At 69.9% G+C, this 57,671-nt stretch carries 50 protein-coding genes and 4 pseudogenes (1 of these 54 running past the window's edge); 29 read left to right on the top strand and 25 right to left on the bottom strand.

What is annotated here, in order from left to right; genetic code table 11:
- The 6 genes from BN971_RS00265 to BN971_RS00240 all read left to right on the top strand — a co-directional run.
- Positions 1-276, top strand: partial view of a 5-oxoprolinase subunit B family protein gene (locus tag BN971_RS00265; protein ID WP_085182184.1) — the final stretch only. Its footprint begins 387 nt before the window's first position; only the last 276 of its 663 coding nucleotides appear in the window; the start codon falls outside the window, past its left edge; its stop codon occupies positions 274-276.
- 29 nt (positions 277-305) lie between these two features.
- Complete coding sequence (locus BN971_RS00260; protein ID WP_090349958.1) at positions 306-1,229, top strand: 5-oxoprolinase/urea amidolyase family protein; 924 nt, start codon at positions 306-308, stop codon at positions 1,227-1,229.
- Positions 1,230-1,555: 326 nt separating this feature from the next.
- Entirely contained in the window at positions 1,556-2,962 is a 1,407-nt protein-coding gene (locus tag BN971_RS00255; protein ID WP_085182185.1) for an MFS transporter, read from the top strand.
- Positions 2,963-3,039: 77 nt separating this feature from the next.
- Positions 3,040-4,188 (top strand): uroporphyrinogen-III synthase, encoded by a 1,149-nt coding sequence (locus tag BN971_RS00250; RefSeq protein WP_085182186.1) that lies wholly within the window; start codon positions 3,040-3,042, stop codon positions 4,186-4,188.
- Positions 4,185-4,895 (top strand): sirohydrochlorin chelatase, encoded by a 711-nt coding sequence (locus BN971_RS00245; protein WP_085182187.1) that lies wholly within the window; start codon positions 4,185-4,187, stop codon positions 4,893-4,895. Before BN971_RS00250 ends, BN971_RS00245 begins: the two co-directional genes overlap by 4 nt.
- Positions 4,896-4,955: 60 nt before the next feature.
- Complete coding sequence (locus BN971_RS00240; protein ID WP_085182188.1) at positions 4,956-5,405, top strand: TetR/AcrR family transcriptional regulator; 450 nt, start codon at positions 4,956-4,958, stop codon at positions 5,403-5,405.
- On the opposite strand, the gene nirD is transcribed toward BN971_RS00240, so the two are convergent.
- A complete protein-coding gene (nirD, locus tag BN971_RS00235; protein ID WP_085182189.1) occupies positions 5,402-5,767 on the bottom strand; it encodes a nitrite reductase small subunit NirD in 366 nt (121 codons plus the stop codon). The two genes, BN971_RS00240 and nirD, sit on opposite strands and share 4 nt — an antisense overlap.
- Positions 5,768-5,780: 13 nt before the next feature.
- Positions 5,781-8,327 carry a nitrite reductase large subunit NirB gene (gene nirB / locus BN971_RS00230; protein WP_085182190.1) on the bottom strand — a complete coding sequence of 849 codons (2,547 nt, stop codon included), beginning with the start codon at positions 8,325-8,327 and terminating at the stop codon, positions 5,781-5,783.
- A gap of 216 nt (positions 8,328-8,543) precedes the next feature.
- Here nirB and BN971_RS00225 point away from each other — a divergent pair, with 216 nt between their 5' ends.
- The 5 genes from BN971_RS00225 (at position 8,544) to BN971_RS00205 (ending at position 13,221) form a co-directional block, all read left to right on the top strand.
- On the top strand, positions 8,544-8,984 hold the full coding sequence (locus BN971_RS00225; RefSeq protein ID WP_085182191.1) for an Hsp20/alpha crystallin family protein: 441 nt from the start codon (positions 8,544-8,546) through the stop codon (positions 8,982-8,984).
- A gap of 322 nt (positions 8,985-9,306) precedes the next feature.
- A complete protein-coding gene (locus BN971_RS00220) occupies positions 9,307-9,612 on the top strand; it encodes a hypothetical protein (RefSeq protein ID WP_085182192.1) in 306 nt (101 codons plus the stop codon).
- A 79-nt stretch (positions 9,613-9,691) separates the two neighbouring features.
- Positions 9,692-10,519, top strand: a complete 828-nt coding sequence (locus BN971_RS00215; RefSeq protein ID WP_085182193.1) for a hypothetical protein — start codon at positions 9,692-9,694, stop codon at positions 10,517-10,519.
- A gap of 39 nt (positions 10,520-10,558) precedes the next feature.
- Positions 10,559-12,475, top strand: a complete 1,917-nt coding sequence (locus BN971_RS00210; RefSeq protein WP_085182194.1) for a fumarate reductase/succinate dehydrogenase flavoprotein subunit — start codon at positions 10,559-10,561, stop codon at positions 12,473-12,475.
- Positions 12,475-13,221: a succinate dehydrogenase/fumarate reductase iron-sulfur subunit gene (locus BN971_RS00205; RefSeq protein ID WP_085182195.1), complete on the top strand. Its 747-nt coding sequence runs from the start codon at positions 12,475-12,477 to the stop codon at positions 13,219-13,221. The genes BN971_RS00210 and BN971_RS00205 overlap by 1 nt, the downstream gene beginning before the upstream one ends.
- A gap of 134 nt (positions 13,222-13,355) precedes the next feature.
- On the opposite strand, the gene BN971_RS00200 is transcribed toward BN971_RS00205, so the two are convergent.
- Both BN971_RS00200 and BN971_RS00195 read right to left on the bottom strand, forming a co-directional pair.
- Positions 13,356-13,844: a flavin reductase family protein gene (locus BN971_RS00200; protein WP_085182234.1), complete on the bottom strand. Its 489-nt coding sequence runs from the start codon at positions 13,842-13,844 to the stop codon at positions 13,356-13,358.
- A 60-nt stretch (positions 13,845-13,904) separates the two neighbouring features.
- Complete coding sequence (locus tag BN971_RS00195) at positions 13,905-14,909, bottom strand: isopenicillin N synthase family dioxygenase (protein WP_085182196.1); 1,005 nt, start codon at positions 14,907-14,909, stop codon at positions 13,905-13,907.
- 189 nt (positions 14,910-15,098) lie between these two features.
- Between BN971_RS00195 and BN971_RS00190 the strand changes: the two genes are divergently transcribed.
- On the top strand, positions 15,099-16,934 hold the full coding sequence (locus BN971_RS00190; RefSeq protein ID WP_085182197.1) for an acyl-CoA dehydrogenase: 1,836 nt from the start codon (positions 15,099-15,101) through the stop codon (positions 16,932-16,934).
- 357 nt (positions 16,935-17,291) lie between these two features.
- On the opposite strand, the gene BN971_RS00185 is transcribed toward BN971_RS00190, so the two are convergent.
- Positions 17,292-18,629, bottom strand: coding sequence for an acetyl-CoA C-acetyltransferase (locus BN971_RS00185; protein ID WP_085182198.1), 1,338 nt, complete (start codon positions 18,627-18,629; stop codon positions 17,292-17,294).
- 160 nt (positions 18,630-18,789) lie between these two features.
- Here BN971_RS00185 and BN971_RS00180 point away from each other — a divergent pair, with 160 nt between their 5' ends.
- Positions 18,790-20,166 carry a 3-oxoacyl-ACP reductase gene (locus BN971_RS00180; protein WP_085182199.1) on the top strand — a complete coding sequence of 459 codons (1,377 nt, stop codon included), beginning with the start codon at positions 18,790-18,792 and terminating at the stop codon, positions 20,164-20,166.
- Positions 20,167-20,182: 16 nt separating this feature from the next.
- Entirely contained in the window at positions 20,183-21,037 is an 855-nt protein-coding gene (locus tag BN971_RS00175; protein WP_085182200.1) for a MaoC/PaaZ C-terminal domain-containing protein, read from the top strand.
- Here BN971_RS00175 and BN971_RS00170 read toward each other — a convergent pair.
- Complete coding sequence (locus BN971_RS00170) at positions 21,034-22,179, bottom strand: chloride channel protein (protein ID WP_170322091.1); 1,146 nt, start codon at positions 22,177-22,179, stop codon at positions 21,034-21,036. The two genes, BN971_RS00175 and BN971_RS00170, sit on opposite strands and share 4 nt — an antisense overlap.
- 16 nt (positions 22,180-22,195) lie before the next feature.
- On the bottom strand, positions 22,196-22,816 hold the full coding sequence (locus BN971_RS00165; RefSeq protein ID WP_085182201.1) for a TetR/AcrR family transcriptional regulator: 621 nt from the start codon (positions 22,814-22,816) through the stop codon (positions 22,196-22,198).
- A 113-nt stretch (positions 22,817-22,929) separates the two neighbouring features.
- Between BN971_RS00165 and BN971_RS00160 the strand changes: the two are divergent.
- From BN971_RS00160 to BN971_RS00150, 3 genes and pseudogenes are all read left to right on the top strand, one after another.
- Positions 22,930-24,222, top strand: a pseudogene (locus BN971_RS00160) (hypothetical protein); the annotation flags it as partial.
- 71 nt (positions 24,223-24,293) lie between these two features.
- Positions 24,294-25,742, top strand: coding sequence for a lipase maturation factor family protein (locus BN971_RS00155; protein ID WP_085182205.1), 1,449 nt, complete (start codon positions 24,294-24,296; stop codon positions 25,740-25,742).
- Positions 25,743-25,892: 150 nt separating this feature from the next.
- A complete protein-coding gene (locus BN971_RS00150; RefSeq protein ID WP_245836959.1) occupies positions 25,893-26,387 on the top strand; it encodes a DUF4189 domain-containing protein in 495 nt (164 codons plus the stop codon).
- 7 nt (positions 26,388-26,394) lie between these two features.
- Here BN971_RS00150 and BN971_RS00145 read toward each other — a convergent pair whose 3' ends face one another.
- Positions 26,395-27,654 carry a PE-PPE domain-containing protein gene (locus BN971_RS00145; RefSeq protein WP_085182206.1) on the bottom strand — a complete coding sequence of 420 codons (1,260 nt, stop codon included), beginning with the start codon at positions 27,652-27,654 and terminating at the stop codon, positions 26,395-26,397.
- A 312-nt stretch (positions 27,655-27,966) separates the two neighbouring features.
- On the bottom strand, positions 27,967-29,613 hold the full coding sequence (locus tag BN971_RS00140; protein ID WP_085182207.1) for an acetolactate synthase large subunit: 1,647 nt from the start codon (positions 29,611-29,613) through the stop codon (positions 27,967-27,969).
- 80 nt (positions 29,614-29,693) lie between these two features.
- Between BN971_RS00140 and BN971_RS00135 the strand changes: the two genes are divergently transcribed.
- Positions 29,694-31,070 (top strand): NADP-dependent succinic semialdehyde dehydrogenase, encoded by a 1,377-nt coding sequence (locus tag BN971_RS00135; RefSeq protein WP_085182208.1) that lies wholly within the window; start codon positions 29,694-29,696, stop codon positions 31,068-31,070.
- Here the strand turns inward: BN971_RS00135 and BN971_RS00130 are convergent.
- From BN971_RS00130 to BN971_RS26190, 4 genes and pseudogenes are all read right to left on the bottom strand, one after another.
- Positions 31,067-32,008: a R2-like ligand-binding oxidase gene (locus tag BN971_RS00130; RefSeq protein WP_085182209.1), complete on the bottom strand. Its 942-nt coding sequence runs from the start codon at positions 32,006-32,008 to the stop codon at positions 31,067-31,069. The two genes, BN971_RS00135 and BN971_RS00130, sit on opposite strands and share 4 nt — an antisense overlap.
- Positions 32,005-32,688, bottom strand: coding sequence for a TetR/AcrR family transcriptional regulator (locus BN971_RS00125; RefSeq protein ID WP_085182210.1), 684 nt, complete (start codon positions 32,686-32,688; stop codon positions 32,005-32,007). The genes BN971_RS00130 and BN971_RS00125 overlap by 4 nt, the downstream gene beginning before the upstream one ends.
- Positions 32,689-32,745: 57 nt before the next feature.
- Entirely contained in the window at positions 32,746-33,198 is a 453-nt protein-coding gene (locus BN971_RS00120) for a helix-turn-helix domain-containing protein (RefSeq protein WP_346425723.1), read from the bottom strand.
- Positions 33,193-33,393 (bottom strand): annotated as a pseudogene (locus tag BN971_RS26190) (DJ-1/PfpI family protein); the annotation flags it as partial. The gene BN971_RS00120 and the pseudogene BN971_RS26190, both read right to left, overlap by 6 nt.
- 182 nt (positions 33,394-33,575) lie before the next feature.
- On the opposite strand from BN971_RS26190, the gene BN971_RS00110 reads away from it, so the two are divergent.
- Together BN971_RS00110 and BN971_RS00105 are read left to right on the top strand one after the other, a co-directional pair.
- On the top strand, positions 33,576-34,181 hold the full coding sequence (locus BN971_RS00110; RefSeq protein ID WP_139027016.1) for a tautomerase family protein: 606 nt from the start codon (positions 33,576-33,578) through the stop codon (positions 34,179-34,181).
- A 62-nt stretch (positions 34,182-34,243) separates the two neighbouring features.
- The gene (locus tag BN971_RS00105) at positions 34,244-35,320 is read left to right on the top strand and encodes a DSD1 family PLP-dependent enzyme (RefSeq protein ID WP_211279831.1); all 1,077 of its coding nucleotides are present in this window, start codon (positions 34,244-34,246) and stop codon (positions 35,318-35,320) included.
- Positions 35,321-35,442: 122 nt separating this feature from the next.
- Here BN971_RS00105 and BN971_RS00100 read toward each other — a convergent pair whose 3' ends face one another.
- Entirely contained in the window at positions 35,443-36,411 is a 969-nt protein-coding gene (locus BN971_RS00100; protein WP_085182213.1) for a PE family protein, read from the bottom strand.
- Between the two features lie 230 nt (positions 36,412-36,641).
- Complete coding sequence (locus tag BN971_RS00095) at positions 36,642-38,339, bottom strand: acyl-CoA dehydrogenase family protein (protein ID WP_085182238.1); 1,698 nt, start codon at positions 38,337-38,339, stop codon at positions 36,642-36,644.
- Between the two features lie 87 nt (positions 38,340-38,426).
- Between BN971_RS00095 and BN971_RS00090 the strand changes: the two genes are divergently transcribed.
- Both BN971_RS00090 and BN971_RS00085 read left to right on the top strand, forming a co-directional pair.
- Positions 38,427-39,404, top strand: coding sequence for a phosphotriesterase family protein (locus BN971_RS00090; protein WP_085182214.1), 978 nt, complete (start codon positions 38,427-38,429; stop codon positions 39,402-39,404).
- On the top strand, positions 39,405-40,886 hold the full coding sequence (locus BN971_RS00085) for an AMP-binding protein (protein ID WP_085182215.1): 1,482 nt from the start codon (positions 39,405-39,407) through the stop codon (positions 40,884-40,886).
- Here the strand turns inward: BN971_RS00085 and BN971_RS00080 are convergent.
- Complete coding sequence (locus tag BN971_RS00080; RefSeq protein ID WP_276011201.1) at positions 40,852-41,955, bottom strand: acyltransferase family protein; 1,104 nt, start codon at positions 41,953-41,955, stop codon at positions 40,852-40,854. The genes BN971_RS00085 and BN971_RS00080 overlap by 35 nt on opposite strands.
- A 222-nt stretch (positions 41,956-42,177) precedes the next feature.
- On the opposite strand from BN971_RS00080, the gene pgfA reads away from it, so the two are divergent.
- Together pgfA and BN971_RS00070 are read left to right on the top strand one after the other, a co-directional pair.
- Entirely contained in the window at positions 42,178-43,488 is a 1,311-nt protein-coding gene (gene pgfA, locus BN971_RS00075) for a cell envelope lipid trafficking protein PgfA (RefSeq protein ID WP_169718634.1), read from the top strand.
- Positions 43,489-43,498: 10 nt separating this feature from the next.
- A pseudogene (locus BN971_RS00070) lies at positions 43,499-44,736 on the top strand (MmpA family trehalose lipid delivery protein).
- Here the strand turns inward: BN971_RS00070 and BN971_RS00065 are convergent.
- On the bottom strand, positions 44,720-45,874 hold the full coding sequence (locus tag BN971_RS00065) for a glycosyltransferase family 4 protein (RefSeq protein ID WP_085182219.1): 1,155 nt from the start codon (positions 45,872-45,874) through the stop codon (positions 44,720-44,722). The pseudogene BN971_RS00070 and the gene BN971_RS00065 sit on opposite strands and share 17 nt — an antisense overlap.
- Before the next feature lie 141 nt (positions 45,875-46,015).
- Here BN971_RS00065 and BN971_RS00060 point away from each other — a divergent pair, with 141 nt between their 5' ends.
- The 4 genes from BN971_RS00060 (at position 46,016) to BN971_RS00050 (ending at position 49,395) form a co-directional block, all read left to right on the top strand.
- Positions 46,016-46,789 carry a class I SAM-dependent methyltransferase gene (locus BN971_RS00060; RefSeq protein WP_085182239.1) on the top strand — a complete coding sequence of 258 codons (774 nt, stop codon included), beginning with the start codon at positions 46,016-46,018 and terminating at the stop codon, positions 46,787-46,789.
- Between the two features lie 94 nt (positions 46,790-46,883).
- On the top strand, positions 46,884-48,356 hold the full coding sequence (locus tag BN971_RS00055; RefSeq protein ID WP_085182220.1) for an aldehyde dehydrogenase: 1,473 nt from the start codon (positions 46,884-46,886) through the stop codon (positions 48,354-48,356).
- Positions 48,357-48,634: 278 nt separating this feature from the next.
- Positions 48,635-48,766 (top strand): hypothetical protein, encoded by a 132-nt coding sequence (locus BN971_RS26185; protein WP_264028526.1) that lies wholly within the window; start codon positions 48,635-48,637, stop codon positions 48,764-48,766.
- Positions 48,763-49,395 carry a TetR/AcrR family transcriptional regulator gene (locus BN971_RS00050; RefSeq protein WP_169718635.1) on the top strand — a complete coding sequence of 211 codons (633 nt, stop codon included), beginning with the start codon at positions 48,763-48,765 and terminating at the stop codon, positions 49,393-49,395. Before BN971_RS26185 ends, BN971_RS00050 begins: the two co-directional genes overlap by 4 nt.
- An 11-nt stretch (positions 49,396-49,406) precedes the next feature.
- On the opposite strand, the gene BN971_RS00045 is transcribed toward BN971_RS00050, so the two are convergent.
- From BN971_RS00045 to BN971_RS00010, 8 genes and pseudogenes are all read right to left on the bottom strand, one after another.
- On the bottom strand, positions 49,407-49,703 hold the full coding sequence (locus tag BN971_RS00045; RefSeq protein WP_085182221.1) for a hypothetical protein: 297 nt from the start codon (positions 49,701-49,703) through the stop codon (positions 49,407-49,409).
- 18 nt (positions 49,704-49,721) lie between these two features.
- The gene (locus BN971_RS00040; RefSeq protein WP_085182222.1) at positions 49,722-51,248 is read right to left on the bottom strand and encodes a class I adenylate-forming enzyme family protein; all 1,527 of its coding nucleotides are present in this window, start codon (positions 51,246-51,248) and stop codon (positions 49,722-49,724) included.
- Between the two features lie 60 nt (positions 51,249-51,308).
- Positions 51,309-52,097: a crotonase/enoyl-CoA hydratase family protein gene (locus BN971_RS00035; protein WP_085182223.1), complete on the bottom strand. Its 789-nt coding sequence runs from the start codon at positions 52,095-52,097 to the stop codon at positions 51,309-51,311.
- Between the two features lie 106 nt (positions 52,098-52,203).
- Complete coding sequence (locus tag BN971_RS00030; protein ID WP_085182224.1) at positions 52,204-53,613, bottom strand: WS/DGAT/MGAT family O-acyltransferase; 1,410 nt, start codon at positions 53,611-53,613, stop codon at positions 52,204-52,206.
- Positions 53,614-53,657: 44 nt separating this feature from the next.
- The gene (locus BN971_RS00025) at positions 53,658-54,866 is read right to left on the bottom strand and encodes an alpha/beta hydrolase (protein WP_085182225.1); all 1,209 of its coding nucleotides are present in this window, start codon (positions 54,864-54,866) and stop codon (positions 53,658-53,660) included.
- A gap of 67 nt (positions 54,867-54,933) precedes the next feature.
- Entirely contained in the window at positions 54,934-55,440 is a 507-nt protein-coding gene (locus BN971_RS00020) for a hypothetical protein (RefSeq protein ID WP_085182241.1), read from the bottom strand.
- Positions 55,441-55,451: 11 nt separating this feature from the next.
- Positions 55,452-56,338: pseudogene (locus tag BN971_RS00015) on the bottom strand (molybdopterin-dependent oxidoreductase).
- A gap of 3 nt (positions 56,339-56,341) precedes the next feature.
- Positions 56,342-56,995: a class I SAM-dependent methyltransferase gene (locus BN971_RS00010; protein WP_085182227.1), complete on the bottom strand. Its 654-nt coding sequence runs from the start codon at positions 56,993-56,995 to the stop codon at positions 56,342-56,344.
- A gap of 284 nt (positions 56,996-57,279) precedes the next feature.
- Here BN971_RS00010 and BN971_RS00005 point away from each other — a divergent pair.
- Positions 57,280-57,671 (top strand): alpha/beta hydrolase (locus BN971_RS00005; protein ID WP_428978050.1); only part of this gene is annotated, 392 nt, incomplete at its 3' end.

Below are 57,671 nucleotides of genomic sequence, written 5' to 3'. Positions count from 1 at the left end.
ACCCCGTGGCGGGTCGGATTCAGCGGCTTCGCACCGGGTTTCGCGTACCTGGTCGATGGCGACCCACGACTGCGCGTGCCGCGCCGCGCCGAGCCGCGAACCGCCGTGCCCGCCGGATCAGTCGGGCTCGCAGGCGAATTCAGCGCGGTATACCCGCGGCAGTCGCCGGGGGGCTGGCAACTGATCGGCCGCACCGACGCGGTGATGTGGGACCTGCAGCGGCCCGACCCCGCCCTGCTGACGCAGGGCATGTGGGTCCGGTTCCGGGCCGCGTGAGACGGGAGACTGCCGTGGCCAACAAGAAGATCACCCTGGAGATCCTGCGCACCGGGCCGCTCGCCGTCATCCAGGACCTCGGCCGGCCGGGGCTGGCGCACCTCGGCGTCAGCCGGTCCGGGGCCGCCGGCCGGGCCCACCGGCTGGCCAACCGGCTCGTCGCCAACCCCGACGACCGGGCCACCGTCGAGGTGACGCTCGGTGGTTTCGCGGCCCGGGTCCGCGGCGGCGACGTCGACATCGCGGTTACCGGGGCCGACACTAACCCGGCCGTCAACGGAATCACGTTCGGCACCAACAGCATTCACCACGTGCGCGACGGTGAGGTGATCGCCCTGGGAGCACCGCGCGCCGGGCTGCGCAGCTACCTGGCGGTGCGCGGGGGCATCTGCGTGCAGCCGGTGCTGGGCTCGCGCAGCTATGACGTGATGTCGGCTATCGGCCCGGCACCATTGCGGGCCGGGGACCGGCTGCCGGTCGGCGACCACACCGATGACTATCCCGAGCTCGACCAGGCGCCGGTGGCCGCTATTTCCGAGCACCTGGTGGAGCTGCTCGTCGTGCCCGGCCCCCGCGACGACTGGCTCGTCGACCCCGACGCCCTGGTGCACACCATTTGGATGGCCACCGACCGCAGCGATCGGGTGGGGATGCGGTTGGAGGGCCGCCCGCTGCAGTACCGCTATCCGGACCGCCAGCTACCCAGCGAGGGTACCACCCGCGGTGCAATCCAGGTGCCGCCCAACGGTTTACCAGTAATCCTGGGACCCGATCACCCCGTCACGGGCGGCTATCCCGTTGTCGGCGTGCTGATCGACGAGGACGTCGACAAGATCTCTCAGGTTCGGCCGGGCCAGTATGTTCGGCTGCACTGGGCGCGTCCCCGCTCACCGGTGGCCGCCCCGGTCGAATCGATCGCCGGCGCCGGCCCGGAAGGCCCGACGTACTCCTGACTTTCGCGCACCATGTATTGCGCGTCACACCGACGTCCAAGCGCGGCCGAAATCACTTGCTGTCGAATTACTTTGTCGTTCTCCAGGGATCTACCAGATAACTCCGATTCAATTTACAGGCGATATCGGCCGATTGGAGTTGACGGATCTCCGGCGCAAATGTGAGCATCGAAATACACGGCGCGGCACGCCCCTTCACCGAAGGATCGGCACTCGCTCCTGCGCGGCGTAATCGGCGTAATCCACTGCCTCAACCACTTTCGCCGGCGGGCGGCCGATGCGAACGCCCGATGTGAGAAACCATCGAGGAAAGGTGACCATCACACATGGGCCGCAACCATCGCATCACGGATTGGGATCCGGAAGACGGCGCGGCCTGGGATGCGGGCAACGGGCTGATCGCGCGGCGCAACCTGCTGTGGATGGTCGCCTGCGACCACATCGCCTTCGGGGTCTGGACCCTCTTTCCGGTGCTGGCGCTGTTCATGCCCCAGGGCGTGTACGGCTTCTCGGCGGCCGACAAGTTCCTGCTCGGCGCCACCGCGACGTTGGTCGCGGCATGCCTGCGCATCCCATATTCGTTGGGCATCGCCACCTTCGGCGGCCGTAATTGGACGGTGTTCTCGATCGTCGCGTTGCTGGTGCCGACCGCCGGCGCGATCTGGCTGCTGGCCCACCCGGGGCTGCCGCTGTGGCCATACCTGGTGTGCGCGGCGCTGTCCGGAATGGGCGGCGCCAACTACGCCGCGTCGATGACCAATACCAACTTCTTCTACCCGCACCGGCGCAAGGGCTTTGCGCTCGGGCTCAACGCCGGGGTCGGCAACCTCGGGGTGCCGATGATCCAGTTGGTCGGCCTGCTCGTCATCGCCGTCGCGGGCCATCGACAGCCCTACTGGGTGTGCGGGCTCTACCTGGCTCTGCTGACGGTGGTCGCCATCGGGGCGTCCCGGTACATGGACAACCTGGAGCACGCCACCTACGACGTCACCCACCTGCGCTCGATCCTGTCCGAACACGACACCTGGGTGCTCGCCCTGTTGTACCTGGGCACCTTCGGTTCCTGGATCGGGTTCTCGTTCGCCTTCGGCCAGGTACTGCAGATCGGTTTCGTCGGCACCGGGCAGACCCACGCGCAGGCCGCGCTGCATGCCGCCGAGTTGGCCTTCATCGGCCCCGCGCTCGGTTCGGTGGCCAGGATCTACGGCGGCCGGCTGGCCGACCGCGTCGGCGGCAGCCGCGTCACCCTGGCGGTGTTGGCCGCCATGGGCGTCACCACCGCGCTCCTGATCGCCATCAGCACGCACGAGGACCACTCGCCGGGCCTCACCGGTGCGGGCACCATGGTCGGCTACGTCTGCGGATTCCTGGTGCTGTTCATGCTCGCCGGGCTGGGCAACGGGTCGGTATACAAGATGATCCCCTCGGTGTTCGAGGCGCGCAGCCACCGGCTCGAGCTGTCCGAAGCCGAGCGCCGACGCTGGTCACAGGCCACCTCGGGGGCGGTGATCGGATTTGTCGCCGCATTCGGCGCGCTCGGCGGCGTCGGCATCAACCTCGCCCTGCGCCAGTCCTACCTCAGCACCGGCACCGACACCCTGGCCTTCTGGGCCTTCCTGGCGTTCTACATCACCGCCGCGGTGCTCACGTGGGCCCGTTATGTGCGCCGGCCCAGGCCGGCGAGCGCGGGGTCGCCCGACGCCAACGCACAATCCGAGCCCGCCCGGGTGTGAGCGTGTCGGCAACCGGGGCAATGGAGCGGCAATTGCCGGGTAACGCCGCCGAAACGTCCGAGGCTTACACAGGTCGTATGGGGGTCCGGGCGAGACCAACGCCGCTGGCCGGTTATCGCATCGCCGTGACCTCGTCGCGGCGCGCCGAGGAGCTGTGCGCACTCCTGAGCCGGCATGGCGCCGAGGTGTGCAGCGCCCCCGCGATCACCATGATCGCGCTGCCCGATGACGACGAATTGCACAGCCACACCGAGGCGCTGATCGCCGAGCCGCCCGACATCCTGGTCGCCCACACCGGCATCGGCTTTCGCGGCTGGCTGGCCGCCGCGGAGGGGTGGGGGCTGGCCAACCCGCTGATCGCGGCGCTGTCGTCCAGCCGGATCGTGTCGCGCGGACCGAAGGCCACCGGCGCGCTGCGCGCCGCGGGTCTGCACGAGGAATGGTCGCCGGACTCCGAATCCTCGCACGAGGTGCTGGAATACCTGCTCGAATCGGGCGTGTCGGGCCGCCGCGTCGCCATCCAGCTGCACGGCGCGGCCGACGCGTGGGATCCCTTCCCCGAGTTCGTCGGTGGCCTGCGCGCCGCCGGGGCCCAGGTGGTGCCGATCCGCGTATATCGTTGGAAGCCAACACCTTTGGGTGGCGACTTCGACCAGCTGGTCACGGGAATCGCGCGTCGGCAGTTCGACGCGGTGACCTTCACCTCGGCGCCCGCCGCGGCCGCGGTCCTGGAACGCGGCCGCCAGCTGGACATCGAGGACCAGCTGCTGGAGGCGTTGCGCACCGACGTGCACGCGATGTGCGTCGGCCCGGTCACCTCGCGGCCGCTGATCCGCAGGGGCGTGCCGACATCGGCGCCCGAACGGATGCGGTTGGGAGCCTTGGCCCGCCACATTGCCGAGGAGCTACCGCTGCTGGGGTCGTGCACGGTCAAGGCCGCCGGTCACGTCGTCGACATCCGCGGAACCTGCGTGCTGGTGGACGGTTCGATCAAGCCCTTGTCGCCGTCCGGGATGGGGATCCTCCGCGCGCTCGCGCAACGACCCGGCGACGTGGTCGCGCGCAACGACCTCTTGCGGGCCCTGCCCGGCAGCTCCAGCGATCCCCACGCGGTCGACACCGCGGTGCTGCGGCTGCGAACGGCCTTGGGCGACAAGAACATCGTCGCGACGGTGGTCAAGCGGGGCTACCGGCTGGCGATCGACGAGGCGGCCGGTCTCCCATGACGCTGATCCTGGCCGCGCACGGCACCCGCAATCCGGCCGGTGTCGCGATGATCGAGGACCTCGCGGACCGCGTCGGATGGCTGCTGGGCCGTCGGGTGCAGGTCGCGTTCGTCGACGTGCTCGGGCCCACCTGCCAAGAGGTGTTGGCGCGGGCGTCGGCAGCATCACCCGGTCGGCCCGCCGTCGTGGTCCCGGCCTTCCTGTCCCGCGGATATCACGTGCGCACCGACGTACCGGCCCAGGTTGCGGCCAGCGGGCATGCGAGGGCGGTCGTGACGCCGGCGCTTGGGCCCAGCGGCCAGATCAGCCGGATCGTCGGGGACCAGCTGGCGCAATCCGGTTGGCGGCCAGGCGATTCGGTGGTCCTCGGGGCGGCCGGCACCTCGGACCCCGTCGCGCGCGCCGACCTGTACGTCACGGCGACTGCGCTGTCCGCGCTGCTCGGGTCGCGGGTGCGGCTTGGATTCGCGTCCACCGGTAGCGTCGGCGAGGCCGTCGCCGCCGCTCGCCGCGACGGCGCGCGGCGCGTCGCGGTCGCCTCCTACCTGCTGGCCGACGGCCTGTTCCAACAACGACTGCACGAGTGCGGCGCCGACTCGGTCAGCCAGCCGCTGGTGACCCATCCCGGGTTGGCACGCCTGATCGCCAACCGGTTCCGCAGCGCCATGCCGGGATTGCCGGGCCGGACGGCGCGGCGCGCCGCCTGATGAGGCGCGCCGACACCGCCGGCGCTTGATCTTTGGCACTATCAGGGCGATCCTGGCACCATGCCGCGTCGCGAAGAGGAATCGCACGGGCTCCTCGATCCGGTCGCGAAGATGCTGCGGTTGCCGTTCGGCACACCGGAGTTCATCGACCGGATCGTCACCGGCGGGGTCAACCAGGCCGGCCGCCAGTCCTTGCGCCTGTTGATCACCACCTGGGACGCCGCCGGCGGTGGCCCGTTCGCCGCCAGCGCCGTCGCGTCGACGGGCATGGCGAAGACCGCGGAGACCGTGCAGAGCATGTTCATCGGACCGGTCTTCGGCCCGCTGCTCAAGGTGCTGGGAGCCGACAAGGTGGCCGTGCGGGCATCGTTATGCGCTTCCCAGCTCGTCGGTTTGGGCATCATGCGCTACGGCGTGCGCTCGGAACCCATTCACTCGATGTCGGTGGACGCCCTCGTCGACGCGATCGGCCCGACCATGCAGCGCTACCTCGTCGGCGATATCGGCTAGCCGGCGAGTCGCGCGATCTGGACGTGGCGGTCGGGCGTGAGCCGCACCTGGTAGACCGGCACGCTGACCCGCGGATCGTCCAGGCAGGAACCGTCTTCGAGTGAGAAGGCCTGCTTGAGGATCGGCGATTGCACCGTGGCGCGCCCGCCGCGGTCGCCGACGATGCCCCGCGACAGCACCGCCGCCCCCGAGAACGGGTCGACGTTGCCGATGGCGCGCAGGGATCCGTCGTCGAGGCGGAACAGCGCCGCCTGCGTGCCGTCGTCGAGCAGGACACCCACGCCGCGGCCGGGGATCAGGTGGTCGTACGCGCACGCGGTGGTCCACAGCCCGGTGTCGCGAACGTCATTGAGCAGTGTCATTGTTTCTCCCCGGTTATGAACGGACCTGCGGCATGCCAATGGGCACAGGGACTTTGCGCCCGGCACGTTCGGTGAAGGCGATCGTCGAATCGACGGCGTCCGGGGCGTTGACGAAGGACACGAACCGCGACAGCTTGTCCGGGTCGTCCAGCACCCCTTTCCATTCGCACTTGTAGTTCTGCACGTGCCGCTCCATGGCGGCTTCGAATTCCGCGGCCAGGCCCAGCGAGTCCTCGCACACCACCTCCCGCACGTGGTCGAGGCCGCCCTCGAGCGAGTCGACCCACGGCGCGGTGCGCTGCAGCCGGTCGGCGGTGCGGATGTAGTACATGAGGAACCGGTCGACGTAGCGGACGAGCGTCTCGGTGTCGAGGTCACTTGCGAGCAGCTGAGCGTGCTTGGGGGTCATGCCGCCGTTGCCGCCGACGTAGAGGTTCCACCCCTTCTCGGTGGCGATGACGCCGACGTCCTTGCTGCGCGCCTCGGCGCATTCGCGCGCGCACCCCGACACACCCAGCTTGATCTTGTGCGGCGCCCGCAGTCCCCGGTAGCGCAGCTCCAGGTCGATGGCCAGCTGCACCGAGTCCTGCTGGCCGTAGCGGCACCAGTCGCTGCCGACGCAGCTCTTGACCGTGCGCAGCGCCTTGCCGTAGGCGTGCCCGGACTCCATGCCGCCCTCGACGAGCCGCTTCCAGATCTGCGGCAGCTGGTCCACCCGGGCGCCGAACATGTCGATCCGCTGGCCGCCGGTGATCTTGGTGTACAGGCCGAAGTCCTGGGCGATCTGGCCGATCAGGATCAGGTGCTCGGGCTTGATGTCACCGCCGGGCACCCGCGGCACCACCGAGTAGCTGCCGTTGCGCTGGATGTTCGCCAGGAAGTGGTCGTTGGAATCCTGCAGCGAGGCCTGCTCGCCGTCGAGGATGTGATCCGATCCGGTGGAGGCCAGGATCGAGGCGACAACGGGTTTGCAGATGTCGCAACCCTTTCCGCGGCCGAAGCGCTCCAGCAGGCCGGAGAAGGTCCGGATCTCGGTGGCGGAGATGATCTCGAAAAGCTCCGCCCGCGACTGGCTGAAGTGCTCGCACAGCGCCTTCGACTGCTCGACGCCCTCGGCCTCCAGCAGCTGCTTGAGCAGCGGAACGCACGAGCCGCAGGAGGTGCCCGCGGCCGTGCACGACTTGAGCGCGGGAACGTCGGCGCAGCCGCCCGCGATCGCGCCCTTGAGGTCGCCCTTGGTCACGTTGTTGCAGGAGCAGATCTGCGCCGAGTCCGGAAGCGCGCCCACGCCCAGCGCCGGCGCCTCTCCGGATGCCGGCGCGATGAGCGCCAGCGGATCGCCGGGCAACTCGCTGCCGACCATGGGCCGCAACACCCCGTACGCCGACGCATCGCCCACCAGCACGCCGCCGAGCAGGGTCTTGGCGTCATCGGACAGCACGAGCTTGGCGTACGTGCGATTGACCGCGTCGTTGACGATGACCTCGAGGCAGTTCTCGCTGGCTCCCATCGCGTCACCGAAGCTGGCGACGTCGACGCCCAGCAGCTTGAGCTTGGTCGACAGGTCCGCCTCGCCGAATTCCGCCGCCCCATCCAGCAGCCGGTCGGCCACCACCTCGGCCGAGGTGTATCCCGGACCGACCAGGCCGTAGCACCGTCCGCCGATCGCGGCCACCTCGCCGACCGCATAGATGTCAGGATCGCTTGTCCGGCAGGACAAATCGGTGAGCACGCCACCCCTGTCGGCGAGCTCCAGCCCGGCGGCCCTGGCCAGCTCGTCACGGGGCCGGATGCCCGCGGCGAAGATGACCAGCGCGGCGTCGATCACCTGGCCGTCGGTCAGCCGGACGCGCACCGCGTCGTCGACGGGTTCGATCGATTCCGTGCCCGTGCCGACGTGCACGGCGATCCCCAGCTCGGTGATCATCCGGGCCAGCAGCGCGCCGCCGCCCTCGTCGACCTGCTGGGCCATCAGCCGCGGCATCATCTCGACCACGTGGGTCTGCAATCCGAACTGCCGCAGCGCATTGGCGGCTTCCAGGCCCAGCAGACCGCCCCCGATGACCACACCGGCGGGCGCGCGGCCGGCCTCGACCGCGCGCCGGGCGTCGGCGCGGATGGCGTCGAGGTCGTCGAGCGTGCGATACACGTGGCACGCCGGCAGGTCGTGGCCGGGCACCGGCGGGACGAAGGCATACGAGCCGGTGGCCAGCACGAGGCTGTCGTAGCCGTGCCGTTGCCCGTCGGCGGTGACCACCGTTTTGGCCTCGCGGTCCACCTGGACCACGCGCGAGTTCAATACCAGCCGAACGCGTTCGTCACCCTCGTAGTCGTTGCCGGGCAGCGCCAACAGCGTGCGGTCCCAGCTCTCGGTGTAGGAGGTCAGCCCGACGCGGTCGTATGCCGCGTCGGCCTCCTCGCCGAAAACCGTGATGCGCCAAGATCCCCCGGTGTCACGAGCACGCAGCGCCTCCACCAGGCGGTGGCCCACCATGCCGTGTCCGACTACGATAATGTGACGGCCCGCACAGTGATCGTGCGAAATCCCGTCTGCAGTCATGGAATTCAGCGTAGGCGCCAAAAATTAAGGCGGATCCGCCCAATGTGACGGGGGGATGACACCCGTCTCACACCTCACACCCCGGGCCTGTGATCTTGTTCGCTGACGGCGAACGGCCGAGTGGAACTTTAGCGTGGTCGGCTCATGTTTCTAGAAACAGCCGACCGGTAAGGCGCCGGTCACAGCTCACTCACAACGAAGCATAAGGAGATCCCCATGAGCAACCTCGCACTGTGGTCGCGGCCGGCGTTCGACACCGACCGGTGGTTGCGCGACTTCTTCGGTCCCGCCACGCCGGCGGACTGGTCCAAGCCGGTCGCCGGGGGCTTCACCCCCGCCGCCGAGGTCGTCAAGGACGGCGACGACGCGCTGGTACGCGTGGAACTGCCGGGCGTGGACGTCGAGAAGGACGTCAACGTCGAGGTCGAGGGCGGGCGCCTGGTCATCCACGGCGAACACCGCGACGAGCACGCCGAGGAGCGGGACGGGCGCACGCTGCGCGAGATCCGGTACGGATCGTTCCGCCGGTCGTTCCAGCTGCCGGCACACGTCACGGGCGAGGCCATCACGGCCTCCTACGACGCCGGTGTGCTGACCGTCCGGGTTGCCGGCGCGTACGCCGGAAGCCAGGCGAAGCGCATCGAGATCACCAAGTAATCCCCGCGCAGCGATACGATCCGGCGAGGCGCACGCCTCGCCGGATCGTCGCGCGTGAGCCCGAAACCCTTGGGGTGCTTGGGCTTTACGCCCAGCTGGCCGGTAATTCCCCAGTCCGGGCGGCCCGCGGGAAGGGCCCGTCGGCAAGACCGCCAGGTCCCCCGGCCGGCGCGGCCGCAGCAAACGGCCGGCGCGCTCGGCCGGCGTGGCGTGATCGGGCCCGCCCCGGTGCTCCCTCGATCGTCTGACATCGGGCGCATCCCGCGGATACTATCGATGCAATCCTGTGATCCCCACCACCTTGTTTGGCTAAGGAGATGCGTTGACGAGTACCACTGGCAACGCCGAACTCGCCGAGCTGCACGACCTCATCGGCAGCCTGCGGCGGTGCGTCAGCTCCATGCGGGACCGCTACGGCGACAGCCCGGCCATGCGCCGGATCGTCATCGACGCCAACCGGATCCTGTCCGACGTGGAGCTACTCGACAGCGACGCCTCGGAGTTGGACCTCGCGCGCGCCACCGTGCAGCACTCCGGTGAAAAGGTCGTCATTCCCGACACCGAGTACGACAGCGAATTCTGGCGCGATGTCGACGACGAGGGTGTCGGGGGTCACAGCAGGTCCTGACAACCAAACCCCCCGGACAAAGGGGGGTGCTTCCTGTGTACTCTTCGAGCAGACAGCCCGTTCGAAGAGGAACACTACATTGAGCGCACCAACGGCGAACCGTCCTGCGTCGGGTGTCTTTTCACCCACCCGCGCCCAGATTCAGCAAAGATCCCTGCGCACTGACCGGTGGTGGATGTCGCCGCTGCGAATCGACCTGGGCTTCGCCGCATTCCTCATCTATGCGACGGTGCGCGCGTTCCAACAGGACTACTTCTTCGTCCCGAAGTACCACTACCTGACGCCGTTCTACTCGCCCTGCGTGAGCACGGCCTGCGGCGAGGCCCACGACTTCTGGCCGCAGATCCTGCCCAACGTGTGGTGGTTGCCGTACGCGGCGCTGACGCTGCCGTTCCTGCTGCTGTTCCGGCTCACCTGCTACTACTACCGCGGCGCCTACTACCGCACGGTGTGGCAGTCACCGAGCGCCTGCGCGGTGGCCGAGCCCCGCGTGCACTACACCGGGGAGACCCGGTTGCCGCTGATCATCCAGAACAGCCACCGCTACTTCTTCTACATCGCCGGCATCATCTCGGTGATCAACACCTACGACGCCATCATCGGGTTCCACTCCGACTCCGGCCCGCACGGCTTCGGCTTCGGCCTGGGCAACCTGATCATGGTGGGCAACGTCATCATGCTGTGGATCTACACGCTGTCCTGCCACTCGTGCCGGCACGTGACCGGCGGGCGGCTCAAGCACTTCTCCAAGCACCCGGTGCGGTACTGGATCTGGACCCAGGTCAGCCACATCAACACCCGGCACAAGATGTTCGCGTGGATCACGCTGGGCACCCTGATGGTCACCGATTTCTACATCGCGCTGGTGGCCGGCGGCGCCATCAGCGACCTGAGATTTGTTGGCTGACAGCCATTTCCAAAAGAATCAGAATCTAGCGAGGGTTTCATGGTTGAGGTCGAACGGCACGCCTACGACGTAGTCGTCATCGGCGCCGGCGGCGCGGGGCTGCGCGCGGTCATCGAGGCGCGCGAACGCGGTCTGCGGGTCGCGGTGGTGTGCAAGTCGCTGTTCGGCAAGGCCCACACGGTGATGGCCGAGGGCGGCTGCGCGGCGTCGATGGGCAACACCAACCCGAAGGACAACTGGCAGACCCACTTCGGCGACACGATGCGGGGCGGGAAGTTCCTCAACAACTGGCGCATGGCCGAGCTGCACGCGAAGGAGGCGCCGGACCGGGTCTGGGAGCTGGAGACCTACGGCGCCCTGTTCGACCGCCTCGCCGACGGCAAGATCAGCCAGCGCAACTTCGGCGGGCACACCTACCCGCGGCTGGCACACGTCGGTGACCGCACCGGCCTGGAACTGATCCGCACGATGCAGCAGAAGATCGTCTCACTGCAGCAGGAGGACTACGCCGAGCTCGGCGACTACGAGGCTCGGATCAAGGTCTTCGCCGAGTGCACGATCACCGAACTGCTCAAGGACGGTGACGCGATCGCCGGGGCGTTCGGCTACTGGCGCGTCAGCGGCAAGTTCGTCGTGTTCGAGGCGCCCGCGATCGTGCTGGCGACCGGTGGGATCGGCAAGTCGTTCAAGGTGACGTCGAACTCGTGGGAGTACACCGGCGACGGGCACGCCCTGGCGCTGCGCGCCGGCGCGACGCTGATCAACATGGAGTTCGTCCAGTTCCACCCCACCGGCATGGTGTGGCCGCCCAGCGTCAAGGGGATCCTGGTCACCGAGGGCGTGCGCGGTGACGGCGGGGTGCTGAAGAACTCCGACAACAAGCGGTTCATGTTCGACTACATCCCGCCGGTGTTCAAGGGCCAGTACGCCGAGACCGAGCAAGAGGCCGACCAGTGGCTGAAGGACAACGACTCGGCCCGGCGCACCCCCGACCTGCTGCCCCGTGACGAGGTGGCCCGCGCGATCAACTCGGAGGTCAAGGCCGGCCGCGGCAGCCCGCACGGCGGGGTCTACCTCGACATCGCGTCCCGGCTGACGCCCGCGGAGATCAACCGGCGCCTGCCGTCGATGTACCACCAGTTCAAGGAGCTGGCCGGCGTCGACATCACCAAGGAGCCCATGGAGGTCGGCCCGACCTGTCACTACGTGATGGGCGGCATCGAGGTCGACGCCGACACCGGTGCGGCCAAGGTTCCGGGGCTGTTCGCCGCCGGCGAGTGCTCCGGCGGCATGCATGGCTCCAACCGGCTGGGCGGCAACTCCCTGTCGGACCTGTTGGTGTTCGGCCGGCGCGCCGGCCTGGGCGCCGCCGACTACGTGCGCGCGCTGAGCAGCCGGCCCGGTGTCTCCCAGGACGCCATCGACACGGCGGCCAAGCAGGCGCTGGCTCCCTTCGAGTCACCGACGAACGGGTCTGCCGCCGAGAACCCGTACTCCCTGCAGCTGGAGTTGCAGCAGTCGATGAACGACCTGGTCGGCATCATCCGCAAGTCGGACGAGATCACCGAGGCCCTGGGCCGGCTCGCCAAGCTGCGCGAGCGGTTCAAGCACCTGCACGTCGAGGGGCATCGCGAGTACAACCCCGCGTGGAACCTGGCGGTCGACCTGCGCAACATGCTGCTGGTCAGCGAGTGCGTCGCGAAGGCGGCGCTGGAGCGCACCGAGAGCCGCGGCGGTCACACCCGCGACGATCACCCGTCGATGGATTCGTCGTGGCGCAAGGTGCTGCTGGTCTGCCGCGCGGCCGGCGGCGACGAGGTGATCCCCGAGGTCTCCATCACCCGCGAAGAGCAGCAGCCGATGCGGCCGGATCTACTCGAGCTCTTCGAGATCTCCGAGCTGGAGAAGTACTACACCGAGGACGAGCTGGCCGACCACCCAGGACGGAGAGGCTGATGACCTACAACGCGACCATGCGCGTGTGGCGGGGCGACGACGCCGGCGGCGCGCTGCAGGACTTCACGGTCGAGGTCAACGAGGGCGAGGTGGTGCTCGACATCATCCATCGCCTGCAGCAGACGCAGACGCCCGACCTGGCCGTGCGGTGGAACTGCAAGGCCGGCAAGTGCGGATCCTGCTCGGCGGAGATCAACGGCTACCCCCGGCTGATGTGCATGACCCGGATGTCGACCTTCGCCGAGGATGAGGTCGTGACGGTCACGCCGCTGCGGGCCTTCCCGGTGATCCGCGACCTGGTCACCGACGTCTCCTTCAACTACGAGAAGGCCCGGGAGATCCCGTCGTTCGCGCCGCCCAAGGAACTGCAGCCCGGCGAGTACCGGATGGCGCAGATCGACGTCCAGCGCTCGCAGGAGTTCCGCAAGTGCATCGAGTGCTTCATGTGCCAGAACGTCTGCCACGTGATCCGCGACCACGAGGAGAACAAGCAGGCGTTCGCCGGCCCGCGGTTCCTGATGCGCATCGCCGAACTCGAGATGCACCCGCTGGACACCATGGACCGCCGCAACCAGGCGCAAGAGCTGCACGGCCTGGGCTACTGCAACATCACCAAATGCTGCACCGAGGTGTGCCCGGAGAACATCAAGATCACCGACAACGCCCTGATCCCGATGAAAGAGCGGGTCGCCGACCGCAAGTACGACCCGGTGGTCTGGTTGGGGAACAAGCTGTTCCGTCGCTGATTGACCTCGCGCGTCGCGAACCTGCGCTCACGGCGTCGAGCCTGCGGTGGCGGCGCCTCGATGGCGCGATTGCCCGCCCTGAGCGCAGGCTCGGCGGGTGCCGGGCGGGCTCAGGCGGTCGAAGGGTGGGACGTTTAGCCGCCGAGGCGGCGAAATGCGCTGCGGTGGAACACGATCGGCGCCACTTCGGCGTCAATGGTGACCTCGGTGACCCGGAGCACCACGATCGTGTGGTCCCCGGCCGGGATCATCTGCTCGATCGCGCTCTCCAGCCACAGGCCGGTGCCCTTGATGAAGACGGCGCCGCTGTCCTTGGACACCGTCTGCAGGCCGGCGAACCGGTCACCCGTCTTGGCGGCCAGGGTTCGCGCGGCCTCGTCGTGCGACTCGCCCAGCACGCTGATCCCCAGCATGGGCAGGTCCTTGAGCTTGGGCCAGGTGGTCGAGGTGTTCTGCACGCAGAACGAGACCAGCGGCGGGTCCAGCGACACGGGAACGAAAGTGCTGGCGGCCAGTCCGTGCCGCACCCCTTCGACCTCGGCGGCGATGGCCACCACGCCCGACGGGAAATGGCCGAACGCCTCGCGCAGGGTGGATGCCGTCAGCTGCTTTGTCGAGTTCAAGGGCTTCATTCCCCTCGCGGCCGAGGAACGGATTTCGGTTGTCGGACGACCCTACCTAACCTACTCCCGGCCGTCACCGCCAACCGGCCGATAACCGTGTGCGGCGGCCACATCGGGATGGGCCCGCACCCTGCTCTTCCACGCGTTGAGGCCGTAGACCGGAAAGATCGGATCGGACGGGTCGGCGGCCACGGCGGGTGCCTCCGATTCCCCGGGCATCGCGAGGACCGGTATCCGCGCGTCCAGTCGCGGATTGAAGAAGTAGGCCACCGAAATCCGCTCGCGCGCCGAGGATCCCAGGTCCACCCGGTGCTCGGTGGCCCTGAGGTGGCCGCCGGTCGCCGCCTCGAGCAGCTCGCCGATGTTGACGATGAACGCGCCGTCCATGGGCGGTACGTCGATCCAGCCCCGTCCGGGCCGTCGCACCTGCAGGCCCCGGGTGCCCGGCTCCGCCATCAGCAGGGTGAGCACGCCCGCGTCGCGGTGCGGCCCGACCCCCTGCGGGCTCGCCGCGCGGGCCGGATAACGGATGATCTTGATCAGCGTCGCGGGAGTCTCGGCGAAGGCCGGGTCGAAGATCTCGGGCGGGCCGCCCAGCGCGGCCGCCCAGTGCCGGAGCAGGCGGCGCGCCACCGACGACAGCGCGGTGTCCCACTCGGCGACGATGCCGGGCAGTCCGGGTAGCGCCGCCGGCCATTGGTTGGGACCCTGCAGCCACAGGTAGTCGGGCTTGCCGGGCCCGCCGATCGCCGGACGCTCCGGGCCGATGTCGATCTGCTCGCGCCAGTCCACCTCGCCGCGGGTGAGCTCCCCGCCCATCCGCGTGTAACCGCGGAAGTGGGGGCTGCGCACCATCGCGACCGCGTCCTTGTCCGCCTGGGGCAGCGCGAACAGCCGCCGGGCCGCGTCGAGCACCCGGTTACAGAGAACCTGGGGCACCCCGTGGCCGGCCAGGTAGAAGAACCCCACCTCGTGGGCGGCCCGGCGCAGGCCGTCGCGCAGCGGCCCGGCGTCGGCCCGAAGGTCCACCACCGGGAGCGCGGTGACGCTACTCACCTTTGTCATCCCTCAATGATCTCCGCTGGTCACGGCTGTTGTCCCGGGGTTCCCAACCGGTTGGTTAGTTAGACGGTGAAATTTAGGTCACACTCGCTTGCGCGGAACTGCCGACAGCGATAGTTTTACAGAGTTACTGGTGGGTAACTTAGACCTAGTACCCAACCACAAGTGGCATTCTCAACGAGGAGGAACGTAGTGGGCCACTACAAGAGCAACGTCCGTGACCAGGTTTTCAACCTATTCGAGGTATTCGGCGTTGACCAAGCTTTAGGCCAGGGGGAGTACGGCGACCTAGACGTCGACACCGCCCGGGAAATGCTCAATGAGGTAAGCCGGCTCGCGGAGGGACCCGTCGCCGAGTCGTTCGTCGAAGGCGACCGCAACCCGCCGGTGTTCGACCCGAAGACTCACTCGGTGACGCTTCCGGAGTCGTTCAAGAAGTCGGTGCGCGCCGTCCAGGAGGCCGGCTGGGACAAGATCGGCATCGAAGAGGTTCTCGGCGGCATGCCGATGCCCAAGGCGCTGGTGTGGGCGCTGCACGAACACATCCTGGGCGCCAACCCGGCCGTCTGGATGTACGGCGGCGGCGCCGGATTCGCCAACATCATCTACCACCTCGGCACCGAGGAGCAGAAGAAGTGGGCGATGCTGTGCGCCGAGCGCGGCTGGGGCGCCACCATGGTGCTCACCGAGCCGGACGCCGGCTCGGACGTGGGCGCCGGGCGGACCAAGGCCACGCAGCAGGAGGACGGCTCCTGGCACATCGAGGGCGTGAAGCGGTTCATCACCTCGGCCGACTCCGACGACCTGTTCGAGAACATCGTGCACCTGGTGCTGGCCCGCCCCGAGGGCGCCGGCCCCGGCACCAAGGGGCTGTCGCTGTTCATCGTGCCCAAGTTCCTGTTCGACCCCGAGACCGGTGAGCCGGGCGAGCGCAACGGCGTGTTCGTCACCAACGTCGAGCACAAGATGGGTCTGAAGGTCTCGGCGACCTGCGAGCTCTCGTTCGGCCAGCACGACGTGCCCGCCAAGGGCTGGCTCGTCGGCGAGGTGCACAACGGCATCGCGCAGATGTTCGACGTCATCGAGATGGCCCGGATGATGGTCGGCACCAAGGCCATCGCCACGCTGTCGACCGGCTACCTGAACGCCCTGGAGTACGCCAAGTCCCGGGTGCAGGGCGCCGACATGACCCAGATGACCGACAAGACCGCACCGCGGGTGGCCATCACGCACCACCCCGACGTGCGCCGGTCGCTGATGACCCAGAAGGCCTACGCCGAGGGTCTGCGGGCGCTGTACCTGTTCACCGCGACCTACCAGGACGCGGCGGTGGCCGAGAAGCTGCACGGGGTGGACGCCGAGCTGGCCGTGAAGGTCAACGACCTGATGCTGCCGGTGGTCAAGGGCGTCGGCTCCGAGCAGGCCTACGCCAAGCTGACCGAGAGCCTGCAGACGTTCGGTGGGTCCGGCTTCCTGCAGGACTACCCGATCGAGCAGTACATCCGGGACTCCAAGATCGACTCGCTCTACGAAGGCACCACCGCCATCCAGGCGCAGGACTTCTTCTTCCGCAAGATCGTCCGCGACAAGGGTGTGGCGCTGGCCCACGTGTCCGGTGAGATCCAGAAGTTCGTCGACAGCGAGTCCGGCAACGGGCGGCTCAAAACCGAGCGCGAGCTACTCGCCAAGGCCCTGGCCGACGTGCAGGCGATGGCCGCCTCGATGACCGGCTACCTGATGGCGGCGCAGGAGGACGTGTCCAGCCTCTACAAGGTCGGCCTGGGCTCGGTGCGCTTCCTGATGAGCGTCGGTGACCTGGTCATCGGCTGGTTGCTGCAGCGTCAGGCCGCCGTGGCGGTAGAGGCGCTGGACGCCGGCGCCACCGGCGCGGAGCGGTCCTTCTACGAGGGCAAGATCGCGGTGGCGTCGTTCTTCGCCAAGAGCTTCCTGCCGCTGCTGGCCGGAACGCGCGAGGTGATCGAGACGCTGGACAACGACATCATGGAGCTCGACGAGGCCGCCTTCTAGGCCCCCAGCACGCGAAATCCCCCCGTTCGTTCCGGACGGGGGGATTTGCATGCGGCCCCACGACACATAACGTGCGCCCACGACACGCCGACGCCGGTGTGCGTGGTTTATGTCTGACGAAAGGCGGGGGCAGGTAAAAGACCACCGACGAAAAGACCGCCGCTGGATCCCCTCACTCCAGCGGCGGTCCGTTTCGCACGCCCGTCCGATCCCCTCGTGCGGGCGGTCGTCTAAGGGAGGCCCCGTATTGCCGTCGGGGTCGGGTCGAACACAACACGGAGCCGTCCGCCAGTTCGGGTACCCGCCGACACCGGTTGCCTAACCCGCGGTTCGCGAATAGTTCATCGGTTCCCGCCGTCACGCCTCGAGGATGGCGGCGACGCCCTGGCCACCGGCGGCGCAGATCGAGATGAGGCCGCGAACCGGCCGGTCGCCCGTGCTCTGCGCCTTCTTCTCGGCCAGCTGCTTGGCCAGCTGGGCGAGGATGCGGCCGCCGGTGGCCGCGAACGGGTGACCGGCGGCCAGCGAGGAACCGTTGACGTTGAGCTTGGACCGATCGATGGACCCCAGGGCGGCGTCCAGGCCCAGCCGCTCCTTGCAGTAGTCCTCGGACTCCCAGGCCTGCAGGTGCGCCAGCACCACCGAGGCGAACGCCTCATGGATTTCGTAGAAATCAAAATCCTGCAGGCTCAGCCCGTTTCTCGCCAGCAGCCGGGGCACCGCGTACGTCGGCGCCATCAGCAGGCCGTCGCGCCCGTTGACGTAGTCGACGGCGGCGGTCTCCGCGTCGACCAGGTAGGCCAGCGGGCTCAGCGAACGCCCCGCCGCCCAGTCCTCACCGGCCAGCAGCGCGACCGAGGCGCCGTCGGTCAGCGGCGTGGAGTTGCCCGCCGTCATCGTCGCGTCACCGGCCTTGGCGCCGAACACCGGCCGCAGCGTGGCGAGCTTCTCCACGCTGGAGTTGGGCCGCAGGTTGTCGTCGCGGTAGAGCCCCAGGAACGGGGTGACGAGGTCGTCGAAGAAGCCGCGGTCGTAGGCGGCGGCCATGTTGCGATGACTGGCGACGGCCAGCTCGTCCTGGTCGACGCGCTTGATGCCCATCTCCTTGGCGGTGATGGCGGCGTGCTCCCCCATCGACAGGCCGGTGCGCGGCTCGCTGTTGGCCGGGATCTCCAGCCCGATGGTGGCGGGCAGGCTGCCGACCAGCTTGAGCCGCTGCAGGTTGGACTTGGACCGGCGCAGCTTCAGCAGGGTGCGGCGCAGGTTGTCGCCCAGGCCGATCGGCGGGTCGGAGGTGGTGTCCACCCCGCCCGCGATGGCCACCTCGTAGCGGCCGGCGGCGATGCCGTCCGCGGCGGCGATCGCCGCCTGCAGCCCGGTGCCGCAGGCCTGCTGCAGGTCGAACGCCGGCGTGTAGGACGACAGCTCCGAGCCCAGCACGCACTCCCGGATCAGGTTGAAGTCACGGCTGTGCTTGAGCACCGCCCCGCCGGCCACCACGCCCAGCCGCTGACCGGCCAGGCCGAACCGGTCCACCAGGCCGCCGAGCGCGGCGGTGAACATGTCCTGGTTGGACGCCTCGGCGTAGGCGCCGTCCGACCGGGCGAACGGGATGCGGTTGCCACCCAGGATGGCGACGCGTCGTCTGGATGCGCTTTTCTCGGGATTCGCAGGGGCCACTATTGTCTCCGTCATCGGTTTGGGCTCGGCCAACTGAGGCCATACTACCCACTGTTCTTACTCTGCAGTAAGTTCGTTCTCGATACCGTGGCCCGTAGCGGGCCGGTAGCGGCACGCCACGACCCCGCAGACCCACACGACCCACACGACCCAGACGACAAAGGAAGGCAGCTCAGTGGCTCCCAGGCTCTCGTCCGACCTGTTCTCGCAGGTGGTCAATTCCGGACCCGGATCGTTTCTGGCCAAGCAACTCGGCCTCCCCCAGCCCGAACCACTCCGGCGCTACCGGCCCGGAGAACCGCCCCTGGCGGGGTCGCTGTTGATCGGCAGCCCGCAGGACCAGCCCGGCCGGGTGGTCGAGCCGCTGCGCGCGGCCCTGGCCCGCGACTACGACCTGGTCGGCAACAACCTGGGCGGCCGGTGGGCCGACCAGTTCGGCGGGCTGGTGTTCGACGCCACCGGCATCACGACCCCGGCCGGGCTCAAGGGGCTGCACGAGTTCTTCACGCCGGTGCTGCGCAACCTGGGCCACTGCGCGCGGGTGGCCGTGGTCGGCACCACCCCCGACGCCGCCGGCAGCACCGACGAGCGGATCGCGCAGCGCGCGCTGGAGGGCTTCACCCGCTCGCTGGGCAAGGAGCTGCGCAACGGCGCCACGGTGCAACTGGTGTACCTGTCGCCGGGCGCCAAGCCCGCCGCGACGGGCCTGGAATCGACGATGCGGTTCATCCTGTCGGCCAAGTCCGCCTACGTCGACGGCCAGGTGTTCTACGTCGGGGAGGCCGACTCCACCCCGCCGGCCGACTGGGAGCGGCCGCTGGATGGCAAGGTCGCCATCGTAACCGGCGCCGCGCGCGGAATCGGCGCGACCATCGCCGAGGTGTTCGCCCGCGACGGCGCCCGCGTCGTCGCGATCGACGTGGAGTCGGCCGCCGAGGCGCTGTCCGAGACCGCCAGCCGGGTCGGGGGCACCGCGCTGTGGCTCGACGTCACCGCCGACGACGCCGTCGACAAGATCACCGAGCACCTGCGCGACCACTACGGCGGGCACGCCGACGTCCTGGTGAACAACGCCGGCATCACCCGCGACAAGCTGCTGGCCAACATGGACGACGCCAGATGGGACGCCGTGCTGGCCGTCAATCTCCTTGCGCCGCAACGGCTTACGGAAGGCCTGGTGGGCAATGGCAGCATCGGCGAGGGCGGCCGGGTGATCGGCCTGTCGTCGATGGCCGGCATCGCGGGCAACCGCGGACAAACCAACTACGCCACCACCAAGGCCGGAATGATCGGGCTCACCCAGGCCCTGGCGCCCGGACTCTACGACAAGGGCATCACGATCAACGCCGTGGCGCCGGGCTTCATCGAGACGCAGATGACGGCCGCCATCCCGCTGGCCACCCGCGAGGTCGGCCGCCGCCTCAATTCGCTGCTGCAGGGTGGCCAGCCCGTCGACGTCGCCGAGACCATCGCCTACTTCGCCAGCCCGGCGTCGAATGCGGTGACCGGCAACGTCATCCGGGTGTGCGGCCAGGCCATGCTGGGCGCGTGAGCGGCGGGGGAATGCGATGAACCAGCCAAGTGGCCTGAAGAACCTGCTGCGCGCGGCGGCCGGCGCGCTGCCGTTGGTGCCGCGCGACGGCCGGCTGCCCACCCGGACGGTCACCATCGAGGACCTGCCCATCGATCGCGCGAACGTGGCGGACTACGCGGCGGTGACCGGCCTGCGCTACGGCAACTGCGTGCCGCTGACCTACCCGTTCGCGCTGACGTTCCCCGCGGTGATGTCGCTGGTGACCGGGTTCGACTTCCCGTTCGCCGCAATGGGTGCGGTGCACACCGAGAACCACATCACCCAGTACCGCCCGATCGCGGTCACCGACACGGTCGGGGTGCGCGTGCACGCGGAGAACCTGCGCGAGCACCGCAAGGGCCTGCTGGTGGACCTGGTGACCGATGTCAGCGTCGGTGACGACACGGCGTGGCATCAGGTGACGACGTTCCTGCACCAGCAGCGCACCAGCCTGTCCGACGAGCCCAAGCCGCCGCCGGAGAAGCAGCCGAAGCCGCCCCCGCCCAGCACCGTGCTGCGGATCACACCGGGGCAGATCCGGCGCTACGCGGTCGTCGGCGGGGACCGCAACCCGATCCACACCAACCCGATCGCCGCCAGGCTGTTCGGGTTCCCGACGGTGATCGCGCACGGAATGTACAGCGCCGCAGCGGTATTGGCCAACATCGAAGCCCGGCTCCCCCGCGCGGTGCGGTACTCGGTGCGGTTCGGCAAGCCGGTGGTGCTGCCCGCCACCGCGGGCCTCTACATCGAGGAGAGCAACGAGGGCCCCGACGGCGGATGGGACATCTCGTTGCGCAACGTCGCCAAGGGTTACCCCTACCTGACCGGTACGGTCCGGGCCCTCTAGTCCGCGTGTGTCCCGCCGCGCGCCTTCAGCATCACGTTCAACCCGTGCGCGCCGGATGCGGTCAACAGGAAAACCAGGAACAGCCACGCCGGCGGGTGGGCCAACTCCCAGACGAAGATCGCCGCCCAGATCGGTGAGCCCTGGGTGACGGCAAAGCCCCCCGCCGCGCCCGCCAGCGAAACCGCTGGGCCGTGCAGGTGCGTCCCGGTCAGCCAGTTGATCGTGAGCACCAGCGTCGACCCGGCCGCCGCGCCGGTGGCCAGCGACGGGGTGAGCATGCCGCCCGCGCCCCCGGCGCGCAGAAACAACGCCGTCAGCAGCGGTTTGAGGGCCAGGATCGAGGCCGCCGCCGACAGCGTCAGGCCGCTGGCCAGGCTGACGGTGAGGATGCTCCGCCCGTTGCCGGGCAGCTCGGGCCACCAGTGCGAGCAGATTCCCATCACCAGCCCCGCGCCCGCCAGCGCGGGGATCAGCACCCAGGTCCGCATCGCGCGCGCCGGCCGCGCCGCCGCCATGAGCCGGTTGAACGCCAGTCCCACCGCGAGGGTCACCGGCGCCAGCACCAGCCCGTGCGCGGTCACCAGGTACGTCGACTCCGAGCGGGGCCAGTCCAGGATGGGGTGATCGTGCGTGGCGGCCGCCCCGATCGCGACGGCCAGACTGGAGCTGAGCAGCGCCGCGCACGCCAGCAGGATCTCCCGGTCGCGCGCCGACAGCCGCCGCAGCCACTGGGTTCCGCTGTCGGCCAGGGCCGCCGCGAACTGGCGCGGCGCCCCTTCGCGGCCCAGCGAGGCGCCCGAGCCGACCAGCACCACCTGGAGCACCGCGTCGATGCTCCACGTCGCCCGGGGGATGGGGTCGTGGCGGGTGATGGTCTGCGCGAGCGGGGGGACGTCGGTGCGGCGGCGCAGCAACCACCACCCGCAGCCCGCCAGGGCGCCGCCGACCATCGGTCCCAGGGCGCGGCGGATGTGGCCGCTGCCGCTGATCCCGGCCAGCAGCGTGCCGAACGTGTAGTGGTAGGTGAGGTGTTCGACGAAGCGCAGCACGGTCGTCGTCGCCAGCCCGGCCACCCCGGCCAGCAACCCGACGATGATGACGGCGCAGAAGAAGTCGAGGTTGCGGCGATCGGTGTGTGCCACCCCACGAATGTAGGGGCTAGCCGGCGGCCGCGGCGGCTCCACGCTCCTCCGGTGCGCCCCGCAGGCCGTGCCAGAACAGGTTGATCATCAACTCGGCCGCCTCGTCGACATCGATGTCGTCCGTGCTCAGGCGGTTGGCCATCGCCTCGCCGGCGCCCACCAAGGCCACGGCCATCATCTCGTAGTCGCGGTCGGGCCGCGGGGTGCGGCTGCCGGCCCGCACCAGCGCGGCGACCAGTTCGATGATCTGCTCGCGGCCCTCGCGCACCAGGTGGGCGAACGCCTGCGAGCTGGTGGCCTGGGTGTACATCACGATCCACGACGCCCGGTTGGTGTCGATGTACCGCAGGAACGAGCCAATGGTGTTGCGCAGCAGGTCTTTAGGATTCTGCGTGAAGTCGACGCCGGCGCGGACCGCGTCGATGAACCGGCCCAGCTCGCGGTTCAGGCAGGCGCCGAACAGGTCCTCCTTGGAGCCGTAATACAGGTACAGCATCGGCTTGGAGATCTGCGCCTCGGCGGCGATGGCGTCCATCGACGTCTCGTGATAGCCGTTGACGGAGAACATCTGCACGGCGGCGTCGAGCATCTGCTGCTCACGGACGGCACGCGGCAGCCGCTTGGTACCACCCGCCATCGCTTGCCTTTCCAGCCCGTCTACAACCGCGAGAAGCACCCGTTCGTGACGCCGCCCGCCAAGGTCGGCGAAGCGGACGCGATGCTCGAGCTGATGGGTGACGTGTTCGCCTCGCGGCCACCGACGGCGACCCGGCCACCGCGTGGACGGCGCCGCAGCGGGTGGTGCAGCACAACACCGCGCCCAGCCTGACCCTCACGCTGCCGCGGCCCACCGAGGTCGCCGGGCTGCGCGTGCTCGCCGGCCGGTCGCCGCTGCCCGCCCGCCCGACGATGGTGGCGGTCAACCTGGGCGACGGGCCCCAGGTACGGGAGCTGGGCGGCGACCAGCCGCAGACGCTGTCGTTGCGGCCCCGGGTGACCGACACCGTCACCATCAGCCTGCTGGACTGGCAGGACATCATCGACCGCAACGCGCTGGGCTTCGACCAGCTCAAGCCGCCCGGGCTGGCCGAGGTGGCGGTGCTGGGCAGCGACGGCAATGCGATCGCCCCGGCCGACGGTCCCCGCAACCGCGCCCGGCGGGTCAGCGTCGGATGCGATGACGGGCCGGTCATCGCCATCGCGGGCCGGTTCGTGCACACCCGCATCGACACCACCGTCGGCGCGCTGCTCGACGGCGACCCGGTGCCGGCGCTGCCCTGCGAGGGGGGCCCGATCGCGCTGCCGCCCGGACACCAGGAGCTGCTGATCAGCCCCGGCGCCCAGTTCGTGGTGGACGGGGCCGAGCTGACCGCTTCCGCCGACAGTCCCAGCGCCGCAACGGTTCCGGCGCCCGTCCTGGCCTGGGGCGAGGGACGCCGCCAGGTGCGGGCACCCGCGTCGGCCCGACCGCGGCTGCTGGTCATCCCCGAAAGCATCAACCCGGGCTGGGTGGCCCGCACCGGCACCGGTGCCCGCCTGACGCCCGTCGCCGTCAACGGCTGGCAGCAGGGCTGGGTGGTGCCCGCGGGCGACGCGGGCACCATCACGCTGACCTTCGCCTCGAACGGCCTTTACCGCGCGGGCCTGGCGGTCGGGCTGGCGTTGCTGCCGCTGCTGGCCGCGCTCGCGTTCTGGCGCACCCGCCGCCGAGGCGACGACGAAGAACCGCCCGCGCGGCCCCGGGTTTCCGGGATCTGGGCGGCGATCGCGGTGCTGGGGGCGGGGGGCGTCGTCGCCGGGGCGGCCGGTGTTGTGGTCACCGGCGCCGCGCTGGGCCTGCGGTACGCGCTGCGCGGCCGGTACCGGACCACCGTCGCGCTGAGCGCGGGCGGGCTGATCCTGGCCGGGGCGGTGCTGTCCCGGCATCCGTGGCGATCGGTCGACGGTTACGCCGGCCACTGGGCGATCGTGCAATTGCTGGCCCTCATTTCGCTTGCGGCACTTGCGGCTTCGGTGGTCACGGTGGCGCGGCGGCGGGACTGAATTTTTCGGTGTTGGCTCCCGGATCGCCGGCTGGTTGACTGAAGAGGCGCGACGTCCGAGGAGTTGCGGGCATGGGATGGTTTTCGGCGCCCGAGTACTGGCTGGGCAGGCTCGTGCTGGAGCGCGGAGTCGCGGCCGTCTACCTGATCGCGTTCGTCGGGGCGGCCGCCCAGTTCCGGGCGCTCATCGGCGAACACGGCATCCTTCCCGTTCCCCGATATGTTGCCGCGCAATCGTTTTGGCGCACCCCCAGCCTTTTTCACCTGCGCTACAGCGATCGGTTGTTCGCCGCCGTCTGCTGGTTCGGCGCCGCGCTGGCCGCGGCCGTCGTCGCCGGTGCGGGTGACCTGGCCCCGCTCGGGGTGTCGATGCTGATGTGGCTGGGGCTGTGGGTGCTGTACCTGTCGGTGGTGAACGTCGGGCAGGCCTGGTACTCGTTCGGCTGGGAGTCGCTGCTGCTGGAGACCGGGTTCCTGATGATCTTCCTCGGCAACGACCGCGTCGCGCCGCCGCTGCTGACCCTGTGGATGATGCGGTTGCTGCTGTTCCGGGTCGAGTTCGGGGCCGGCCTGATCAAGATGCGCGGCGACCCCTGCTGGCGGGACCTGACGTGCCTGTACTACCACCATGAGACCCAGCCCATGCCCGGGCCGTTGAGCTGGTTCTTCCATCACCTGCCCCGGCCGCTGCACCGGATCGAGGCGGCGGGCAACCACGTTGCGCAACTGATCGTGCCGTTCGGGCTGTTCGCCCCGCAGCCCGTGGCGGCCGCGGCCGCCGCGATCGTCGTCGTGACCCAGCTGTGGCTGGTGGCCTCGGGTAACTTCGCCTGGCTCAACTGGCTGACGATCCTGCTGGCGTGCAGCGCCATCGACGACACGGCGGTGTCCGCGCTGGTGCCGCTGCCCGCGCACCCGGCCTGGTCGGCGCCGCCGCTGTGGTTCGCCGCTCTGGTGGCCGGGTTCGCCGGCGCCGTGCTGGTGTTGAGCTATTGGCCGCTGCGCAACATGCTGTCGTCGCGGCAGCGGATGAACATGTCCTTCAACCCTTTTCACCTGGTGAACACCTACGGGGCCTTCGGCAGCATCGGCCGCGTGCGCCGCGAGGTGGTGATCGAGGGCACCGCGGCGGCCGCCGTCACCGCCGACACCGTCTGGCTGGAATACGAATTCAAGGGCAAGCCGGGCGGCGTGCGACGGCTGCCGCGGCAGTGGGCCCCCTACCACCTGCGCCTGGACTGGCTGATGTGGTTCGCCGCCATCTCCCCCGGCTACGCGCAGCCGTGGCTGGGGCCGCTGCTGCAGCGCCTGCTGCGCAACGACGCCCCGACGCTGCGCCTGTTGCGGCACAATCCTTTTCCGGACGCGCCGCCGCGGTTTGTGCGTGCGCGGCTGTATCAGTATCGGTTCACCACGTGGTCCGAGCTGCGCCGCGAGCGGGCGTGGTGGCATCGCCGGTTGGTGGGTACGTACGTGCCGCCGATCGCGGCGGCGACGCCGGCGTCGCGGAGCCACGGCTAGTCCGCGCCTCGACGTCACCCGGATCACATGTGTGAAAAATTGCTACGCCGCTGTCAACGCTTTGTAAAACACGTGGCGAATAGCGCTTGAATCCCGCACGCTACGAGACGACGCCCAAGGGTGGCGTCCGTTGAAGGATCAGCGTGGACGGTGGTGTTGTCCGGTTTTGCTCGGCGTGAGCCGTTGGCCATCGGGAGCTTTCGCTTGCGCGGCTCGGTGTTGACGCTTTTTGCTGTGGCCGCCCTGCCTGTCATCTGGGTGCTGGCGCCGGCGGCGCCGGCACGGGCCGACGGCGGTTACATCGCGATCGCGGGGTCGGACTCCACCCGCTCGGTCGAGACCACGACGGGCGGCAGCCTGGCCAGCCTCGATCACGTCGAGGATTACGCGGTGAACCATTGCGCCGCGAGGCACGGCGCGACCGACTGCCGCATTCTTGCCGAGGGCGTGGGCGGTTGTGTAGCCCTGTCCGACGACGGCCACACCTTCGTCGGGGCCTGGGCAACGACCCGCAGCGCGGCCGCTGCGGCGGCGGTGGCCAAAGCGGGTCGGGCCGGTGCGACTGTGGACCTCGTTCGCTGCTTCGGCGACCCGGGTCTGGGCGGCTCCTCCGCATCGGGCGGCACCTCGTTCTGGTCGCAGTAGGCGCGACCTAGAGGATGGGCGGAAAGGTGGGCAAGCCCACCAGCGAGCCGTGGGAGAAGTACGGCCCGGCGTCGGGCGTCAGCGACGAGTAGCCGTCGTTGACGATCGGCTGCAGCCACGAGTTGAGGTTGTTGACGATCGGTTGCGGAACCCCGATCTGCTCGAGCGGCAACAGCATCGGCAGGGTCGGTGAGGGGATCTCGTAGGTGGTGATCGTGCCGCCCAACGGGGCGGTCACACTGGAGATCTGGACCGCGTCCGAGGGGGAGGCGAGCGCCGCCGTGTTGTGGTAGTAGATGCCCCCGAAGATCGAGTTGACGTCGGCCAGAAGATTCCACGGGCGATCGGGCGGGTTGCCGAAGAAGTCGTACTGCGCGAACACCACGCTCACGTCGTACTGGGTGTTGGGCAGACCGTTCACCGTGTAGTCGACCAACGGAATGGTGAGCCCCTCCGGGAGATAGGTGCTGAACAAACCGAATTCGGGGCTGGAGAACATCGCGAACTTCAGGGCGTTGACGGGTGGAGCGGTCGGGCTGGTCGCCAGGTACGCCAACTCGCGGTTGACGACGATCGTTCCCTCCGACAGCCCGGCGACGTACACCGGCGAACCGTTGCCGTTGGTGAACGCGTTCATGATCTGGTCGTTGAGCGCTTGCTGTCCCGTGGCGACGGCGCTGTTGACACCGGGAGCGGCCAGGCTCCCGCTGATGATGCTGATGCTGGCCGGATAGTTGACGAGCTGAGCGGTGGTGCCGGGAAACCAGTTCTCCCCGATGGCGTGGTTCAGCGCGTCGTACGCCTGCAGGATCGAGGCGGAACTCGGCCCCGGCAGGCCGATCCCGGTGATGATCAGGCGCCCCAGGTAGGGCCAGCTGGTGAGCAGGAAGGGATAGTAGAGCGGTCCCGCGCCGGGGATGGTGATCCGGGTGCCGGCCGCGGCGAGCGCGCCGCCGGTCGGCTCGAGCCCCACCATCGCCGCTTCGTTGGCGATCTCACCGGTCAGGTACTCGCTCGCGTTCTCCCGCAGCGCCAGCACGAAGCGCTCGTGCAGCTGCGCCGCCTGCGCGATGAGCGCCTGGTAGTTCAGGCCGTACGCGCCGAACGACGCCGCGATGCGTGCCGATACCTCGTCCGCGCCCGCGGCCAGCAGCGCCGTCGTGGAGCTCGCCGCCGTCGCGTTCGCCGCGCCGACCGCCGACCCGATCCGGGCCAGGTCCGCGGCAGCGGCGGCCAGCGACTCCGGGGCCGTCACCACATACGACACCGCCGCCTCCTTGGGGGTGCGATCACAGGCGCGAACGTCATCGGCTCTGACGCAATCCGTGAGGCTACCCGCCGTAACGGGCCGGGGCCCGGCTTTCCGCGAACGCGCGTTGCACCGACGGCGGTGATCCCGCCGCGGTGATCGTCACACGCGCCCCAGCAGTCCCCGGCGCGGGCGGCATGGTTTGTGCCCGCCTCATAGCGACAACGCCGGGGAGAGCGTGCGTCCGGACGGGAATTGTCGCTATGAGGCGGGCAGAAAGCCGGGTCCTCCCGCCGCCGTGACGCGTGTGACGGAAGTGCCGCAGAGCGCTTACAGCGTCTCGTCCAGCTCGCCGAGCCGGTCGGTGAGCCGCAGGTTCTCGGAGTAGTCCACCGGGCAACAGATCAGCGACACCCCGTCGTCGTCGAGGGCGGCCCGCAGCGTCGGGAGCAGGTCGTCGGCGCTGGCGATCCGATATCCCTTGGCGCCGAAGCTTTCCGCGTACTTGACGATGTCGGGGTTGCCGAAATTGACGTAGTAGTGCTCGCCGAGCTCGAGGTCCATCTTCCACTCGATGAGCCCGTAGCCGCCGTCCTCCCAGATCAACACCACCAGCGGGATGCGCTCGCGGACGGCCGTCTCGATCTCCTGGGAGTTCATCAGGAACGCGCCGTCGCCGACGACGGCCAGCACCTTCGACTCCGACCGCGCCAGCTTGACGCCCAGCGCACCGGGCAGGGCAAAACCCATGGTGGACAAGCCATTCGAAACCAGGCACGTGTTGGGTTCGTATGTCGGGTAGAGCCGCGCCATCCACATCTTGGTGGCGCCGGTGTCGACCAGCACGACGTCGCTGCGGCCCAGCGCGGCCCGGGTGTCGGCGACGACCCGCGCGGGCGCCAGCGGAAAGCGCGAATCCCCTTGCCCCCGCGCGAATTCCTCCGCGAGCAGACCCGCACCGGGCACCTCCGGGTCGGCCTCATAGGCCTGGCCGGCGAGCCCCTTGGTGAGCGCGTCCAGCGAGGCGCTGATGTCGCCGATGATTCCGACGTCGACCGAATAGTGCGCGTCGACCTCGGCCGGGAAGCGGTGAATGTGGATGATCTTCTTGTCGGCCTGCGGGTTGATCCGGACCGGGTCGAACTCCTGGAGCTCGTAGCCGACCGCGATCACCACGTCGGCGTTGTCGAAGCCGAAGTTGACGTAGTCGTGGCGCATGAAACCCAGCGTCCCGATGCCGTTGGGATGGTCGTCGGGCATCACGCCCTTGCCGTGGAAGGTGTTGGCGACCGGCACCCCGAACGCCTCGGAGAACCGCACCAGCGCGGCCGTGGCGCCGGCGCGGGCGGCGCCGTGCCCGGCCAGCATCACCGGGCGCTTGGCCTGGCGCAGGATGTCGACCGCCCGCTCCACCTGCCGGGGTGCGGGGGCGTCGGCGCGAACGACGTTGCGCGGCAACGGCGCCAGGTCGTAGTCGGATTCATCTGCATCTATGTGCTCGGGCACGGCGAGGTAGACCGCGGCCGGGCGTTCGGTCTCGGCCACCTTGAACGCCTTGCGGAACATCTCCGGGATGGCGCGGGCGGTGGGGATGTCGGCGGCCCAGCGGGTGATGGGCGCGAACATCGACACCAGGTCGACGTACTGGTGGGACTCCTTGAACTCGCGGTCCTGGCCGACCTGCGCGGAGATCGCGACCAGCGGCGTGCTGTTGGTCGTGGCGTCGGCGACCCCGAGCTGCATGTTGATCGCCCCGGGGCCCAGCGTGGCGGAGACCACCGCCGCGCGCCCGGTGACGCGCCCATACATCTCGGCCATGAACGCGGCCCCCTGCTCGTGCCGGGTCAGCACGTAGCGGATGCCGGAGGACGCCAGCGCCCGCACGAACCGGATGTTCTCCTCCCCCGGCAGCCCGAAGACGACGGCCACCCCCTCGTTCTCCAGGCACTTGACCATCAGCTCAGCGGCCTTGCTCATCCCGGCACCTCCCTTGGGGGAACGATAGTGGCAGGCTGGGTGTTGCACCTCTTACCAACCTCGAAGCGAAGGATGTCAGCGTGCCCATCGCCACGATCAACCCGGCCACCGGCGAGACGGTAAAGACCTTCACCCCCGCCACCGACGACGAAGTCGACGCGGCCATTGCCCGCGCGTACGCCCGGTTCCAGGACTACCGCCACAACACCACCTTTGCCCAGCGAGCGGGGTGGGCAAACGCCACCGCGGACCTGCTGGAGGCGGAGGCGGACGAGGTCGCCGCGATGATGACCCTGGAGATGGGCAAGACCCTGGCGTCGGCCAAGGCGGAAACGCTCAAGTGCGCCAAGGGTTTTCGGTACTACGCCGAGAACGCCGAGAAGCTTTTGGCCGATGAGCAAGCCGACGCCGGGAAGGTCGGCGCCAAGAAGGCATACATCCGCTACCAACCGCTCGGGGTCGTGCTGGCCGTGATGCCGTGGAACTTCCCGCTCTGGCAGGCAGTCCGCTTCGCCGCGCCGGCGCTGATGGCCGGCAACGTCGGGATCCTCAAGCACGCCTCCAACGTGCCGCAGTCGGCGCTCTATCTCTCCGACGTTATCGCCCGCGGCGGCTTCCCCGACGGCTGCTTCCAGACGCTGCTCGTTTCGTCGAGCGCCGTGGAGCGCATCCTGCGCGATCCCCGGGTCGCGGCGGCCACCCTCACCGGCAGCGAACCGGCCGGCCAATCGGTTGCCGCGATCGCCGGCGACGAGATCAAACCGACCGTGCTGGAGCTCGGCGGCAGCGACCCGTTCATCGTGATGCCATCCGCCGACCTCGAGGAGGCGGTCAAGACCGCGGTCACCGCGCGCGTGCAGAACAACGGCCAATCCTGCATCGCCGCAAAGCGGTTCATCGTCCACACCGACATCTACGACGCGTTCGTCGACAAGTACGTCGAGCGCATGGAGGCGCTGAAGGTCGGCGACCCGACCGACCCGGACACCGACGTCGGCCCGCTGGCCACCGAGTCGGGCCGCGACGAGATCGCCCAGCAGGTCGACGACGCCGTCGCCGCGGGTGCGAAGCTCCGCACCGGCGGCAAGCCGCTGGACGGGCCCGGGTGGTTCTACCCGCCGACCGTGGTCACCGACATCACCAGGGACATGGCGCTGTACACCGAGGAGGTCTTCGGACCGGTCGCCTCGATGTACCGGGCGCAGAGCATCGACGAGGCCATCGAGATCGCCAATGCCACGACCTTCGGCCTGGGCTCCAATGCCTGGACCAGCGACGAGGCCGAGCAGCAGCGGTTCATCGACGAGATCGAGGCGGGCCAGGTCTTCATCAACGGCATGACGGTGTCGTACCCCGAGCTGGGGTTCGGGGGCGTCAAGCGGTCGGGCTACGGCCGCGAGCTGGCCGGCCTCGGGATCCGCGCGTTCTGTAACGCCAAGACGGTCTGGGTGGGCTAGCGGGCGGCCGCCAGCACCTTCTCGTCCTCGTCGGCGAAGGTGTCCTCCAGCTGCAGCGGCGAGTAATCGAGGTCGATCTCGCCGACCGGCCGCCCGCGGGCGCTCGATATCGTGCCGAACCGCCGCATCCCCTTGTCGGCGGCGTACTGCGTCATCTCCTCCGGGGATATCCCGAAGGGCACCTCGTCGCCGTAGAGGGCGAAGCTTTCCTCGGTCACCCTCAGCGCCAGCGGTAGCAGCTGGTTCATCCGCTCTTCGAACACGCCCCAATTGGCGTCCTCGGCGGCGACGTGGCGCCGGCAGGTGAACGTGCCCCACGCCATGTGGCGGCGCTCGTCGTCGCCGATGTGGCTGATCAGCCGCTGCATGCCGGGCAGGATGCCGCGGCCCGCGCAGATCTTGTGCCAGGCGTAGTAGCCGGTCAGCGCCAGCATGCCCTCCACGATGTGGTTGTAGGTCACCGCGGCGCGCACCTGCGCGGCCGGCGACGGGTCGACCCGCAGCGCCCCGAGGCAGTCGGGCAGCTCGTCGTAGAACATCTGGCGGTAGGCCGGCAGGTCGTCGAGGTAGCGGTGCAGGTCGTCGGTGACGCCGACGGCGTCGAGCCACATGCGGAACACCTGCGTGTGCTTGGCCTCCTCGTACGCGAACTGTGTCAGGTACATCTCGTCGCCGAGCCGCCCCTCCGCGCGCATCGCGGACATGAACGGCTGGATGTCCTCGGTCACGGCCTCCTCGCCGGCGACGAACTCCGCGCACAGCCGGGTGGCGTAGTCCCGCTCGAGGTCGGTGAGCCGCTCCCAGTCGGCGCGCTCGCGGGAGAAATCGATGTCGGCGGGGTTCCAGAACTTGGCGTTGCCGCCCGCAAATAGCTTGAGCGGCAGGCTCTCCCAGTTCAGCCCGCCCGCGGCGAGCGAACCGACGTGTGTGCGCGTCATGTGACCTCCTCAGATCGCGTGATGGCTGCGGCGCGGGGCTGGGGCGAGAACGCGGCCGCCAGGACCGCGACGAGCCTGCGCACCGCCAGCGCCGGCTGCTCCGGGGTCGGTTCGTCGAGCCCGAGGATGGGGTCGAGCCCGCGCATGTACGGGGCCAGCGCCAGGTGCGGGAAGATCAGCAGCAGCAGCGACAGCATGGCCTCGGTGTCGGAGTCCGCCCGCAGGTCGCCGCGGGACTGCGCGTCGCGGACCAGCGGGCGCAGCACCTCGAGGTAGTGGCGGTGGATGACGCTGCGCACGCTGATGCGGGCATCGGTGTCGACCTCGAGCGTCGCCGCGGCGTGCAGGGCGCGCTCGTGCGGGTGCTCGGCGAAGTAGGCCACCCAGGCGTCGAGCAGGTCGGTGAGGAATTCGAAGAACGGGCGGGTGGGGTCGAGCTCGCGGATGAGGTCCTCGATGTAGGAGCGCACCCGCTGGCTGCCGATGTCGGCGATGTAGGCGTACAGGTCGCGCTTGTCGGCGAAGTATTGGAACAGGCTGCCCTTGGCGACGCCGGCGCGCCGGGCGATGACGTTCAGGCTGCCGCCGGAGAAGCCGTGCGCACCGAACTCCGACTCCGCGGCCTCGATGATCGCGGCCCGCCGGGCCGGGTCGACGCGCGCCCATGTCACCGTCGGCAATGCGGCCCCCTCACGACTCGATGACCACTGGTCAGTCTAGTGTGGCACGGGTCACAGTCAAGCGGACTTCGGACGGGCGCCCGGACGCAGGGCGCCGGGCGACCGCCCGGTGTGTCGCTTGACCAGTCGGTGCAGCGTCGCCGGATCGGCAAATCCCACGGCTGCGGCGATTTCCCCGAGGGGCATCCGCGTCGTCCGCAGCAGATGCAGGGCGCGCTCCAGGCGCACCTTCTGCACGAGCTGCAACGGGCTGAGTCCGACGGCGCTTCGTGTCCGCCGCGCCAAGGTGCGGGGGCTGAGCCCACACCACTGCGCCAGGGAAGCCAGCGAGTGCGCCTCAGCGAGCCGGGAGCGCACGAAACGCTCGAGCGCGGCGACGGTTTCGTCGCGGGCCGCGAGGTGCGAGGGAATGAGGAAGCTCGCTTGGGAGGTGCGCTGGTCGGCGACGAGTCGGTTCGCCAATTCGTCGGTCAGGGCGGCCCCGCCGAAATGGCGCATGAGCGCCAGCATCAGGTCGATGTGCGCGAAGGCGCTGCCCGCGGTCCAGATCGGCCCGTCGCGAACCACCATCTCGTCGATGACGACGTGGGCGGCGGGCGCGACGCGGGCAAGGTCCGCACCCAACCACCACGTCGTCACGCAGCGCCGACCGTCGAGCAGGCCGGCGACCCCGAGCAGGAACACCGCCGTGCACGAGGCCGCGACGTCGGCGCCGCGATCTCCTCCGGGGTGGCGGCCCCCAGACCCGGCATGACGACCACGTCGCGCGGCCTCGAGCGCGCCAGTGGCTGTCCCGTCGCGGCCAGGCCGCCGCGCAAGGCGACGCGAGTTTCAGGCGTCACGAACCGCAAGTCCAGGAGCGGCTTTCCGTGAATTCGATTGGCGGCGTGGACAACATCGATCGTGGCGCCCACCGCGCTGGCGCTGGCCCCCTGCAGGACGAGGACGTCGAGGCCAATCATGTGGCGAATTATGCAAGAAAATTGTCTGTTTCGCCACTGGCGGCCCGCCGCTCGCTGACGGAGGCTGATGCCATGCCCTTGATGCGAGTGACCCTGACGCCCGGCGCTTTCGGCGACGCCCAGAAGGCGCGTCTGGTGGGAGCGCTCACCGAGGCGGCCTGCAGTGCCGAATCGGTGCCCGATCGGCCCGAGAGCCGGATGCGCGCTTTGGTGCTGCTGCAGGAGTTGGCCCCGGAGAGCTTCTACTCCGCAGGGGTCAGCGCGGACGCCGCTGTCGCCGGCGTGTTCATCGACTGGCAGGTCAGCACCGGCGTGCTCGACGGCGCGCGCAAGGAGCAGTTCGCCCAAGATCTTCAACGGGCCGCCGAATCGGCCGCCGACGCGCCCGGCGACAGGATGGTGGTCACGTCGTGCGTCATTCACGAAGTGCCCGAAGGGCAGTGGGCGCAGAACGGCGCCATCCGCCGCCTGCCGGAGGCCGCGTCGATGGCGGGCTTCGAGCACCTGACCCCGATCGCATCCCACCGATAGCGGTGTCGGCCGCAGAAGTGTTGGCACGAGCCGAGATTGGGCTTCCCGGGTCGCGATACCGCGTGCCGACGCCGGCCCTCATCCTCGATGAGGCCGCGCTGGATGCGAACATCTCCCGCATGGCCGAGCGGACACGGGGCCGGGTCGCGCTGCGGCCGCACGCGAAGACGCACAAATGCTCGTGGATAGCCCGCAAGCAGGCCGCGGCGGGCGCGGTCGGCGTCTGCTGCGCGAAACTGGGCAAAGCCGAAGCGCTTTCGGCGGCCGGTGTGCGCGACATCCTGCTCACCTCGCCCGTCGCCGACCCCGAGATGCCACGCCGGTTGTGCGACGTGGCGGCGGTCGATTCGGGATTTTCCTGCGTCGTCGACCATCCCGATCCGGCGTCCGCGCTGGCCGCAGAAGCCCGCCGGCGGGGCGTCACGATGCGGGTCCTCATCGACGTCGACGTCGGCCTCATGCGCACGGGCGTGGCCGGCGTCGCCGAGGCCCTCTCACTCGCCGATCACATCCGGCGGCAGCCCTCGCTGACCTTGGCCGGCGTCCAGGGCTACGGGGGTCATTGGCAGCACATTGCCGGGTACCGAGCGCGCCGCGAGGCGGTCGGGGCGGGGATGGACGTGCTCGCGGGCGTCGTCGAAGGGCTCCGAAGCGCCGGCCATCGGGTCGAGACCATCACCGGCGGCGGCACCGGAACCGTGCAGTCCGACCTGGAAGTCGGCCTGCTGACCGAACTTCAGCCCGGCTCATACGTTTTCATGGATGCGCAATATCGCGACGCCTTGGGCGACGACGCCGACGGCGCGTTTGCCACCAGTTTGTTCGTCTCGGCTCAGGTGATCAGCGCCAACGCCGTCCCGATCGTCACCGTCGACGCGGGGCTGAAGGCGTTCGCCACGGACGGTCCCCCGCCGCGCCCGGCCGGGGCGCGCTTCGCCGGCTCGACGTACGGCTTCTTCGGAGACGAGCACGGCGCGCTCACCCGGCCCGCCGGTGGGCCAGTCCGCCTGGGCGAGCGGGTCGAACTGGTGGCCCCCCACTGCGACCCGACGGTGGACCGGTACGACGCGTACCACGTCGTCCGCGAAGACACGCTTGCGGCGATCATCCCCATCGAAGCTGCGCGCGCCAGCCGCTGATCCGCCCGGCTTGGTGGCGAGGGTCCTACGGCCGCATCACGGCCCGGCCCGGCGGACGGCGCGAGTGTGCGGCCAGCCGGACACCCGGCCGGGTGGGGGGTCAGGCGGTGGCGAGGCGGCGACTACGGCAGACCGACAGATCTCGCGATCACGTCCAGCGCGAACGGCACAAGGCCAGCGGTGCTTCCAATCGGAAGATTATTGACGCCCTCGACGGTGTACAGGGTCCCGCCGAACGAATAATCAAAGGTCGGCCACGACGCCGTTATCGGCTGGGGAGAAGCAAAGATCCCATCGAAGGGAACACCCACGGTGACAACCGGCCCCCCGAACGATGAGGTATCCACCGCCAGGTTGACCGTGGTAGATCCCGTGGTAACGGCGGCCAGGTAGTTGCCGGGCAGGCCAACGAGCGCCGATGCGGCGCCCTGCCAATTGCCCGTTTGTAGCTCGCTGACAATCAGATTGGTGCTATTGACGAGGGCGGCGTTGCCCGAGACGGCGGGACCTGCGGTAGAGCTGACAAGCGACAGCAGTCGGGGAGCGCTGAAGTTCCCGCCCGTCACTTGCAGTTCGGTCCCCGGACCGTAAGGGCCCGTCAGAACGTTCCCGGTCACCGCAAGGCTTCCACTACCAAACACCGCGGTGGTCCCGTTCACGACGCCCGAGAACGGGCCGTTCTGGCCGGTGGGAGGCAGAATCCCGCTATAGGTGAAATTTATGGCACCGATCGGGGTGTTGAGGGCGAAGAAGGTGCCAGACACGGACTGGGCGGAGGCGTCCAACCCGCCCGCCAACATCTGCCGGACATTGGCGGCTTCGGCGCCTGCGTACTGGCCGGCTCCGGCGCTCAATGCGCCGACGAAGTTGTCGTGGTAAGCCGCTGCCTGCACGCCAAGGCTGTGGAATTCGTCGGCCGCCCTACCAAATACCGAGGTGATCGCGGCCGAAACCTCGTCGGCGCCCGGCGCCGCGATCGCAGCCGTCTGGCCCATCGCTTCTGCTTGGGCCGCGCGCAGCGAGGCACCGATATCCACCAAATCTGCGCTCGCCGAAGCTATCGCGTCGGGCGTGACACTGAGCAATGACATAGCACCTCCCCTAGGCCGTGCAGCTCGCCACAGGCAGTGCCGAGCCAATCGAGGCGAAGTGACCGTAACAACGGGGACACCGGGTTGGCAGGGGACCAAAGTCCTTTTCACGGCGATCGATCCACGCCTTCGGCGGGACCCGCGAGCGCGCGGCCAGCCGGGCGCTGGGCGTCGAGGGTGCGGCCAGCCGGGCGTTGAGTGTGCGGGCAGCCGCACTCGACGCCCGGAAGTCAGGGCCGCATCTGATACGCGCCGCTGAGCGGCTGCACGTGTTCCTTCCAGACCTGGGCGTAGCCGGCGGGGTCGTGCACCGGACGCCGGATCATCCGCATCGCGAAGCGGGCCTGCTCGTCCGTGGTGGCCGGCTTGTCGCTGAGTTCGACGGCGTAGCCGTTGAAGTCGCGGATCAGCACGGCGAAGATCTGGTCGAGCAGCGCGTCGTCCACCCCCGAGATCGCGGCCTCCTCCAGGATGAGCTGGGCGTAGGGCACCGTCGCGAACAGCTGGCCCACCGCGAAGGCGAAGTCGACGTCCTTCTGCTGGGCCGCGTCCGGGGTGGCGCTGGCCAGCATTTCGGCGAGCACGTCGATCTGCTGACGCAGCAGCGCGACGTTGGGCAGGTGGCCGTAGGCGGCGAACGGCGCGCGCCAGTCGTGGAAGCGCACCTTGCCCAGCCCGCCGGTCGGGCCCTGCGCGAACAGGAAGGCGTCGTCGGCCGCGTCGTCGCGCCGGCCGAGCAGGGGCAGCGCGGCGTCGGGCGCGAACAGGAAGTTGGGCATGAACTTGCCCAACAGGCCGATGTTGATGTGGACGGTGCCCTCCAGCCTGGGCAGCAGGCCGATCTCCCGTGTGACGGCCTCGAAGAAGGTGTCCTTCTCCACGCCCTTGGCGGCGATCACGTCCCACAGCGCTGTGACCACCCGCTCGCCTTCGCTGGTGACCTTGCCCTTGGTCAGCGGGCTGTAGAGCAGATAGCGCCGGTCGTCGGCCGACGCGCTGCGCATGTAGTCACAGGCCCGGGCGCATACCAGCCGCATCGCCACCAGCCGCGCGTAGGCGTCGGTGAGGAGCCGGCGCACGTGGCTGAAGTCCGTGACGACCGTGCCGTACAGGATGCGGTTGGAGGCGTGGGTGACCGCCTCGTACATCGCGTGGGTGCACATGCCCACCGCGCCCCAGCCCAGGTTGTACTTGCAGACGTTGACCGTGTTCAGCGCGGCGTGAAACGCCCCGGGTCCGCGGTGCAGGAGGTCTGCCTCGGTGACCGGGTAGTCGCGGAGCGCGTAGTTGGCGACGAAGTTCTGCGAGTTCACCACGTTCTTGATGAGCTCATACCGGTCGTGCTGGGAATCGGCGGCGAAGAACACGTATTCGTCGGTGCCGGCGATCTTGCCGAAGGTGGAGACCATCCGCGCCACGTTGGCGTTGCCGATGTAGTACTTCTCCCCGCTGGCGGTCCAGCCGTGTTCGGACGGCGTGAGGACCATGTCGGTCTGGTAGACGTCGGCGCCGTGGGTCTGCTCCGACAGGCCGAAGGCGAACACCTCGCCGGCCTCCAGCTGCGCGGCGGCCTTGCGCTTGGCGTCGGAGTTGTCGCTCATCCAGATCGGGCCCAGGCCCAGGGCGGTGACCTGGAAGGGGTACCAGTAGCTCAGGCCGTAGAAGCCGACGATCTCGGCGAACTCACTGATCCGGTAGGTATCCCAGCGGCAGTCACCGGAGCCGTAGGCCGACGGCGTCAGCAGCGAGGCGAAGATGCGTTCGCGGCCGATGTGGTCGAGGAAGTCGGAGTACCACACCCGATCGTGGTCGTCCTGCTTGAGCCGCGCCTTGCCCCGCGACTCGAAGAAGTCGACCGTGGCGGCCATGATCTCGCTCGAGCGCCGGTCCGGGTAGCGCCGCTGCAGCTTGTTGGGATTGAGCAACATGGCGGTGACGGTACTGCGCGCGCGGGCGAGAACGCCACTGTCAATCGGCACTGTTGGCGTGGCGCCGCCCGACCTAGCATCAGACGGGTGTCAGAACTCAATACCGCCCGCGGTCCCATTGACACCGCCGACCTCGGTGTCACGCTGATGCACGAGCACGTGTTCATCATGACCACCGAAATCGCGCAGAACTATCCCGAGGCCTGGGGCGACGAGGACCAGCGGGTGGCCGACGCCATCACCCGCCTCAATGAACTGAAGGCCCGCGGCGTGGACACCATCGTGGACCTGACCGTCATCGGGCTGGGCCGGTACATCCCGCGCATCGCCCGGGTCGCCGCCGCGACCGAGCTGAATATCGTTGTGGCGACCGGGCTTTACACCTACAACGACGTGCCGTTCTGCTTCCACTACCTGGGCCCGGGGGCGGCGCTGGGCGGCCCGGAGGTGATGACCGACATGTTCGTCCGCGACATCGAGCAGGGCATCGCCGACACCGGCGTCAAGGCCGGGATCCTCAAGTGCGCCACCGACGAACCGGGCATTACCCCGGGCGTCGAGCGGGTGCTGCGCGCCGTCGCGCAGGCGCACCGGCGCACCGGGGTGCCGATCTCCACCCACACCCACGCCGGGTTGCGCCGCGGGCTCGAACAGCAGCGCATCTTCGAAGAGGAGGGCGTGGACCTGAGCCGGGTGGTCATCGGTCACTCCGGCGACAGCACCGACGTCGGCTACCTCGAGGAGCTGATCGCCGCCGGGTCCTACCTCGGGATGGACCGGTTCGGCATCGACGTGATCTCGCCGTTCGAGGACCGAGTGAACATCGTGGCGCAGATGTGCGAGCGCGGGCACGCCGACAAGATGGTGCTCTCGCACGACGCCAACTGCTACTTCGACGCGCTGCCCGAGGAGCTCCTCGCGGTGGCCGCGCCCAACTGGCACTACCTGCACATCCACAACGACGTGATCCCGGCGCTCAAGGAGCGCGGGGTCACCGACGAGCAGCTGCACACGATGCTGGTCGACAACCCGCGGCGCATCTTCGAGCGGCGGGGGGCGTACTAGATGAGCCAGCCGGTCCCCCCGATCGGAGCCCAGATCTCGGCGCTGGCCGCGGCGGCGCCCGACGAGCCCGCGGTCACCTGCGACGGTGAGACCCTGACCCGGGGCGAGCTCGACGCCTCGACGAACCGGCTGGCCCGGGCCTACGCCGAGTGCGGCGTCGGCGTGGGCGACTACGTGACGATCGTGCTGCCCAACTCGGTGGAGTGGATCCAGGCCGTGGTGGCGTGCTGGAAGCTCGGCGCGGTGCCCCAGCCGCTGTCGGCCCGGTTGCCCGATGCCGAGCTGCAGGGGCTGCTGGAGCTGCGGCCGCCGGCGTTGCTGGTGGGGCGCGAGCACGACGGAATAGCCAGCGTGCCAAGGAATTTCACACCCGACCCGGCGTTGTCCGACGCCGCGCTGCCGGAGGCGGTCTCGCCGGTGTGGAAGGCGATGGGGTCCGGCGGCAGCACCGGGCGGCCCAAGCTGATCGAGTCCGGGGGCGACAGCCGGATACCGGCCGTCATCGGCTACGCGCTGGGCGCGCAGGAGTGCGACACCACCCTGGTGCCAATTCCGCTGTCCCACAACACCGGATTCACCACGGCGACGATCGCCTTGCTGATGCGCCACCACCTGGTGGTGATGAGCCGGTTCGACCCGCACGGGTTTCTGCGCCTGATCACCGATCACCGGGTGACGTTCCTGACGACGGTGCCGACGATCATGCAGCGGACGCTGCCGGTCTACCACGCCGATCCGGGGTCCTACGACCTGTCGTCAATCCGCCGGTTCTGGCACATGGGGGCGCCGTGCCCGCCGGCGGTCAAGCAGGCGTGGATCGACCTGGTGGGCCCCGAGAAGGTGTGGGAACTCTACGGCGGCACGGAATTACAGGCGCTGACGTTCATCTCCGGCGACCAGTGGCTCGAACACCGCGGCTCGGTGGGCGTGGTGGTCGCCGGCGAGATGAAGGTGCTCGACGACGACGGCAACCCCTGCCCGCCGGGCGTGGTCGGCGAGATCTACATGCGCCCGGCCCCCGGCAGCGCGCCGACCTACCGCTACGTCGGCGCCACGGCGAAGACCAGGGACGGCTGGGACTCGCTGGGCGACCTGGGCTATTTCGACTCCGACGGGTTTCTCTACCTGTCCGACCGGCGGGTGGACATGTTCACCGTCGGCGGCCGCAACGTCTACCCGGCCGAGATCGAGAACGCCCTGTCGGCGCACCCGGAGGTGATGTCCTGCCTGGTCGTCGGCGTCCCCGACCAGAATTCCGGCGATCTGGGGCAGGTGCCGTACGCCCTGGTGCACACCGCAGACGGCTCGACGCTGGACGCCGAGGGCGTGAAAGAGTTTTTGGCCGAACATCTTTCGTCGTACAAGCTGCCGCGGTTCGTCGAGTTCGTCGACGAGCCCCTGCGCGACGACGCCGGCAAGGCCCGGCGGTCCGCGGTGCGGGCCGAGGTCACGGCGCGATTGCGTCCGCCTCAGCGTCTATGACGTCGGTCGTCTCGACCCGGCGTTTCTCCCAGCGCCGCAGCGCCTCCCGGCAGGGCGACTCGACCAGGGCGTAGCTGACGGCGGCGATCGCCCAGCCGAAGACCAGCGTCAGCGCCAGCACCGCCGGCATCCGCCCGGTGAACGGGAACGTGCCCAGCACCGGGAAGACCATTGCCAGCGCCGCGAGGTGCCACACGAACAGGCCGTAGGACCAGCGCCCCAGCGTCACCATGAACGTCGTCCCCAGCACCCGGTGCGGCGTGTCCGGCCGGTCCAGCACCAGCGGCGCGACCAACGCGAAGGCCACCAGCGAACCCGCGGCGGTCTTGACGGCGAACTGGGTGGCGGTGCCGGGAACAAGGCCCTCGGGCCCGGCCAGCGGCGAGGCCGCCACCAGGAAGGCCAGCGCCGCCACGACGGCCATCACAAGGCGACGCCGGGCCAGCCGGTGCGGCACCCCGATCGGCGTGTGGGCCCACTCGGCCAGCAGCATGCCCGCGGCGAACCACGAGAAGAACGCCGGCGGCCAGTTCAGCGGGTTGACCCCGGAGCCGGTTGCCATCGGCACCCAGCCCCAGCCCCAGCTGAGGGCGCCCAGCGCGGCGATCGCCGGCACCCGCGCGGCGACGGGGAGGCGGCGGGCCAGCAGCGCCAGGACCGGCAGGGCCAGGTAGAAGGTGACCTCGACCGACAGGCTCCACATCTGGGTCAGGCCGCCGGTCAGGGTGAGCGGCACGTAGATCTGGGTGAGCGTCAGGTTGGCCAGCCACACGGTCGGGCTGGCGTGGTCGGCGTCGGGCAGCAGCGACAGGATGACGACGACCGCCACCAGGTAGGCCGGCATGATGCGCACCACCCGCGACCGCAGGTAATGACCCGTGCGGGGCGGGGCCCCGATGCCCCGGGCCGCCGCGGCGTGCCCGCGCCACAACAGGAAGCCCGACAGCGCGAAGAACACCGCGACGGCCAGGTCGAAGCGGCCGAACAGCCGCCCGCCGACGCCGCTGGAGTGCCCGGTCTGGAAGGCGACGTGGGTGACCACCACCCCCATGGCCGCGCACGCGCGCATCCCCTCCACGGCGGGCAGGAAGCTGCGCACACCCCCCACGCCCTGGCCCTCGGTCACGATCACAGTGTGCCTGGGAGTGTTCCCCGGCAAACCGGGGTACACCGCATCGACCCGCGGGCGCTGCCCAGCGGGGGTCTTACGTTCGGCTGTTAGGGTCGAACGGGTTTGCTTCGCTCGCGGCGACGAGCCGACCATGAGGGATCACTAGGAGGGCACGGCAACGTGAACCGAGCAGTCATGTTGCGGTTCGCCGCATGCGGCATCATCGGGCTCGGGGCCGCCTTGTTGATCGCCGCGCTGTTGCTGTCGACCTACACCAGCCACCGGATCACCAAGATCCCGCTCGACATCGACACCACCCTGATCAGCGACGGCACCGGGACGGCGCTGGACTCGGCGTCGCTGTCGACCGACCACCTGGTGGTCAACCAGAACGTGCCGCTGGTCTCCCAGCAGCAGATCAGCGTGGAGTCGCCCGCCAACGCCGACGTGGTCACGCTGCAGGTGGGCTCGTCGGTCCGGCGCACCGACAAACAGAAGGACAGCGGCCTGCTGCTGGCGATCGTCGACACCGTCACCCTGAACCGCAAGACGGCGATGGCCGTCTCCGACGACACCCACACCGGCGGTTCGGTCCAGAAGCCGCGCTCCTTCGGCGACGAGAACCCGCCCACCGCCGTGCCGCTGCGCCACGACGGGCTGGCCTACCGGTTCCCGTTCCACACCGAGAAGAAGACCTACCCCTACTTCGACCCGATCGCGCAGAAGCCCTTCGACGTCAACTACGACTCCCAGGAAGACGTCAACGGCCTGACGACCTACCGCTTCACGCAGAACATCGGCTACAACGCCGACGGCAAGCTGGTCGCCCCCGTCCCCTACCCGTCGCTGTACGCGGGCGCCGAGGACGCCAAGGTCACGGCGTCCGCCGCCATGTGGGGGGTGCCCGGCGACCCGGGCGAGCAGGTCACCATGACCCGCTACTACGCCGCGCAGCGGACGTTCTGGGTCGACCCCGTGTCGGGCACCATCGTCAAGGAGACCGAGCACGCCGACCACTACTTCGCCCGGGACCCGCTCAAGCCGGAGATGACGCTGGCCGACTATAAGGTCACCTCCACCCAGGACACCGTCGAGGCTCAGGTCAACGCGGCCCGCGACGAGCGCGACCGGCTGGCGCTGTGGTCGCGGGTGCTGCCCATCACCTTCACCGCCGTCGGACTGGTCGCCCTGGTGGGCGGGGCTTTGCTGGCCTCGTTCAGCCTGCGGACCGAGAGCGCGCTGACCGACCCCGGCCTGGACCGCGGCGACGAGGAGTTCTTCGGCCGCGGCGGGGTCGAGGAGCGGGTGCCCGGCGCGGAGGCCGAGACCGAGAAGCTGCCCACCCAGCGTCCCCGACTGGGAGATGCAGCCGACGACGGCCCGGCTCCGCCCGCCGCCGAGCCGCCGACACGGGCGTCGGCCGAGCCCCCGGAACCGGGGGCGCCCGACCCTCCCGTCGGGCCCGAACGGGATGCGCCGGAACGGGATTAGTCCACCGAACGTGCGCTGGGCCCGGCCCGGGTACGCCCTGATCCTGGCGCTGGTGGTGGCCGGGCCGCTGCTGAAGCCGGGTTACCTGCTGCTACGCGACGCGGTGTCGACGCCGCGCTCGTACCTCACCGACACCGCCCTGGGGCTGACGGCCCCGCCGCGGGCGACGCCACAGGATTTCGCGGTCGCGCTGGCCTCCCACGTTCTCGACGGCGGCGTGGTGGTCAAGGCGCTGCTGGTGCTCGGGCTGTGGCTGGCGGGGGGGGGCGCGGCCTCGGCAGCGTGGCCAGCCTGGGCGGCATCTGGAACGGGCAGGCCGTGCCGGGTTCGCGCGCAACGCTTTTCGCGGTGTTGTCGGCCGCGGTGCTGCTGGGCGTCGTCGCCGCCGGGGTGCCCGCGGCGGCCCGGCGGCCCGCCGCGGTGCCGCTGCTGGTGCTGGCGGTCGTGTCGGTGCTGGTGCCCGCCGCGCTGGCGACGGGGCCCGGTCTGCACGCGCTGGGCGCGGTGGTCGACGCCGTGCCCGCGTTCGGGGTGCTGCGCGACGGCCAGAAGTGGGTGGCGCTGGCGGTGCCGGGCTACGCGCTGGCGGGGGCCGGCGCGGTGGTGACGCTGCGGCGGCTCAAAGTCCCGGCGGCCGCCGCGGCTGTGGTCTGCTGCCTGGCGCTGATCGCGGTGCTGCCCGACCTGGCCTGGGGCGTGTGGGCCCGGGTGACGCCGGTGCGCTACCCGCCGGGGTGGGCCGCGGTGGCCGCGGCGATCAACGCCGATCCCCGCACGGTCGCGGTGCTGCCGGCCGGCACCATGCGGCGCTTCGCCTGGTCGGGTTCCGCGCCGGTGCTCGACCCGCTGCCGCGCTGGGTGCGCGCCGACGTGCTGAGCCCCGGTGACCTGGTCATCTCGGGCGTGGTCGTCCCGGGCGAGGGCGCCCGCGCGCGGGCGGTGCAGCAGTTGTTGCTGACCGGGCCCGATCCCGCCGCCCTGGCCCGGGCCGGCGTGGGGTGGCTGGTGGTCGAATCGGACAGCGCCGGCGACATGGGTGCGGGCGGCCGGACCGTCGGGGCGCTCGCCCCGGTCCACTCCGACCGCGAGCTGGCGCTGTACCGGATCGGCGGCGACACCGCGGGCCCGTCGCCCGCGCGCCGCAGGGCCACGCTCGTCGCGCACCTGGCGTGGCTGGCGATGCTGGTGATCGGTGGCGGCGGGGCGCTGGCGTGCGCCCGGCGCGGCGCGGCTACACCACGCCGCTGACGAACTCCCGGGTTTGCACGGCCTCCAACACGTTTCGCATCGCCTCGGCGCTCTGGGTCCAGGAGAACTCGCCGCTGCGGGCCTGCGCCTTGGCGCCGAGTTGATCGCGCATCACCGAATCGGTGAGCAGTTCGTCGAGGCGGTCCACCAACTCCTGGTGGCTGTCCACCAGGATCCCCGTCACGCCGTCGACGATGGAGTCCGAGAGGCCGCCGGAGGACCGGTAGCCGATGGTCGGCACCCGGTGCTGGGCCGCCTCGACGACGGCCAGGCCCCAGCCCTCCTTGCGGGACGGCAGCAGCTGCACCCACGAGCTTTGCAGCACATGGTGTTTGGTGACGTCGTCGACGTGGCCGTGGAAGGTGACCGCGTCGCCGATGCCGAGCCGCCGCACGTGTTCCACCAGGCGCGGCCGCCACCAGCCGTCACCCACGATGTCGAGGTGCACGGCGGGGATGCGGCGCCTCAGCTCGGCGACGGCCTCCAGCGCGTCTTCGATCTGCTTGTGCGGCACCAGCCGGGACAGCACCACCACCCGCGGCGCGGCCGCGCGCGGGCCCGCCAGCGACTGGGCGGGGGCCTCGTCGAGGCCGTTGCGCACCACGGCGATTCGCTCGTTGCCGACCCCGAGCGCCACGAGATCGCGGGCCGACGGGAGCGAGACGGTCACGTACTGGTTGCGCCGGTTGACGCGGGGCGACACCGCGGACTCGACGAACCAGCCGAGCCGGCCGAGCAGCGGCCCGGCCACCGGCCACTGCTCGCGGTGGCAGTGGTGCACCAGCACCACCACGCGGCGCCCGTAGACCAGCCGCGCGAGGAACGGCACGCCGTTCTGGGTGTCGATGACGGCGTCGGGGCGCGCGACGAGCCCCAACCGCGCCCCCACCTCCTTGAACGCCATCGCCAGCAACGCCCAGACGTACACCGAGTAGCGCCCCCCGGCGCGGGTGATCCGCACGCCGTCGGCGACCTCGCGGCGGGGCGCTCCGGGGTAGCGGGCCGTGCGCAGGGTGACCTCGACGCCCGACGCCGCCAATTGGGCGCCGATGCGCTGCAGGTAGGCCTCGCTGCCCCCGCCCTGCGGGTGCCCGGTGTCGCGCCAGCACAGCAGCAGCACGGAACGGAGAGCAGACATTACCGGCCAGCCTAGCCGGGGCGGCGACGCGCGTTGCGGGACGGCGGTGCGTGGTCACACCCGCCACACCGGCCCCAGCGGAGAGGGCCGCCCGGCGCGGGGACGCGTGTGACGAATGCGGCGCAACCGTAGGGTGTGGCCGTGGCCGTCACGGACTCCTTCGCCCGGCGGGCGACGCTGGCCCGCTCGGTGCGACTGCTCTCGGCATTTCGCTACGAGCAGCCGGAGCCGGCCCGCTTCTATGGCGCGCTGGCGGCCGACACCGTGGCGATGGTGAGCGACCTGTGGGGGGCCGCGACCGGCGAATCGCCGGCCGGGCGCACGCTGCTCGACATCGGTGGGGGCCCGGGCTACTTCGCGGCCGCGTTTGCCGCGGCGGGCGTCCGCTACATCGGGGTGGAACCCGACCCGGGCGAGATGCACGCGGCCGGCCCGGCGCACGAGGCCGGGGGCCGGGGGGCCACGTTCGTCCGGGCCTCCGGGATGGCGCTGCCGTTCGCCGACGACTCGGTGGACATCTGCCTGTCCTCCAACGTCGCCGAGCACGTCCCGCGGCCCTGGCGGCTCGGCTCGGAGATGCTGCGGGTCACCCGGCCGGGCGGGCTGGCGGTGCTGTCCTACACGGTCTGGCTCGGCCCCTTCGGCGGTCACGAGATGGGCCTGACCCACTACCTCGGCGGAGCCCGCGCCGCCGCGCGCTACGCGCGCAAACACGGCCGTCCGGCGAAAAACAACTACGGGTCGTCGTTGTTCGCGGTGTCGGCCGCCGAGGGCCTGCAGTGGGCAGCGCACACCGGCGCCCTGGTCGCCGCATTTCCCCGCTACCACCCGCGATGGGCCTGGTGGCTGACGTCGGTGCCGCTGGTCCGCGAGTTCCTGGTCAGCAATCTCGTGCTGGTGCTCGCGCCCCGGTAATGAAACATGTTCTCGTTTCGCTTTCCCTTGGGTAGGGTGGCGCCATGCGCGCCGGCGACGATGCAGCGCGGAGCAATGAGGAGGAGCGGCGCAGATGACCGAGAGCAAGCCCACGGAATACGACAAACTCTTCATCGGCGGCAGGTGGACGGAGCCCTCGACCTCCGAGGTCATCGAGGTGCACTGCCCGGCCACCGGCGAGTACGTCGGCAAGACACCGCTGGCGGCGGCCGCCGACGTCGACGCCGCGGTCGCCGCGGCCCGGGCGGCGTTCGACAGCGGCCCGTGGCCCACCACGCCGCCCAAGGAACGCGCCGCCATCCTCGCCAACGCGCTGAAGCTGCTGGAGGAGCGTAAGGACAAGTTCACCGCGGTCCTGGCGGCCGAGACCGGTCAGCCGCCCACCGGCGTCGAGACGATGCACTGGATGAGCACCATGGGCGCGATGGGCTACTTCGCCGGCCCCGCCGCCGACGAGGTGAAGTGGAAAGAGATCCGCAACGGCGGCTACGGGCAGACCATCGTCTACCGCGAGCCGATCGGCGTGGTGGGCGCGATCGTGGCGTGGAACGTGCCGCTGTTCCTGGCGGTCAACAAGCTGGGCCCGGCGCTGCTGGCCGGCTGCACCGTGGTGCTCAAGCCGGCGGCCGAAACACCGCTGAGCGCAAACCTTCTCGCGGAGGCCCTGGCCGAGGCCGGCCTGCCCGAGGGCGTGCTGTCGGTGGTGCCCGGCGGGATCGAGACCGGGCAGGCGCTGACCTCCAACCCGGACGTGGACCTGTTCTCGTTCACCGGCAGCTCGGCCGTCGGCAAGGAGATCGGCCGGCGCGCCGCGGAGATGCTCAAGCCGTGCACCCTGGAGCTCGGCGGGAAGTCGGCGGCCATCGTCCTCGAGGACGTCGACCTGGCGTCGGCGATCCCGATGCTGGTGTTCTCCGGGATCATGAACACCGGGCAGGCCTGCGTGGCCCAGACCCGCATCCTGGCGCCGCGCTCGCGCTACGACGAAATCGTCGAAGCCGTCAGCAATTTCGTGCAGATGCTGCCCGTCGGGAAGCCGGACGACCCGGCCGCCCAGATCGGGTCGCTGATCTCGGAGAAGCAGCGCGCCCGCGTCGAGGGCTACATCGCCAAGGGCGTCGAGGAGGGCGCCCGGCTGGTGTGCGGCGGCGGCCGCCCCGAGGGCCTCGACGGCGGATTCTTCGTCCAGCCCACCGTGTTCGCCGACGTCGACAACAAGATGACGATCGCCCAGGAGGAGATCTTCGGGCCGGTGCTGAGCGTCATCCCCTACGACACCGAGGAGGACGCGATCAAGATCGCCAACGACTCGGCGTACGGGCTGGCCGGCAGCGTGTGGACCTCCGATGTGCCGCACGGCATCGAGATCGCCCAGCAGATCCGCACCGGAACCTATGCGATCAACTGGTACGCGTTCGACCCGTGCTGCCCGTTCGGCGGCTACAAGAACTCCGGCATCGGCCGGGAGAACGGGCCGGAGGGCGTCGAGCACTTCACGCAGCAGAAGAGCGTGCTGATGCCGATGGGCTACACCACCGACAGCTGACCTCGACCCCTGCGGTCGATCTCGCGGGCTGCACCGACATGAGCCACGCGCGGATTCTTCGTGCCCGCCCTCGGGCACCCGAGCGCGCTCGCCTGATTATGTAAGAAAGCATAATTACTGCGCCCGCGCATTCCGCCTGCTCACGCGCCGGGCGGAGCCAGATAGCACGATCCGCCATGCTCGGCGGTGTTACTTAGGTCATACAAGTTGATTACTGTACTGATGTCTTATATGCTTCTCAGCATAATCTTGGGCGCCGTATAGGCGGGGAGAAAATCATGTGGATCATCGAGCTCAACATCGGCAGTTATCAGTTCACCCGCGAGGTGCCCGCCCTCAAGGACCGCAAATTCCGCTTCAGCCCGCGCCACATGCACTGGCCGGCATCGCGGTCCTCACAAGCTGCATGACGCCGCCGGTCACGGGCACCGCGACGGTGCGGACCACCACCAAGCGCGGCGATACGCGCAAGAGGATGCTGATCAGCGCCGCCGAGGTCATGCGTGAGCGTGGGGCCGCCGGCGTCACCATCGACGAGGTGCTGGCGCGCAGCGGCGCCCCCCGCGGCTCGGTGTACTACCACTTTCCCGAGGGCCGCAACCAGATCCTGACCGAGGCGCTGCGGTACTCGGGTGACGCCATCACGGCGATGATCGACGACGCAACGGGCTGGGGTGCGCGAGCCCTGCTGCGCGAGTTCGTCGAGTACTGGGAACGCACGCTCAGCGAGGGGGACTTCACCGCCGGCTGCCCGGTGGTGGCCGCCGCGATCGGCTCGGACGACCAACCCAATTTGACCGGCGAGGCCGGCGCCATCCTGGCCCGGTGGTGTTCCGCGCTGACCCGGGCGTTCGTCAACGACGGATTCGGCGAGGAGGATGCCGCGTCGCTGGCGGTCACCTCGATCGCCGCCCTGGAGGGCGCCGTGCTGCTGTCGCGTTCGACGCAGAGCATCGACCCGCTCCACAAGGTCGGCGACCAACTCGAATTCCTGATCAAGGCACGGGAATTCGTCATCCGCAACAAGCTGGGGCAGTAGCGCCCCAGCCGTCAGTCGCTGGCGGGCAGCGGCTTGACCTCCTTAAGCGTCAGCCTGGTCTCGCCGACGCTCAGGCTCCCGGCGCCCGGCTTGGTCACCAGCACCTCGGCGCCGCCGTCGTCGACGTAGCGCTTGCCCATCACGCTGCCGTCGGCGAACGCCGGGTCGAGCTCACCCGAGCGCGGCGCGCCGATCTCGACCATCGGCGCCCCACCGCAGCGCAGGTCGTCCAGGCTGTCGGCGCTGCGGACGACGATGACCTGCGTGTCACACACCTGGCTGGCCAGGCGGGTTCCGTTCTTCACCATGCTGGTTCCTTTACTCCCCTACTGCTCGGCCGGCGCGGCGCGCAGTGCGTTCAGGTCCTTGACGATCTCGCGGCGCAGCACCTTGCCCGTCGCCGTGGTGGGCAACTCGTCGCGAAACACCACGTGGTCCGGCGTGCGCGACCCGCGCAAGCTCTTGCGGACGTGCTCGCGCAGCTCCTCGGGATCGGGGTCGATCCCGACGGCGGGGACCACGACGGCCACGATGGCCTGGCCCCACTGCGGGTCCTCGACGCCGACCACCGCGACGTCGCGCACGTGCGAGTGCTCGATGAGCACCTCCTCGAGCTCGGCCGGCGCGATGTTCTCGCCCCCGCGAATGATCGTGTCGTCGCTGCGCCCGCTGATGAACAGGTAACCGTCCTCGTCGAGCAGCGCGACGTCGCGGGTGGGGAACCAGCCCTCGTCGTCGAGCACCGAGCCGATCCCGGTGTAGCGGCCCGACACCTGCTCGCCGCGCACGAACAGCTCCCCGGCCTCGCCCGGCCCGAGCACGTTCCCGTCGTCGTCGCGGATCTGCAGTTCGATGCCGGGCACCGGCCGGCCCACCGAACCCAGCCGCTTGGCCACGTGCGCCTCGGCCGCGGAGTGCGCCTCGCGGTGGTCGTCGGGACCCAGCACGGCGATCGTCGAGCTGGTCTCGGTCAGGCCGTAGGCGTTGACGAAGCCGACGTGCGGGAGCAGCTGCAGCGCCCGGCGCACCAGCGGCAGGCCCACCTTCGAGCCGCCGTAGGCGAGGTTGCGCAACGACGGCAGCTCGTGACCGCCCTGCTCGAGGACCGTGACGATCCGGTCCAGCATGGTGGGCACCACCGTCGCGGTGGTCACCCGCTCGGCGTTCACCAGCCGCACCCACTCCTGGGCGTCAAAGGTGGGCAGGTACACCATCTTTCGGCCGGCATAGAGGTTGGACAGCGCCGCGCCCACCCCCGCGATGTGATACGGCGGCACGCAGATCAGCGCGGCGTCGTCGGGGGCGGCGGACTCGAACTCGACCGTGCCCGTCACGTAGCTGGTCAGGTTGTTGTGCGAGAGCTCGACGGCCTTGGGCTGCGACGTGGTGCCCGAGGTGAAGAGCACGACGGCGACGGAATCGGGGTCGGGGAACTCGGCGGCTGGTTCGGCGCCGCGCGCCGCCGTCAGGAACTCCTCGGTGGTCATCAGCCGCTTCGCCGGCGGGGCGTCGCCGAGCATGTCGCGGTAGCGGCCGTCGACCACCACCAGCGGCTCGGGCAGCCGCTCGATCAGCGCCCGGATGCCCTCGCCCGACAGCCGGTAGTTGATCGGCGTGAAGGCCACTCCCGCGCGCGCCGCGGCGAAGAGCAGGATCGGCAGCGTCGCGCCGCCGGTGCCGACGTAGGCCAGGTGCCGGGCCCCCGATGCCGCGACCACGCCGGCGCCGCCGTCGGCCAGATCGCTGAGCTGCTGGGTCGTCAGCCGGGTGTCCTCCGAGGCCCCCGCGGTGACGACAGCCGTCCGATCGGGGTTGCTCGACGCAGCCATCTCGAGCAGCAGCGAAATGCTCATCCTCGATCTTCCCGGTTCCCCTAAGGTTTACAAATCCGAGCCACAGTGTAACTCGAACCGTCAGGTGCCCGTCCAGCGCGCCGGCCGCTTCTCGGCGAACGCGATCGCCCCCTCCTTGGCGTCGTTGGACGCGAACACCGGCATCAGGATCTTGTTCTGGTCGGCGAACATGGTCTCGCGGCTCCAGCCGCGGGACTCGACGATGATCTTCTTGGTGGCGGCCACCGCCAGCGGCCCGTTCGCGGCGATCTTCTCCGCCAGCGCGATCGCCTCGTCCAGCGCCGTCCCCGGCTCGGCCAGCACGTTGACCAGACCCAGCTCGTGCGCGCGGGCGGCCGGCAGGCTGTCGCCGGTCAACGCCAGCTCCATGGCGATCGCGTACGGGATGCGCTCGGGCAGCCGCAGCAGTCCGCCGCCGCCGGCGACCAGGCCGCGCTTGACCTCGGGGATCCCGAACGCCGAATCCTTCGACGCCACGATCAGGTCGGTGGCCAGCGCCAGCTCGGTGCCGCCGGCCAGGGCGAAGCCCTCCACCGCGGCGATCAGCGGCTTGTCCGGCGGGCGCTCGGTGAAGCCCATCCCGCGGCCCTCGACGATGGGCAGCTCGCCGCGGGCGAAGGCCTTGAGGTCCATGCCCGCGCAGAACGAGCCGCCCGCGCCGGTGATGATGCCAACCGACAGGCCCGCGTCACCGTCGAGCCGGTCCATGGCCTGCGCGAGGCCGTTGGCGACCGCGGCGTTGACGGCGTTCTTGGCCTTGGGCCGGTTGATGGTGACGATCAGGATGCGGTCCCGTTGCTCGACGAGGACCTCGGGTTCGGCGGCGGCCTCTTCGCTCCCAGTGCTCACGGTGCTGCGCAGCTCCTTCGGATGACTAAGGGTGATGCGACCGATGGTAACGGCCGGTCAGAATGCCATTAACACCAGGCGAGAGCGCCGTTTTCCCCGGGACGGGTCAGGCCGGCGCCATCGCGGCCTCGACGACCGTCAGCTCCTCGGAAAGCCCTGCGGCCCTGCGTATTTCGATGAAGTCGGCGACCATGGCCTCGGTGACCTCGTGCGGGTCGTCCAGCGTGGCCCCGTCGCTGAGCACCGAGATGTTGAGCTGGTCGACGTAGCTCCAGACGGTGATGTTCAGGCCGCTGCCCGCGGTCAGCGGGCCCACCGAATAGATCTCGGTGACCAGCGCCCCGCCCACCCGGCCGCGCTCGCGCGGGCCGGGCACGTTGGAGATGTTCAGGTTCAGGATCTTGTTGTGGCCGTCGCGCCCGGATGCCCACCGGAAGAAGGCCTGGGTGGGCGCGGGCGGCATGTAGGCCGCCCAGCGGCTGACCAGTTCCGGCCCCATCAGCTGGTTGCTCTCCTTGGCCGCGATCGCGTTTTCGTGGGTGCACCGCACCCGCTCCAGCGGGTCGTCGGAATCGGTGGGCAGGCCCACCAGCACGCCGGTGAAGCGGTTGCCGGAGATCCGCTCGGGCGAGAAGTCGAAGCTCATCGGCACCGACGCCAGCAGCGGTTCGGCCTTGCCGTCGTAGCGCAGCAGCAGCGTGCGCAGCGCGCCCGCCGACATGGCCAGCACCATGTCGTTGATGGTCGCGCCGAGGCGCTTGCCGGTCTCCTTGACGTCGGCGAGCGCCAGGGTGGCGGTGGCGAACCGCCGCTCGGGGGTGATCTTGTGGTTCATGAACGTCACGGGCGGCTCGAAGGGCCGGGTCAGCTCCGGTGACAGCTTGCGGGAGCTGCGCCGCACGCGGCCCAGGCCCTGCGCGGTGTAGCGGATGGTGCGCGGGATGCGCCCGATGTGGCGCATGTGGTCGGCGAACGCCGAGGTCACCAGTTGACCGGGGCGCGGCGCGGGGTCGGCCGTGTACGGCCCGCCCTCCGGCCCGGGCTGCAGGTCCATGCCGCGCGCCATCAGGTTGGCCGAGGCGACGCCGTCGGCGAGCGCGTGGTGGATCTTGCCCACCACCGCGATCCGGTTGTTCGCCAGGCCCTCGATGAAGTACATCTCCCACAGCGGGTGGCCGCGGTCCAGCGGGGTGCTGGCGATCCGCCCGATCGCCTCGTCCAGTTCGCGACGTCCGCCGGGGGCGGGCAGCCGCAACGGCCGGATGTGGTAGTTCAGGTCCACCTCGCAGTGCTCCCGCCACATCGGGTGGTGGAACTTCAGCGGGACCTCGACGAGCTGGTAGCAGAACGGCTCGAGCTTGTGCAGCCGTCCGCCGATGACCGTGCGGAATGCCTCCACGTCGAAGTCGAGCCGTTCGTCGTCCAGCTCGATCACCGCGACCTTGATGGTGTGCATGTGCACGTTCGGCGTCTCGCTGTAAAGGAGTACCGCGTCCCACCCGCTAAGCCGTTTCATCTGCGCCCCTTACCCATAAAGGGACCATACTCAGCGGCGCGGGCTCAGATAACCTCTTTGGCCGCGAGTTGTGTCTTGGTGCGGTGCACGTGGTTGAGGAACAGCGACGTCGCGTGGGCGGCGATCCCGGCGCGGTGACCGTCGATGAGGTCGAACCCGTGGCCGGCCCCGGGCAGCTCCAGATAACCCACGGCCGAATGCGACACCGCGCGTAGCCGCTCGACGAAGCTGTGCGCCTGCTCGACGGGGATCACGCTGTCCTTGCTGCCGTGAATGATCAAGAACGGCGGGGCATTTCGATGCACACGCGCCATCGGCGACGCGTCGCGGAACAGCTGGGGATGGCGGTCGATGCTCTTCCTGACCACCACCCGCTCCAGGAAGTCGACGAACCGGTCGCGCTCCGGGGTGGACCGGTCCTCCCAGTCGTAGCGCCCGTAGATCCCGACGACCGCGTCCACCGAACTGTCCGCGCCCTCGGGCAGGTGCGGCTCGTGCGCGGCGTCGTCGGGCGTCAGGCCCGCCAGCGCCGAGAGGTGACCGCCGGCCGAACAGCCCGCGACCGCAACGAAGTTGCGGTCGCCCCCGAACCGGTCGACGTTGGCCCGGGCCCAGGCGATCGCGGTCTTGACGTCGGTGATGTGGCGCGGCCAGCGGTGGTGCGGCGCCACCCGGTAGTCGATCGCCAGGCACACCCAGCCCTGCTCGGCCAGCCGCGACATCAGCGCCGAACCCTGCCCACGGCTGCGGCCGTGCACCCAGGCGCCGCCCGGGACGAAGATCAGCACGGGCGCGGGGTGTGCGGGCAGCTCCTTGCGGCGCCAGACGTCGAGCACCTGCGCCGGGCTGTTGCCGTAGTGCACCGCGCGCCGGTACAGGTAGCGGCTCTGGCGCATGGCGTCCCAGATCGGCGGCGTGCGTTCCGCGGCGGGCCATTCCACGTCCAGGTCGGCCGCCGACACCACGCTGCGCAGCGAGGCCAGGGAGAGCTCGCCGGGCTCCTCGGCGTCGGCGCGGGCGCGGCCCGGCCGCAACAAGCCTTTCCCTATCGACGAGCCCATCGAGGAGAGGTAATCGGGCGCGTGCCGGGCGCCCCAGACGCCCATCGCGGTCATGGTGCCCAGCGGCTCGAGGTGCTTGCCGACCACCGGCAGCGAAGCCCCCGCGGTGCTGAGCGCCAGCGCATAGTCGGCGGGGCCGGCCCGCAGCAACCATTTGACGTACGGTGTCATGCCCGGAACCTTCGCCGTCATGCGGGGGAGCCTACCCCCGCGCGGCCCCACCAAACTGACGTTTGCGTAAGACATTTCCCGGGCCGGGTCAGGGCCGCGTGCGCGCGCGCCGCCGCTCGAGGAGCACCCGGACGCCGTAGGCCAGGGCGCTGGCGGCGAACATGGCGGCGGTGAGCAGCAGCCACCGGCCCAGGAACGGATCCTGGGTCTGCCCGGTGGCCGCCAGGTAGGTCGGCGCGCCCTGCTCGATGATGCCGGGCAGGAAGATCAGCAGCGTGAGCCCGGCGGCCAGGGCCGGCACGCGAATGTGGTTGCGGGCGCTGATGTTTGGGCGTCGCTGCGCGCGCGGGCCCGGCCGCGCGAACAGCAGCCGGTCGGCCAGCGCGTACAGCGGGAAGAGCACCAGGTCGTGGGCGATCACCGCGGCGGCCAGCCAGACCGCGATCGACTGCCACCAGGTTTCCGGGTTCCACAGGGTTGCGGGGGAGAAGGTGGCCAGCAGGTACCCCAGCAGCGCGAAGCCGGCGAGCATCGTCAGCAGATGCAGCGGGTGCGAACCGTACAGCGCGGTGAAACGGCCGGGGCGCTGGCGCATCAGGGCGGGCATCAGGCCGCCTCGAAATCGATGGCGGCCACCCACTTGGTGTTGTGTACGCCGGGCAGCGCCGGGACGATGATCCGGGCCGGGTAGCCGTGATCCAGCGACAGGTCGGCGCCGTTGACGCGCAGCGCCAGCAGGGCGTCGGAGTCGCGAATCTGGTTGTCCTGCAACATCGCTGCACCAAACGCGCCGCCGGTCTGTAACGACGTCACCCGCGCCGAGCGCGGCGCGTCTCGGCGCGGCCGGTGCGCAGGACCTCGCGCAGCGGCAGCGACCGCAGGCCGGCGACCATGCGCGGGATCTTGATCGCGATGTGCATGAGGAAGCCGGCGATCAGGACCCAGGCCCCGATGTAGTGGCCGGTGTAGAAGCTGAAGCCGAAAATGTAGTCGTACTGGATGTTGAGCACGCCGGTGACGATCTCGAACAGGACGCCGCCGACGAGCATCAACAGGGACAGCCGCTCGAGCAGCTGGGCGATCGAGCGGGCCGGCGGCCAGACGAACAGCCGGGGTATCACCGACCACAGCTTGGCCAGCACCACCGGGATGAGCACCAGCCCCAGCCCGACGTGCAGGCCCTGGGTCAGCCGGTACAGCCACGACGGGTGGGTGGGCCAGGTGAAGCCGGGCAGTCGCAGCCAGCCGACGTCGGCCGGGATCGCCTGGCCGAGCTGGGGCGCATACGCGATGTAGGACAGCAGGCCGGTGAGGATGACGATCGGCAGCGTGACCAGCAGGACCAGGCCGAACACCGACGTCAGCCACGGGCCGCGCAAGGGGCTGCGAAACCGGCTCAGGCGCCGCACGCCCGGGGGTGGGTGCCGCTCCAGCGCGCGCCACAGCCAGGCGGGAAAGCCCCACAAGCCCCCCAAGCCATCGTCGCCGGGCACGGGCTATAAGGCTGCCAGAATGGCGACCACCCGGCTACCGATGAGCCGGACTTCGGTCAGCGTCAGGCCCACCTGGGCGGCCAGCGAGGCCGCGCTGTCCACGCCGACCGACGCCCACCGGAACCAGGGCCCCACATCGCGGGCGGACTCCAGGCGAACCCAGCGCTCGCGGATCCCGATGGCCTCGGCGTCGAATTCGGCGACGCAGCGCCCGCCGCGGGCCAGCAGCTCGACGGCGCGCCCCAGGATCCGGCGCGCGTCGCCGCCCAGCCCGACGTTGCCGTCGACCAGCAGCACGGTCTGCCAGGAGCCCGTCCAGGGCAGCGGTTCGAAGACGTCGCCCAGCAGTGCCGGCGCGCCGCCGCGCCCCGCCAGCCGGATCGCCGTCGCCGACCGGTCGATGCCGAGGGCGGGCACCCCGCGCTGGATCAGCCGCGCCACCAGCCGCCCCGGCCCGCACCCGAGTTCGATCGTCGGCCCGGTGCACATCTGGGTGACGGCTTCGTCGAAGGCCTCGTCGGAGGCGTCGCCGGATGAGCCCTCGGGACATCGCACGCCGAGCCAGCGGTGGGCCGGCAGGGGCCGCAGGTCGCCGTCCTGGTGGCGGATCCAACATCGCTCGCCGTCGAGCGCCCGATCGTAGAGTTGCCCCAGCATTTCACGTCCTCGCGTCGTGGCCGACCGGTCGGCCCGCCCGGCCCCGGCGGGACCTGAAACCACCGAGCGACGACGAACCAGCAAACGCCAGCACGCTCATCTTTCCCGCGTTCGCCGGCATTTTCACCGATACCCCGATCGCGGTTCGGCTAATCCCGGGCCCGAACAGGGGACGATGCGGCGGCCGCTGTGGTTCACCGGATGCCTACCGCGATACTTAACCCGTGCCGCTCGACGACGTCCACCCCGATCTGCGCCGCGCCGCCCGCTTCGCTCCCCGGCAGATGGTGGGGTCCTGGACGCTGCCGGTGCTGCGGGCGTTGCAGGGGCTGCGGCAGCCGCACGGGGACGCCGACGCCGAACAGGTCGGCCTGGGGCCGGGGGCCGCGGTTCGGTGGTTCCGCCCCGCCGGCGTGACGCAGCCTGCGCCCGCGCTGCTGTGGATCCACGGCGGCGGGTATGTCATCGGCACCGCCGTCCAGGACGACGCGCTGTGCCGCCGGTTCAGCACCAGGCTGGGCATCACCGTGGCCTCGGTGGACTACCGGCTGGCGCCCGAACACCCCTACCCAGCGGCGCTGGAAGATTGCTACGCGGCGCTGACCTGGTTGTCCGGGCTGCCCTCGGTGGATCCGCGGCGGGTCGCGATCGGCGGCGGCAGCGCCGGCGGGGGGCT

This window comes from Mycobacterium bohemicum DSM 44277 (assembly GCF_001053185.1).
Lineage (GTDB): Bacteria > Actinomycetota > Actinomycetes > Mycobacteriales > Mycobacteriaceae > Mycobacterium > Mycobacterium bohemicum.
This window is presented reverse-complemented; position numbering and strand designations above follow the sequence as displayed.

Coding starts and splice junctions, on each gene's coding strand:
- BN971_RS00255 (WP_085182185.1), top strand. CDS start 1,556: ATGGGCCGCAACCATCGCATCACGGATTGGGATCCGGAAGACGGCGCG.
- BN971_RS00250 (WP_085182186.1), top strand. CDS start 3,040: ATGGGGGTCCGGGCGAGACCAACGCCGCTGGCCGGTTATCGCATCGCC.
- BN971_RS00245 (WP_085182187.1), top strand. CDS start 4,185: ATGACGCTGATCCTGGCCGCGCACGGCACCCGCAATCCGGCCGGTGTC.
- BN971_RS00240 (WP_085182188.1), top strand. CDS start 4,956: ATGCCGCGTCGCGAAGAGGAATCGCACGGGCTCCTCGATCCGGTCGCG.
- nirD (WP_085182189.1), bottom strand. CDS start 5,767: ATGACACTGCTCAATGACGTTCGCGACACCGGGCTGTGGACCACCGCG.
- nirB (WP_085182190.1), bottom strand. CDS start 8,327: ATGACTGCAGACGGGATTTCGCACGATCACTGTGCGGGCCGTCACATT.
- BN971_RS00225 (WP_085182191.1), top strand. CDS start 8,544: ATGAGCAACCTCGCACTGTGGTCGCGGCCGGCGTTCGACACCGACCGG.
- BN971_RS00210 (WP_085182194.1), top strand. CDS start 10,559: ATGGTTGAGGTCGAACGGCACGCCTACGACGTAGTCGTCATCGGCGCC.
- BN971_RS00205 (WP_085182195.1), top strand. CDS start 12,475: ATGACCTACAACGCGACCATGCGCGTGTGGCGGGGCGACGACGCCGGC.
- BN971_RS00195 (WP_085182196.1), bottom strand. CDS start 14,909: ATGACAAAGGTGAGTAGCGTCACCGCGCTCCCGGTGGTGGACCTTCGG.
- BN971_RS00185 (WP_085182198.1), bottom strand. CDS start 18,629: ATGACGGAGACAATAGTGGCCCCTGCGAATCCCGAGAAAAGCGCATCC.
- BN971_RS00175 (WP_085182200.1), top strand. CDS start 20,183: ATGAACCAGCCAAGTGGCCTGAAGAACCTGCTGCGCGCGGCGGCCGGC.
- BN971_RS00165 (WP_085182201.1), bottom strand. CDS start 22,816: ATGGCGGGTGGTACCAAGCGGCTGCCGCGTGCCGTCCGTGAGCAGCAG.
- BN971_RS00155 (WP_085182205.1), top strand. CDS start 24,294: ATGGGATGGTTTTCGGCGCCCGAGTACTGGCTGGGCAGGCTCGTGCTG.
- BN971_RS00140 (WP_085182207.1), bottom strand. CDS start 29,613: ATGAGCAAGGCCGCTGAGCTGATGGTCAAGTGCCTGGAGAACGAGGGG.
- BN971_RS00130 (WP_085182209.1), bottom strand. CDS start 32,008: ATGACGCGCACACACGTCGGTTCGCTCGCCGCGGGCGGGCTGAACTGG.
- BN971_RS00120 (WP_346425723.1), bottom strand. CDS start 33,198: ATGCTGGCGCTCATGCGCCATTTCGGCGGGGCCGCCCTGACCGACGAA.
- BN971_RS00100 (WP_085182213.1), bottom strand. CDS start 36,411: ATGTCATTGCTCAGTGTCACGCCCGACGCGATAGCTTCGGCGAGCGCA.
- BN971_RS00095 (WP_085182238.1), bottom strand. CDS start 38,339: ATGTTGCTCAATCCCAACAAGCTGCAGCGGCGCTACCCGGACCGGCGC.
- BN971_RS00085 (WP_085182215.1), top strand. CDS start 39,405: ATGAGCCAGCCGGTCCCCCCGATCGGAGCCCAGATCTCGGCGCTGGCC.
- BN971_RS00080 (WP_276011201.1), bottom strand. CDS start 41,955: ATGCGCGCGTGCGCGGCCATGGGGGTGGTGGTCACCCACGTCGCCTTC.
- BN971_RS00065 (WP_085182219.1), bottom strand. CDS start 45,874: ATGTCTGCTCTCCGTTCCGTGCTGCTGCTGTGCTGGCGCGACACCGGG.
- BN971_RS00055 (WP_085182220.1), top strand. CDS start 46,884: ATGACCGAGAGCAAGCCCACGGAATACGACAAACTCTTCATCGGCGGC.
- BN971_RS26185 (WP_264028526.1), top strand. CDS start 48,635: ATGTGGATCATCGAGCTCAACATCGGCAGTTATCAGTTCACCCGCGAG.
- BN971_RS00050 (WP_169718635.1), top strand. CDS start 48,763: ATGACGCCGCCGGTCACGGGCACCGCGACGGTGCGGACCACCACCAAG.
- BN971_RS00045 (WP_085182221.1), bottom strand. CDS start 49,703: ATGGTGAAGAACGGAACCCGCCTGGCCAGCCAGGTGTGTGACACGCAG.
- BN971_RS00040 (WP_085182222.1), bottom strand. CDS start 51,248: ATGAGCATTTCGCTGCTGCTCGAGATGGCTGCGTCGAGCAACCCCGAT.
- BN971_RS00030 (WP_085182224.1), bottom strand. CDS start 53,613: ATGAAACGGCTTAGCGGGTGGGACGCGGTACTCCTTTACAGCGAGACG.
- BN971_RS00025 (WP_085182225.1), bottom strand. CDS start 54,866: ATGACGGCGAAGGTTCCGGGCATGACACCGTACGTCAAATGGTTGCTG.
- BN971_RS00020 (WP_085182241.1), bottom strand. CDS start 55,440: ATGCGCCAGCGCCCCGGCCGTTTCACCGCGCTGTACGGTTCGCACCCG.
- BN971_RS00010 (WP_085182227.1), bottom strand. CDS start 56,995: ATGCTGGGGCAACTCTACGATCGGGCGCTCGACGGCGAGCGATGTTGG.